This window comes from Streptomyces sp. NPDC005566, from assembly GCF_040605575.1.
Lineage (GTDB): Bacteria > Actinomycetota > Actinomycetes > Streptomycetales > Streptomycetaceae > Streptomyces.
In genome coordinates, this window is sequence record NZ_JBEXDB010000001.1 from 331441 (window position 1) to 388168 (window position 56728).

Below are 56728 nucleotides of genomic sequence, written 5' to 3' on the forward strand. Positions count from 1 at the left end.
GAGTCGCTGCCCTTCGCCGCGGCCGTACTGGAATCCGTGCGCAGGACACAGTCGGTGCCCGTCGCGGTGGCCCCCGCCCCGGCGGCCGGCGGGCGGCGTGATCCGGCGGACATCGCCGAGCGGATCCGGCACCTCGGAGAGCTGCACCAGGCCGGTCTGGTGACGGACGACGAGTACGGCGCGAAGAAGGCGCAGCTGCTCGCGGAGCTGTAGGAACAGGCGGGCGTCCCGGGCAGCCGTACGGAGCACGTCCCCGTGTGCCGGCACGAGGGATCCGGCGGCGGATCGAAACCCTGGTACGACACGGCAGGCCGGGCCATCGGCCTACGCTGACGGGGCCATGTCCACTTCCCCCTCCGGGCTGCCCCGCCCTGCACTCGCTCCTGGGGGAACGCAGTCGACGTCCTGCGGTACGGGCCGTACGCGGACGCCGTGCCGTCGTGGCTGAGCGTGCTGAACATCCTGCCCGGGTGACTCTTCGCGTACCGGCTCGGTGTCTCGTGGGGCGAGGGGCGCATCGGGTAGCGCGGAACCCGCGCCCTGCTCGTGGGCGGGGCCGTGCTGTTCGCCGTGCTGCTGCTGGTCTTTCCCTGTCCGGCGTCGATGGTCGGCGTACCGGGTGAGTGCGCACCGACTCGCACCCCCCGTCACTGCTGGTCCTCGCACCGGCCTCGGCGCGGAGCGGCGTGGCGATCCTGCTGCGCGACCGGATCGGCCGGGTGCTGCGGAGGCCGCTGGCGTGGGTTCCGGTCGTCGTGGTCAGCCTGCCGGCGATGACGATCCTGCGCCGGCACCGGACGGCGATGCCGGCCGCGGCCGTCCCCACGTCGTTCGCCGGTGTGGTGCCCGGGCTCACGACGGACCCGGCCCGCTGGATCCTGGCCCGGCCGGCGTGGTTGCCGTTGCTCGCCCTGGGAGACGGTCAGCCGTGCCGGCACCGCGCGCCGGGCAGCGGCCGGGCTGCTCGCGGCGGGCTTCGCACTTCGGCCGGCCTGAGGCTGCCGGGGGCCGCCGCGGGACCGCGTGCTCCGCGGCGGCCCCCGGCCGTGAGCGCTCCCAGCGGTACTCCCAGGCCGTGCTTGAACGCTCGCCCGAACTGCAGCACAAGAAACCGCCAATGCCACGGGGCAGCTGCACAAGCAGTGACAAGTGGGGCGGGCGTTCGTTTCTCAAGCATGAATACCTCTGATGCTCCAGCGGCAACGGCAACGGCAACGGGCACTGGCTACGCATCTTTCATTTCGGAACATGCGCTTGGAAGAGCGAGAAATGTGCCCGGCCCCAGGGCTGCGGAGCCCCGAGCCGAGTTGCAACCGCATACGGAATCCCCAACAGCAAGCAAAGAGAGAACAGAGACGCCGATGTATGGGGATTTGATCAGGCTCTGGGCTGCTCGCGGTAACACGCTCCCCGGTGTCCCGGATCCGGAGTGGCACCGACTTACCTCCTACTGGCACCACCAGGAGGAAACAGAGCAGACGTTGCGGATACTCCACCTTCAGAAATGCACGCCGATCGGATGATGTGACAGCCGGAAGCGAATCCGGGTTCACAATCAAGAAGCACGAACGGCCGGGAACATGACGCGGCATGACTTTCGTCAGGTATGACCTTCCTGGTCCAATCGGGTCATTTCGGGATCTTACTGAAGCCTATTCAGCCGCAACGGCGTTGATCGATCGTGGAAGCCAGGGAGATGTGGAAGCGGCACGCCGTCTTGGCCGACGCCTTCTGCGGTGCGGACGACCGCGTGCGTGAGGCGCAGTCGGTATTCGATGGGGCCCAGGCGGAGCGTGCAAGAACTCTTGCCGCTTTCGCCGTCACTGTGGGCAGTGACGCCGCTGTTGCCGAGTTGCTGGGGCTGAACGAGCGCGAGGTGCGGCTGGCCCGCCGCACCGTCGGCAAGAGCGATGCCCGCTCGCTCGCCGGGGCACTGCTCAACAATCATTCGGCCGACGCTCCGGACGTCGACTCGGCGACGGAGGCCCCTTCCGGCGACAGCAGCCCCTTGCCCACTCCTGCGGTCAACGTACGAATGGAATCCACGCAGCCCTCCATTCCGTCACCCCGCGTGGAACAGTTCCCCACTCGACAGGCAACACCTGCGGAGCCCACGGGACCGAAGGAGAAGGAGTGGTCACATGCTCGCGACTCCCTTCTTGTCGACGGCTGGAACAAGGGCATGGATGCGGCAGCCCTTGCCGCCCAGCTCGGCATCGGGCTCACACAATTGGTCTCCCGGGCCCAGTTGCTGTACGCGGACGGCCGCCTCGCACAGGTGCGCCGCGATCGGGGCCGCCACCGGCGCCTCACAGACGAATTCACTCGGACGGTCGAAGCCGCCCACGACTTCGACCGCGCCCTGTATTCAAGCTCGAGCGATAATCAGGGGTGGCCACCGCCGGTCGACACCCCTGGACAGGTTGAAACCGCGCAATACGCGCCCTACGGCCAGGACGGCAGCGAATTTCTCCCCTCCCACCTTGATTCGATGCTCGGGAACACCGGATACCCAGGTCAACAGAGGTGGGCTCACGACTATCCGGCCGAGCGCTGACGTCGGGGCATTGGTGCACCTCGACGAACGACGCGAATAGCGTCTCGTGGGCACCGCGCCCGTAGATGTCGACGGCGTCCAAGGGCACCACGCCCGCTTCGCGCGCCCGCCTCCAGAGTGTCGCGGACAGCCGTGCCGGGAACGCCCGCCGGGCAGCGGCTGGGCTGCTCGCGGCGGGATGCGCGGTCTTCGCGCCCCAGCGGACCTGAGGCCGCCGGGGACCTCCTACTCTCGCGCGGTGGCCGTGCTGCTCATGTCCGGGTACCGGTCCCCCGCCACCCGACCCGCGATGGGCTCCAGAAGCTCCAGCTCCTGCGGCGTCAGGGTCAGCCGGGTCGCCGCGGTGTTCTCCAGCAGACGGCTGCGCCTACGGGTTCCGGGAATCGGCACCACGGTCAGTCCGTGCACCTCGGCGCGCTGCTGCACCCACGCGAGGGCGACCTGCGCGGCCGTCGCGCCGTGCGCCGCCGCGATCTTGTGGACGGGCTCCAGCAGGGCCGCGTTCGTCCTGGCGTTCTCGCCGGTGAAGCGTGGCTGGTGCTTGCGGAAGTCGCCCTGTGACAGGTCCTTGCCCGCGTCGGCGAACGCTCCGGTCAGGAAGCCGCGGCCGAGCGGCGAGTACGGCACGAAGGTCACTCCGAGCTCGACGGCCGCCCCCACGGCGCTGCGCTCCACGTCCCGGCTGAAGAGCGACCATTCCGACTGCAGGGCGGCGATCGGGTGCACGGCGTGCGCCTCGCGGAGCTCGGCCCCGGTCACCTCGCTCAGCCCGAGCTGCTTGACCTTGCCCTGACGCACCAGTTCGGCCATCGCGCCGACCGATTCGGCGAGCGGGACGAGCGGGTCGCGGCGGTGCATGTAGTACAGGTCGATGACGTCAGTGCCGAGCCGGCGCAGGCTGTCCTCGACGGCCTGCCGGATGTACGCGGGATCGTTGCGGACCCCGCGGTAGTGCGGGTCGTCGGCCCGCTCGATGGCGAACTTCGTGGCCAGCGTGATCTCGTCGCGGTGCGCGGCGACGAACGGCGCGAGGAACGTCTCGTTGGCGCCGCGCCCGTAGACGTCCGCGGTGTCGAAGAGGGTGACCCCCGCCTCCAGCGCCGCTTCCAGGGTGTCCCGGGCGGCTGCCTCGTCGGTGTCGCCGTAGAACTCGCTGATCCCCATGCAGCCGAGCCCCTGGACGCCGACGCGGGGGCCGCCGCCGAGCTCCACGGTCGCGATCCGGCCGGTGCTGTTGTCGCTCATGTCGTCAGGGCCTTTCCGACGCCGCACGGGCGCCCGCATAAAAGTCGATCTTGAAGTCGAGGACGGCGAGGGTGTCCTGGAGCTCCGCGATCCGCGTCTTCACATCGCGTCGGGTCGCCTCCAGGAGCTCCTGCCGCTCCTCGAACGTGTGTTCGCCCTCGCGCAGCAGTTCCGCGTACCTGACCATGTCGGCGACCGGCATTCCGGTCAGCCGGAGCTTGCCGACGAACGCCAGCCAGTCCAGGTCGCGGTTGGTGAAGCGGCGCTGACCGGTGTTCGAACGGTCGACGTGCGGCATCAGCCCGATCCGCTCGTACCAGCGCAGGGTGTGTGCGGTGAGTCCCGTGAAGGCGACGACCTCGCTGATGGTGTAGCGGTCCCGGCCCTCGGGGCGCGGATGGGCCTCGGGGGCCGAGGCGCAGGTTTCGGTCCGTGAGGAAGTGCTTGCCATCACCGTCATACCCTCCACGCTAGAACCTTGGAGTGCACTCGAAGCAAGCGGATTCGGCGGCGTTCTTCGGTTTAGGCTCATATGCATGCAGAGCCTGGCGATGATCGAGAACTGGCCCGTCCCCACCGCGGCGGCGGCTGTCGTACGAGCGGACGGCACCCTCGCCGGTGCGCACGGCCCGACCGCGCACCGTTTTCCGCTCGCGTCCGTCACCAAACCGCTCACGGCGTACGCGGCGCTGGTGGCGTACGAGGAGGGCGCGGTCGAGCTGGACGAACCGGCCGGTCCCGAGGGCTCCACCGTCCGCCACCTCCTCGCGCACACCAGCGGCCTCGCGTTCGACGAGCACCGCGTCACCGCCCCTCCCGGCAACCGCCGGCTGTACTCCAACGCGGGCTTCGAGGTGCTCGGCGACCACATCGCGAAAGCCACTGAGATCCCCTTCCCCGAGTACGTACGCCAGGCCGTCCTGGAACCGCTGGGCATGACGGACACCACACTGGAGGGCTCGCCCGCCAAGGACGGCGTCTCCACCGTCGACGACCTGGTCCGCTTCGCCGCCGAGGTGCAGGCGCCCCGGCTCCTGGACCCGCGTACCGTGCTCGAGGCCCAGACCGTCGTGCACCCGGGCCTCAAGGGCGTACTCCCCGGCTACGGCCACCAGAACCCCAACGACTGGGGGCTCGGCTTCGAGATCCGCGACTCCAAGTCCCCGCACTGGACGGGCCTTTCGTCCTCCCCCGCGACGTTCGGCCACTTCGGCCAGGCCGGCACGTTCCTGTGGATCGACCCGGCGGCGGGCGCGGCCTGCGTCGCCCTGACCGACCGGGCCTTCGGCCCGTGGGCCGCCGAGGTCTGGACCCCGTTCACCGACGCGGTGCTCCAGGAGCTGCGAGCAGGCATCTAGTGCCGTATCGAACACCGTTCGCCCTGTTGTCCTCCCGTGCCACGGACAACCGGGGGAACGAGTCGCTGCCGTGCGGCTGTTAGAGTCCCCGACCGGCGAAAGGGGGCCGCTCGTGGCCAAGGTCAACATCAGTCTCGATGCCGAACTGGTGGTGGAAGTGATGGTCCTGGCCGGGGTCGGCTCGCCCCAGGACGCGATCGAAGCGGTCGTGCGCGACTACATCGCCCGGGGACACCGCACCGAGTCACGCACCGAGCTCAGGGAGCAGAGCCTGCGCGACGTCGAGGTCAAACCGCAGGACCCTCAAGGCTGACCACTGCGATTCAACGGGAGAGAACCTCGGCATGGCCGTCATCCACCGCACCACCCTCGCACCGACGAAGCTGGAACTGCTCACCTCCTGGCTCCCCTCCCGCCCGTGGTACCTCGGCGGCGCGGGCGAACCGGAGCTGGTCAGGTCCGGCGGCTTCCGGCTGGACGACCCGCAGGGCGAGGTGGGGATCGAGTTCATCGTGGTCACCGACACCTCCGGCCCTCACCCCACCGCCTACCTGGTGCCGCTCACCTATCGCGGTGCCCCGCTCGACGGGGCGGAGCACGCTCTCGTCGGCACCATGGACCACGGGGTACTGGGACGGCGCTGGGCCTACGACGGCTGCCACGACCCGGTGCTGGCCGCCCAGTTCGTCGCCCTGATCGAAGGCCGGGTGCAGGCCCAGGACCAGAACACCAGCGACACCCCCGACCAGGACGTGACCTGCTCCCACGCCGGTGAGGGATCGGCCTCCGCGGCCTTCACCACCGTCACGGCCACGGACGACCGGGAAGGCACCGCCCTGGCTGTCCGGCCCGGCGCGACCATCCGTCTGCACCGGGCCCTGCAGCCCGCCCAGGACGGTTCGCCGCTGCCTCCGCAGGGAGCGGCCGGCCACGTCTCCGGGGCCTGGAGCACGGTGGACGGGGCCCGCGCCCGGGGGCTGTTCGCCGTCCTGCACACGGACTCCGGGACACAGCGGGATGCGCGAAGGGGCCGTGCCTCGTAGAAGGCCGGCATCCCTTCGGCAGCGGGAACGCCGCTGGAGCGCTCCCTGGGTGCGCTACCGCGATGTTCCCGGCCTGTCGGGGGCGGCGAACGCAGCGGTCCGCGTGCTCGAACGGGAGCGGCTGACTCCGGGCGTCGTGTCGGTCGCACTGAGCGTGTGGTCCGCGCGCGTCCACGGAACCGAACGCCGGTGGAGGCAGTGGGAGGCCGAGTTCACCTGCCCGTGCTGCGGCGGGGGCTGGGCCCGGGACAAGCTGCAGGAGGCTCTGTCCCTGTTGCCGCCGAGGGCCTCGGCGGAACTCCGGGCGCAGGTCGGGCGCCTGGACGAGGTGCTGCTCGGGCGGACCCACCACGATCCCGCGGCGGACGTGGAGTCGGCGTGGTGGCATCGCCGGTGCTGACCGCGCGCGAACCGCCACCCGGAACCCTCCACCGGCCGGCAACCACCGTGGCGGACCTTCCCGGACGGGCTTCGCAGCCACCGCGGCGGACCTTCCCGGGCGGGCTGCGCAACCACCGCGGCCGACCTTCCCGGACGGGCTCCGCTAGATTCGGCCGCTATGCGATCACGATCACGCGAGTACGACCAGGATTTCCGCGACCGGGCCACCCGAATACGCAGTTGGGGCCTGGGCCTGCTGTCCTTGGCCGCGCTGCTGTGGGCGTGGTGTGCCGTGCTGCTGCTCACGCCGTACGCGGTCGACGAGGAGCCCGACGACCGGTACCCGCAGGAGTGCGAGTCGCGGCTGTTCACCGACCGCGGCACCGCCAACGAGGGTGTGTTCCGCGGGGATCACTGCGCGGACGAGCGCGACTGGCCGGAGGCCGTGGCCCTGCTCGGGCTGTCCCTGCCGGTGTCGGTCGTCGGTGCGGCGCTCTTCACCACCGGCACGGTGACGCGCCGGATGAGCGCCCACGGCGAGGCGATGCGTGAGCTGGACAAGCTCACGAACGCCCCGAAGGCGTAGGGCCGTTCGCCTCCAGGCATGGCCGGCCCCAGCCCTGTTGTCCACCGGCCGGTGGACAACAGGTTCAACCGGCCGGGCGTGTCGGGCAGGCCCCTCGGCCGACCAGGATTTCCGGTATGAGACAGCTACCTGTACGGATGGCCCGATGGAGCGCCCGGCACGCATGGCGGGCGATCATCGGATGGTTCGCGTTCGTCGTCCTGTGCCTCGGAGCCGGCATCGCGGTGGGCACCGACGAAGCCACCACCAAGGACTTCTGGGTCGGTGAGGCGGGACGCGCCGAGGCGATGGCGACCGAGGGCGGCCTGGAGCGCTCGCCCACCGAGCGGATCATGATCCGGTCCAGGTCCGGACCGCTGGACATGGCCGCGGCCGGTTCGGCGGTCCAGGACGTGACCGAGCGGATGCGGGACCTGCCCGAGGTGGGGAGCGTGGCGGCTCCCGTCCGCTCGAAGGACGGCAAGGTCCTGCTGGTATCGGTGGTCCTGAACGGCCCCGAGCTGGAGGGCAGGAAGAACGTCGTGCCGCTCCTGGAGCAGACGGCGGCCGTGGGCGCGAGCCACCCGGATCTGGTGGTGGAGGAGACCGGATCCCCTGCCATCAGCAAGGGCGTCAACGACCAGCGCGGGGAGGATCTCGCCCTCTCCGAACGCATCAGCCTGCCCGTCACCGTCATCACCCTGCTGGCCGTGTTCGGCTCGGTGGTCATGGCCGGTGTGCCGCTCCTGCTGGCTCTCTCCTCGATCGCCGCGGCCATCGGTCTGTCCATGGTCGCCTCGCACCTTCTCCCCGACGCCGGAGTCGGGATGAACCTCATCCTGCTCATCGGCCTGGCGGTGGGCGTCGACTACACGCTCTTCTACCTGAAGCGTGAACGTGAGGAACGGGCCCGCGCAGGCGGCCGGCTGAGTTCGGAAGCCCTCGTGGAGCTGGCTGCGGCGACCGCGGGCCGGGCCATCGTGATCTCGGGACTCGCCGTGATCGTCTCCACGGCCACCCTGTATCTGGCCACCGACGTCATCTTCTCCTCGCTGGCGACCGGGACCATCCTCGTCGTGGCGGTCGCCGTGGCCAGCTCGCTTACGGTCCTCCCCGCACTGCTGGTCAAGATCGGCCACCGGACCGAACGCCTCGCCTCCCGCAAGGCCGCCCGCCGGGCGAAGCGCGGGAAGCCGGCCCCGACCGCGAAGCCGGAGACCGGGCGGGTGTTCGGCGCCCTCCTGCGGCCGGCTCGGACCCGCCCCGTCCTCACCCTGTGCCTGTCGGTCCTCGTCATGCTCGGCCTGGCCGCACCCGCGCTCGGACTGAAGCTCGTCGACCCGGGCAAGGACACCTTCTCCCGCGACATCCCGGCCATGCAGGTCTACGACCGGCTGACCGGGAGTTTCCCCGAACTCTTCGTCAAGCACGAGGTGGTTGTCCGCTCTGCCCCGGAGCGGGCCGCCCAGGTGGAGCGGTCCCTGGTGGACCTCGGCCGCCGCGCCCAGGCCGACCCCCTGTTCGCCGGGGACACGGAGCCGACGGTACGCACGTCCGCCGACGGCAGGATCAGTGTGCTGGAACTCGCGGTCCCGTTCCCCGCGCCCTCCGCCGAGGCGATCGAGTCGCTCGTCCACCTCCGCCAGGACCACATCCCCGCGACCGTCGGCCAACTGTCCGACGTGGAGACGGGGGTGAGCGGCGACGTGGCCCGGGGCCGCGACTACGTGGCCCACGAGAGCGACAAACTGCCGCTCGTCATCGGGTTCCTGCTGCTGATGACCTTCCTGATGACGGTGTGGGCGTTCCGCTCGGTGGTCATCGGCCTGGTGGGCGTCGTACTCAATCTGCTGTCCGCCGGTGCCTCGCTCGGCATGCTGGTCCTGTTCTTCCAGGGGACGTGGGCGGAGGGTCTGCTGGCCTTCGACTCGCTCGGAGCGATCGCGTCCAGGGTGCCGCTCTTCCTCGTCGTGATCCTCTTCGGCCTGTCGATGGACTACCAGGTGTTCGTGGTCAGCCGGATCCAGGAGGCCAGGCAGAACGGCATGCCGGCCCGCGAGGCGGTGCTGGAGGGCATCAACCGCTCGGCCAAGGTGGTGACGAGTGCGGCGATCGTGATGGTGACCGTGTTCGGTGCGTTCGTGGCCCTGCACCTCACGGAGATGAAGCAGATGGGATTCTGTCTGGCCGTGGCCGTCCTCCTGGACGCCGTGATCATCCGGCTGATGGTCCTGCCGTCGGTCCTGCTGCTCCTCGGTGAGCGCGCCTGGTGGCCGGCCCGCCCCGCGCGCGGGGCACGGGACGGGTTCCCTGCCACCGCGCCGCTGGAAAAAGTAGGCTGACACGATGGATCAACGGCCGCAGCCCGACGACGAGTTGCCCATACCGTCGCTGCACCGGTGGAACGCCGTCCTGTGGGTCCTGCTGGGTGTGGTGCCGCCGGCCATCGCGGTCGCGGACGCACCAGGGGCGACGAGATACCCGACGCTGGCGCTGCTGGCCGTGCTCGCCCTGTGTTACGCAGCGGTGGGGCTGTTCCCGGGCAACCCCGTCCTGCGCCCCCTTCCGTACCTGTACGTGCTCGTGGTGGGCCTCGGCGCGATGTCGTACCTGCTCGACGGTGGCGCGGCGCTCTTCGTCGTGACGTTGCCGCACTTCTGGATCTACGCCACGAGCACGCGGGCCGCGGTCGCCCTCAGTGGCCTCGCCTGCGCGGGAGTGGTGACCGGCAACGTCGTACGGCAGGGCTGGGACGGGGAGTTCTTCACCGGGAACGTCGTCTTCACGCTGATCGGCTACGCGGCGGGCGTGCTGATCGGGCTGGGGCTGCGCCGCATCGCCGAGGACGGTGACGCGCGTGCCCGCCGGCTGGGCGCCGAGCTGGAGGGCGCCCGGCTCCGGCTGGTCGAGGCACACAGGCGCCAGGGTGCGGCGGACGAGCGCGAACGGCTCGCCCGGGACATCCACGACACCCTCGCCCAGGGCTTCGCTTCCATCGTCGTGCTCGCGGAGGCGGCCCGCTCGGGCCTGGACACCGATCCGGCCAGGAGCGCGCAGCAGCTGCTCGCGATCGAGAACACCGCACGCGAGAACCTCGCCGAGGCACGCGTCCTCGTCGGTGCGGCGCCGCGGAGCGGAGTCGCCGCAGGCTCCGTGGCGGACACCCTTCGCCGGACCCTGGACCGGTTCACGGAGGACACCGGGATCGGCCTCGCCTCGGAACTGCCGGACGTCGCCTGCGACCAGCAGACCCGGATCGCCCTCCTGCGCTGCACGCAGGAGTCCCTCGCCAACATCCGCAAGCACGCGGCGGCCTCCACCGTGGAGGTGGTGCTCACCGCGCAGCCGTACGGCGTGGAACTGGAGATCACCGACGACGGCCGCGGCTTCGTGACCGAGGATTCCCACGGCTTCGGACTGAACGGCATGCGCAAGCGCCTGGCCGAACTCGGCGGTGAGCTCACCGTCACCAGCTCGGTCGGCGACGGCACCCGCGTCCTCGCCATGATTCCCACGAACGGACAGGTCTGACATGGCGACAAGTGCAGTGCCCCGGAGCAGGCTCCGCGTCGTCGTGGTGGACGACCACACGGTGATGCGCGCCGGGGTCGTCGCCCTGCTGGCCGACGAGCCCACCATCGACATCGTCGGCGAGGCCGACGATGGCCGGGCGGCCGTCGAACTCGTGGAACGGCTGGAGCCCGATGTGGCGCTGGTCGATCTGCGGATGCCCGTCCTCGACGGGACGAGTGCGACCGCTGAGATCGTCGCGGGCCGGACCCGGACCCGGGTGCTGATCCTGACCACGTACGACACCGACGCGGAGATCGAGCGCGCCGTCGAGGCGGGCGCGGTCGGCTACCTGCTGAAGGACACGACCCGTGAGCAGCTGGTGGACGCCATCCACTCCGCGTCCCGGGGCGAGACCGTTCTGGCCCCGCGGGTCGCGGCGCGCCTGGTCGCCCGTATGCGCAGGCCCGCCCCGGTGGCGCTGACCAGGCGGGAGGTCGATGTGCTGGGCGCGGTGGCCGACGGGCTGTCCAACGTGGAGATCGGCCGGCGGCTCGTCATCGCGGAGGCGACGGTGAAGACGCACCTGCTGCGGGTCTTCGCCAAGCTGGACGTCAGCGACCGCACGCACGCGGTGGTCAAGGCCCTGGATCTCGGGCTGCTGGACGGACGCCGGTAGGCCCTCCGCGCCCTCACACCTGCCCGAGCTCCCACATCAGCACCTCGGCGGCCGTCAGCGCCAGCAGTTCCAGCCCTCGGGACTCCGTGATCCGCGCCGAGTCGCCGGCCGCCAGATCCTCGTCGTCGAGGCGCACCTCGCCCCGTACGACGTGGACGTAGACGCCCGCCGCATCGGGCACGGCGGTGCGCTCGCCCTCGGCCTGCCTGCGGACGTGGAGCATCGCGCGCGCCTCCGGGAGGGCGTACGGGGTCGAGTCGGCGATCCCGGCGACATGCGTGTACGAGGGTTCCCCGCCGGGTGCCAGAGGCGCCAGCCACATCTGAACGAACGTCAGCGGGTGTTCCCCGTCATTGCGTTCGACATGCCGCACCCCTCCGGCCGAGCTGAGGTGCTGGACGTCACCGGCCCGTACGACGGTGGCGTGGCCGGCCGAGTCACGGTGGGTGAGCTCGCCCTCGACCACCCAGGTGACGATCTCGGTGTGGCTGTGCGGATGCTCGTCGAAGCCGGCCCCCGGGGCGAGACGCTCCTCGTTGCAGGCCAGGACCGGCCCGAAGCGCAGGTTGTCGGGGTCGTAGAAGCGCCCGAAGGAGAATGCGTGCAGCGTCTCGATGCCCACGGAGACACCCGGGGCCGGGTCCCCACCGCGGAAGCGGTCGCCGGAGCGGCGTACGTCCATCACGGCTCCACGGTAGTCCTGCGGGGCGACCCGCGGCCCCGCCCCTCCGCACCGCTGCACCGATAAGGCAGTCTTGTGTCCGTGCCCCGACCCGATCCTGAGCAGCCCGCCGCGAACGCCGCCCATCTGCATGCCGCGACCCTGAAGCGGCTCGAGCAGGCCTCCGGCCGGCTCTCCGCCGATGCCATCGCCCGCATGGACGAGACGCTGCCGTGGTACCGGGCGATGCCACCGGAGAACCGCTCCTGGATCGGTCTGGTCGCCCAGGCCGGAATCGCCGCGTTCACGGAGTGGTTCCGGCACCCGGAGGCGCCGCAGGCCATCTCCACCGATGTGTTCGGTACGGCTCCGCGCGAGCTGACCCGGGCGATCACGCTGCGACAGACCGTCGAGATGGTGCGTACGACGATCGAGGTGATGGAGACGGCGATCGAGGACGTGGCGGCTCCCGGCGACGAGTCGGTGCTGCGCGAGGCACTCCTCGTCTACGCCCGGGAGATCGCCTTCGCGACCGCCCAGGTGTACGCGCAGGCCGCCGAGGCGCGCGGCGCGTGGGACGCCCGGCTGGAGTCGCTCGTGGTGAACGCGGTGCTGTCCGGCGAGGCCGACGAGGGTGCCGTGTCGCGGGCCGCGGCGCTCGGCTGGAACTCCCCCGAACACGTCTGCGTCCTCCTCGGCACCGCTCCGGACGGGGACAGCGAGCTCACCGTGGAGGCGATCCGGCGGGCGGCCCGGCACGCCAAGCTCCAGGTCCTGACCGGGGTGCTGGGCAACCGCCTGGTCGTCATCGCGGGCGGCAGCGACAATCCGCTGAACGTCGCGAAGTCCCTGATCGGCCCGTATGCGGCCGGTCCCGTCGTCGCCGGCCCCGTGGTGCCCGACCTGCTCGCCGCCACCCGGTCCGCGCAGGCCGCCGCAGCCGGACTCAAGGCGTGCTCGGCGTGGCAGGACGCGCCGCGGCCGGTACTGTCCGACGATCTTCTCCCGGAGCGTGCGATGGCGGGCGACCCCGCCGCGCGGGATCAGTTGGTGGAGGAGATCTACAGACCGCTCGAAGAGGCCGGTTCGGCGCTACTGGAGACGCTGAGTGTCTATCTGGAGCAGGCGAGCAGCCTTGAGGGCGCCGCCAGGATGCTGTTCGTGCACCCCAATACCGTGCGCTACCGGCTACGACGTGTGACCGACGTCACCGGCTGGTCCCCCTCCGACGTCCGCTCCGCGTTCACGCTGCGGATCGCCCTCATCCTGGGGCGCTTGGCCGCCGGAGATCCCCAGTCCTAGACTTTTGTCGGACTTCAACAATTCCCCTGACGGTTCTTCGTCCCTGTCCCCACGGGCGTGAGGAGCCGTCCACAAGAGAGAGTGTGAGTGTGCTCGTACTCGTCGCTCCCGGCCAAGGCGCTCAGACGCCCGGCTTCCTGACTCCCTGGCTCGAACTCCCCGGTGCCACCGACCGCATCGCGGCCTGGTCCGACGCCATCGGGCTCGACCTTGCCCACTACGGCACGAAGGCCGACGCGGACGAGATCCGCGACACGGCGGTGGCCCAGCCGCTGCTCGTCGCCGCGGGTCTCCTGTCGGCCGCTGCCCTCGACGCCTCGCCCGGCGTCGTCGCCGGCCACAGCGTCGGTGAGATCACCGCCGCGGCGCTCGCCGGCGTCATCGACGACGAGGCCGCGCTCCGTTTCGTACGGACCCGGGGGCTCGGCATGGCCGAGGCCGCCGCGGTCACCGAGACGGGCATGGCCGCGCTGCTCGGCGGCGACCCTGCCGTAACGGTCCCTCACCTGGAGAAGCTGGGGCTCACCCCGGCCAACGTCAACGGTGGCGGACAGATCGTCGCAGCGGGCACCGCGGCACAGATCGCCGCACTGGCCGAGGACATGCCCGAGGGTGTGCGCCGCGTGGTCGCGCTCAAGGTGGCCGGCGCCTTCCACACGCACCACATGGCTCCGGCCGTGGAGAAGCTGCGTGCCGCCGCCGGTGCCCTGACGGTCGCCGACCCGAAGATCACGTACGTGTCGAACGCCGACGGGAAGACGGTCGCCGACGGCGCCGAGGTCATCTCGCGGCTCGTCGGCCAGGTCGCCAACCCGGTCCGCTGGGACCTGTGCATGGAGACCTTCAAGGAGCTCGGGGTCACGACCATCATCGAGGCCGCCCCCGGAGGCACCCTCGTCGGCCTCGCCAAGCGCGCGCTGCCCGGCGTGAAGACCCTCGCGCTCAAGACCCCCGACGACCTCGACGCGGCCCGCGCGCTCATCTCCGAGCACGCAGGCGCCTAAGGAGCCCGAGAGCATGTCGAAGATCAAGCCCAGCAAGGGCGCCCCGTACGCACGGATCATGGGTGTCGGCGGCTACCGCCCGACCCGTGTCGTGCCGAACGAGGTGATCCTCGAGACGATCGACTCGTCCGACGAGTGGATCCGCTCCCGCTCCGGTATCGCCACCCGCCACTGGGCCTCCCCCGAGGAGACCGTGTCGGCCATGTCCGTGGAGGCCGCCGGCAAGGCGATCGCCGACGCCGGGATCACTCCCGAGCAGATCGGCGCCGTGGTCGTCTCCACCGTCTCGCACTTCCAGCAGACCCCGGCGATCGCGACCGACATCGCCCACAAGATCGGCGCGGGCAAGCCCGCCGCCTTCGACATCTCGGCCGGCTGCGCGGGCTTCGGCTACGGCCTCACGCTCGCCAAGGGCATGATCGTCGAGGGTTCCGCGGACTACGTCCTCGTCATCGGTGTCGAGCGCCTCAGCGACCTCACCGACCTGGAGGACCGTGCGACGGCCTTCCTGTTCGGTGACGGCGCGGGTGCGGTCGTCGTCGGCCCCGCCAAGGAGCCGGCCATAGGCCCCACGGTCTGGGGCTCCGAGGGCGACAAGTCCACAACGATCAAACAGACCGTGGCGTGGGACGTCTTCCACGCCGACCGTCCGGAGAAGTTCCCGGCGATCACGCAGGAGGGTCAGGCGGTCTTCCGCTGGGCCGTCTTCGAGATGGCCAAGGTCGCCCAGCAGGCGCTGGAGGCGGCCGGGATCACCCCGGAAGACCTGGACGTCTTCATTCCGCACCAGGCCAACATGCGGATCATCGACTCGATGGTGAAGACTCTCAAGCTGCCGGAGCACGTCACGGTCGCGCGTGACGTGGAAACCACCGGCAATACGTCGGCCGCCTCGATTCCGCTCGCAATGGAGCGGCTCCTGGCGACCGGTCAGGCCAAGAGCGGCGACACGGCGCTCGTCATCGGCTTCGGGGCGGGTCTCGTCTACGCCGCGACGGTCGTTACCCTCCCCTAGGCACACCGGACCTTTCGGTCCGTACACCCGAACCCCGCAGAAACACATCGAAGGAGCGCCAAATGGCCGCCACTCAGGAAGAGATCGTCACCGGTCTCGCCGAGATCGTCAACGAGATCGCCGGTATCCCGGTCGAGGACGTCCAGCTGGACAAGTCCTTCACCGACGACCTGGACGTCGACTCGCTGTCCATGGTCGAGGTCGTCGTCGCCGCCGAGGAGCGCTTCGACGTCAAGATCCCCGACGAGGACGTCAAGAACCTCAAGACGGTCGGCGACGCTGCCGACTACATCCTGAAGCACCAGGGCTGATCCCAGCCCGTCCCGTGTGTCGCCACCCGGCGGTGGCGCCGCTGATTCACGACCCTCTACACGTGGAGAAGATTTTCCAGTGAGCCCGACCAATCGCACCGTGGTCGTCACCGGTATCGGCGCAACCACTCCGCTGGGTGGCGACTCCGCATCGACCTGGGAAGGTCTGATGGCCGGTCGTTCCGGCGTCAAGCCCCTCGAGGGCGAACGTTTCGCCGAACTGCCTGTCCGGATCGCCGCCCTCGCGGCTGTCGACCCGGGCGACGTCCTGCCCCGCCCGCTCGCCCGCAAGCTGGACCGCTCGGCGCAGTTCGCACTGATCGCGGCCCGTGAGGCCTGGGCGGACGCCGGCTTCACCGGCAAGGCCGGTGAGGACGAGAAGATCCAGCCCGAGCGTCTGGGCTCGGTCATCGCCTCCGGTATCGGCGGCGTGATCACCCTGCTCGACCAGTACGACGTGCTGAAGGAGAAGGGCGTACGCCGCGTCTCCCCGCACACCGTTCCCATGCTCATGCCCAACGGCCCCGCGGCCAACGTCGGCCTGGAGGTCAACGCCCAGGCCGGTGTCCACACCCCGGTCTCCGCCTGCGCGTCAGGTGCCGAGGCCATCGGGTACGCCGTCGAGATGATCCGCACCGGCCGTGCCGATGTGGTCGTCGCCGGTGGCACCGAGGCGGCGATCCACCCGCTGCCGATCGCCGCGTTCGCCAACATGATGGCGATGTCCAAGAGCAACGACGAGCCCGAGAAGGCCTCGCGTCCGTACGACACGGGCCGTGACGGCTTCGTCCTCGGCGAGGGTGCCGGCGTCGTGATCCTGGAGTCCGCGGAGCACGCCGCCGCGCGTGGCGCCAGGGTCTACTGCGAGGTGCTGGGCCAGGGCCTGTCCGCGGACGCCCACCACATCGCGCAGCCCGAGCCGACCGGCCGGGGCATCGCCGCCGCCATGCAGAACCTGCTGGACGCCACGGACCTGAAGCCGTCGGAGGTCGTGCACCTGAACGCGCACGCCACGTCCACGCCGCAGGGTGACCTCGCGGAGATCAAGGCGCTGCGTGCGGTGCTGGGCGACGACCTGGACCATGTGGCGATCTCCGCCACGAAGTCGATGACCGGTCACCTGCTCGGTGGCGCGGGCGGCATCGAGACCGTGGCGACGGTGCTGGCCCTGCACCACCGGCTGGCGCCGCCGACCATCAACATCGACAACCTCGACGAGGCGATCGAGGCGGACGTCGTGCGCGATGAGCCGAGGGCACTGCCCGAGGGACCGATCGCCGCGATCAACAACTCGTTCGGCTTCGGCGGCCACAACGTCGTCCTGGCGTTCCGCTCGGTCTGATCCGTTGCCTGCCGCGAGGCCCGCTTCCCACTCCCGGGAGGCGGGCCTCCTGCATGGCAGGGGATGCCACCGGGCTGCCGCTTCGTCCCGGACAACCCGTTCGACCAGCGAGGTAAGGGCATGCACACGACCATCAGTCCGTTCTCCCTCGCGCGTCTCAAGGAGAAGCAGCCCCACGGGCGCACCAAGTTCGGCTGGCAGGGCACTTCTCCGGAGTTCGGCGACATCCGAGTGGTGTACCCGGCGGGCCGGGACATGACGAACGTGCTCGTCTCGGAGGTACGTGGTGGTCTGATCCCCACTTCCACGTTCGAGACGCGCGGCGCGCACACGGAGGTCGCGTCCATGCCGACCCTCAACCGTTCGACGCTCCGGGTGGGCGACGCCCTGGTGCGCATGCATCGGAACCGGTGGGCGGCCACGCACCGGGGGCGCTCCCTGCACATGACGTGTCTGGGTGATTCGTACCGGCTCACGGCGATCGACCGCCGGACCTACGAGCTGTTCAGGCAGCCCGACTCCGACGACCCCGGCGCCACCGTCAGGGTGCGGCAGTCGGGCGTCGGGAGCGGCAGGAAAGTCACCGTGCGGGCGACGGGCCGGGTCCTGCCCGGCGACGTCTCCCTGGCGACTGTCTTCTCCGGGGTCGACCGGTCCGTGCTGACGCGGCGCGGAGCCGTACGGGCCGGTCTGTCGAGGATCTTCGGCTTCTGGGCCGAGTCCCACTCCTGAGCGGACAGGGCACGGCCCCCGCCCGCACCAAGAGGACAAACGTTTCAGCCCGGCCTGACTCGGGGGCAGGCCGGGCCGAGGTGCCGGTCACACCACCTGGTGGAGCCAGCGGACGGGCGCGCCCTCGCCGGCGTGGCGGAAGGACTCCAGCTCGTCGTCCCAGGGCTTGCCCAGGAGCTTGGCAACCTCCGCCTCCAGGTCCGTCTCGCCGCTCACGGACCGGGCGAGCGCGGCCCGCAGCCGGTTCTCGGGGATCAGGATGTCGCCGTTCATACCGGTGACCGCGTGGAAGATGCCGAGGCCGGGCGTGGAGCTGTAGCGCTCGCCCTCCGCCGTGGGGCACGGCTCCGCCGTCACCTCGAAGCGCAGCAGGTCCCAGCCACGGAGTGCCGAGGCGAGCTGGGACGCGGTGCCGGCTCTTCCCTTCCAGGAGAATTCGGACCGCCAGGTACCGGGGGCGGCCGGCTGTCTGATCCAGTCGAGCTGGACCCGCACACCGAGGACGCCCGCCACTGCCCATTCGATGTGCGGGCACAGCGCGCGCGGTGCGGAATGAACGTACAGGACTCCACGTGTCGTCACCGGGACCTCCAGTGTGGGACGAGGTTCGCCTTCCCCAGCGGCCTCGCGCCCGTACCGCCTCTTCCCGGCCGGCTCCCGAGGTTGTCAACAGTAAACAGCATCGGGAGTGAATCTCCTGAAAAGGGACAGTATGTGACGTGAGGTAACTTACCGGAGCTGCCCGATTCGGATGCCGGCCGGCAAGGCGTCACTGGTTCGACGGGGAAAAGCTACCGTGCGCCGGGGCCGGGCGTGTGACGTACCGTCGGTCCTGGGCCCATGATTCCCCCAGCATTCACCCGCGAGGGCGCGCGGGCCCACCACCTGGGGCTGTCGGTTGTGCCAGAGGCACAATCACCCGTGTGACCGGAGGGGAAACTGGGATGCCTGAGTGCTCGTCACGCCGTCGTGTCCGCGGTGTCGCCGCCGCGCTGACGGCCCTTTCGTTCCTCGGTGCCGCGCTGACGGGCTGCACCGGTGGTTCGTCCGCGACCACGAAGGGCGCGGCCAGACCGCAGAGTCCGCCCCCCTCGCCGGTCCGGGTGTGGGATGTGAGCCCGGCGTCCATCGCCGCCGTGGGGGACTCCATCACCCGGGGCTTCGACGCCTGCTCGGTGTTCGCCGACTGCCCGGAGGTGTCGTGGGCGACCGGCACGGACGACGGGTTCGACAGTCTCGCGGTACGGCTGCTCGGCGCGGCGAAGGCGCCCTCGCACAGTTGGAACCATGCCGTGTCGGGAGCCCGGATGGCCCAGCTGCCGGAGCAGATGGTGCTGGCCGCCGAGGAGAAGCCGGACCTGGTGACGGTGATGATCGGCGCCAACGACGCCTGCCGGGACTCGGTGCGGCTCATGACTCCGGTGGCGGACTTCCGGGCCTCGTTCGAGGCGTCGATGCGGCAGTTGCGCGGTGCGGCGCCGAAGGCCCAGGTGTACGTGTCGAGCGTGCCGGACCTCAAGCGGCTCTGGTCGACCGGGCGCGGCAACCCGCTGGGCAAGCAGATCTGGAAGCTGGGGATCTGCCGGTCGATGCTGGGCGACGCGGACGACATGGGCACGGCGGCCGTCGCGCGGCGCGACGCGGTGCAGGAGCGGGTCGTCGCGTACAACGAGGTCCTGAGGGATGTCTGCGGGAAGGACCTGCGCTGCCGGTACGACGGCGGGGCGGTGTTCGACTACCGGTTCACCGGCGAGCAGCTCAGCCCGTGGGACTGGTTCCACCCCGGCCGTGACGGCCAGGCCAGGCTGGCCGAGATCGCTTACCGCAATGTCACCGCGGCGGGACCCCCCGCGTAAAGTCCGTGATCATGACGACGGGTACAGCGGCACACGGCGAAGACTTCTCCACCCTCGCGGACGGCACCGCCGTACGGCGCTGGACCCTGGAACGGGACGGCACCCGGGTGCGTGTGCTGACGTACGGCGCCGTCGTGCAGTCGGTGGAGGTACCCGGCCGGGACGGCACCCGGGCCGGAGTGGCCCTCGGCCTGCCGGACGTCGCGGACTACGAGAAGTACACCGGTCCCTACTTCGGCGCCCTGGTCGGGCGGTACGCGAACCGGATCGGGGGCGCCGCCTTCGTACTCGACGGGCAGACGCACCGGGTGACGCCGAACGAGGGCCGCAACCACGTGCACGGCGGCACGCGCGGCTTCGACAAGCGGGTGTGGGACGCCGAGGAGGTACCGGACGGCGTGCGGCTCTCCCTGGTCGCCGAGGACGGCGAGGAGGGCTTCCCGGGCCGGCTGGCGGTTTCGGTGACGTACACCCTGGACGAGGGCGGGGCACTGCGGATCGCCTACCGGGCGACGACCGACGCGCCGACCGTGGTGAACCTGACGAACCACACGTACTGGAACCTGGCCGGCGCGGACAGCGGGAGCGCGCTCGGGCACGAACTGCGGCTCGCGGCCGGGCGGATCACGCCGTCGGACGCCGAGTCCATTCCGACGGGCGAGTTCGCTCCGGTGGACGGAACCCGGTTCGACTTCCGGAAGCCGAAGCCGGTGGGTCCGGGGTACGACACCAACTACGTGCTCGACGGGACCGGCGAGGAGCCGGTCGCCGAGCTGTACGACGCCGGCTCGGGAAGGCTGCTGACGATCCGTACGACGGAGCCGGGTCTGCAGCTGTACACCGCCGACCACTTCGAGGGGCGGCCGTTCGTGGCGTGCGCCGGGATCGCGCTGGAGACGCAGCACTTCCCCGACTCCCCCAACCGCCCGGAGTTCCCGAGCACGGTGCTGCGGCCGGGCGAGGAGTTCGAGTCGACGACGGTGTACGGCTTCTCGGTGCGCTGACGTCGGGCTCCCGCCACGGCGGCCGATGCCGCCGGGAGCGGCTCAGCGAGCCAGGCCCAGGGTGATGCCGAGGCCGACCAGGACCGAGCCGATCGTGCGGTTGAGGGCCTTCTGGCGGCGCAGCATCGCGGTGCGCAGGTGTGAGTGGGAGAAGAACAGTGCCACCAGACCGAACCATCCGAAGTGGGCGAGCGACATGAACAGCCCGTAGCCCGCCTGCTGCCACAGGGCCGTGTCCGGGCCGACGACCTGGGTGAAGGTGGACACGACGAAGAGCGTGGTCTTGGGGTTCAGCACATTGGTGAGGAAGCCGGTGCGCAGGGCCCCCAGCCCGCTCAGGCTGCGCTTCTCGCCCAGGTCGACGGTGAGGTCGCCGCGGTCGAGGAAGGTGCGTACGCCGATGTAGACGAGGTAGGCCGCGCCCGCGAGTTTGATCGCGGTGAACAGGGCGGTGGACGAGGCGATCAGCAGGCCGACGCCGAGCATGGTGTACGTGACGTGGACCAGGACGCCCGCGGCGACTCCGGTGGCCGCGAGCAGGCCGGTGGGACGGCCGTAGAGGTAGCTGTTGCGGACGACCATCGCGAAGTCCGCGCCCGGGCTGATGACCGCGAGCAGGGTGATGAGGGCGACAGCGAGGATCTCGGTCATAGCCGGGGCCCTTCAGTCCTTGCGAAGGGTGTGCGGCGACGGGGCGGGTGCCGGAGCGGGGGGCGCCGTGAGGTCGCGGGCCAGCAGCGTGGCCCCGGCGACGGCACCGGGCATCAGGAAGACGGCGACGAACGGAACCAGGAAGGACAGTGCGAGCGGGACACCGAAGCCGAGCACCAGCATGCGGCGACCCCGCAGCATGCTGAGCCGGTCCTTCAGGACCATGCCTCGGCGCTGGAGTGCCACGGCGGTGAGCTCCTGGGCGAGGAAGTAGCCGGTGACGCAGAACCCCAGGGCGGGGATCACCGTCTGCCCGATGACCGGAATGAATCCGAGGGCGAAGAGCAGCACCCCGTACAGCGCCACGCGCAGCAGGATGCGGACGGAGTCGCATGCGGAGATCCACAGCTCGCGCCAGAGCGGCAGCCCGGATTCGGGCACGTCGCCGCCCTCGCTGCGGTCGACCTCCTCGGAGAGCGACTCGTAGAACGGCTGGCCGACCAGGAGGGTCACCGCGGTGAAGGTGATGACTGCCAGGAACAGCCCGAGGACGAAGACCAGGACGACCAGGGTGTTGCGCAGCAGCCCCAGCCACGGCGAGGACCAGTCGTCGGCGAAGGGCGTGGCCCAGGCGACGAAGTCGTCGCCGCCGTAGCCGAGTCCGATGAGTGCGCCCGCGTACACGACGAGGGTGACGAGGCCGGGCAGCAGACCGAATCCGAACCACCGGCCGTGCCCGAAGGCCCAGCGCTGTCCCTTTATCAAGTAGCCGAAACCCGCCCCGAGATCACTCATACGCGTCAGCGTACTTGCGCGAACCATTGACACTGCCCCGGGCCCGTCATTACCGTCACGCCAGCATTTCGAACGAGTGACGAAATACCGAACAGTCGAGAGGTAACAGCCGTGCGTATCACCGGAATCAGCACGCATGTCGTCGGCACGCCCTGGCGCAACCTCACCTATGTCCAGGTTCACACCGATGAGGGGCTCACCGGTGTCGGCGAGACGCGGATGCTGGGGCGGACGGATGCGCTGCTCGGCTACCTGCGGGAGGCCTCGGCCAATCACATCACAGGGTCCGATCCGTTCGCGGTGGAGGACCTCGTGCGCCGCATGAAGTACGGCGACTTCGGGCGGGCCGGGGAGATCGTGATGTCCGGCATCGCGGTCATCGAGATGGCGTGCTGGGACATCAAGGGCAAGGCCCTCGGGGTCCCGGTCTGGCAGCTGCTCGGCGGGAAGGTCACCGACCGGGTCAAGGCGTACGCGAACGGCTGGTACACCACCGAGCGCACCCCCGAGGCGTACCACAAGGCGGCTCAGGCAGTCGTGGAGCGCGGCTACCGGGCCCTGAAGATCGACCCCTTCGGTACGGGACACTTCGAGCTCGGCCAGGAGGAGACCCGGTACGCCGTGTCCCTGATCGAGGCCGTACGGGACGCCATCGGGCCCGACACCGAGCTGATGCTGGAGATGCACGGGAGGTTCAGCCCGTCGACGGCGGTGCGGATCGCCCATGAGATGGCGCCCTTCAAGCCCGCCTGGCTGGAGGAGCCGGTGCCCCCGGAGAACCTCAAGGCGCTGAGCAAGGTGGCGGAGAAGGTCGATCTGCCGATCGCGACCGGTGAGCGCATCCACGACCGGACCGAGTTCCGCGAGCTCTTCGAGTCGCAGGCCGTCGACATCATCCAGCCCGACGTGGGCCACATCGGCGGCATCCTGGAGGCCCGCAAGCTCGCCGCGACCGCCGAGACCCACTACACGCTGATCGCCCCGCACAACGTGGGCGGCTCCGTACTGACGGCGGCCAGCCTCCAGCTGGCCGGCTGCACGCCCAACTTCAAGATCCTCGAGCACTTCAACGACTTCGCGGACGCCGACATCAAGAAGGTCGTCAAGGGCGCACCGCACGTCGATCCCGCCACCGGCTGTTTCGAACTCTCCCACGCCCCCGGCCTCGGCGTGGAGCTGGATGTGGACGCCGCTGCCGAATTCCCGCAGCAGCAGGCGCGGTTCGACCTGTGGGCGGACGGCTGGGAGAAGAGGCAGCCGAAGTGACCCCGCGCTCGCGTTCGTTGGTCGTCGAGCGGCCCGGCCTCCACCGGCTCTCCGAGGGGCCCCTCCTGGAGCCGGGCCCCGGCGAGGTCCGGGTGCGGGTCGCCGCGGCCGGAATCTGCATGAGCGACCGCGAGGTGTACGACGGCAACCGGGACCCGGCCTATGTGCGCTATCCGCTGGTGCCCGGTCACGAATGGTCGGGGACCGTCGACGCGGTGGGCGAGGGTGTCGATCCCGCGCTGCTCGGACGGCGTACGGTCGCCGAGGGCTTCCGTGCCTGCGGGCGCTGCGAGCGGTGCCGGTACGGGGAGACGTCGCTGTGCGCGGAGGGGTACGACGAGACGGGGTTCACCCGGCCCGGCGGGTTCGCCGACCATGTGGTGGTCCCGGCGCGGCTGCTGCACCTGCTCTCCGACGACGCCGACCTGCGGGCCGCGGCCCTGCTGGAGCCCGCCGCGGTGATCGCGGCGGCGGTGCGGGCCGGCGATCCCGAGCCCGGTGAGCGGATCGCGGTACTGGGGGCAGGGACGCTGGGGCTGCTCGCGGTCCAGCTGCTGGCGGCGGTGTCGCCCTCGGAGCTGACGGTGATCGACCCGCGGGAGGAACGGGCCTCCCTGGCACTGGACTTCGGGGCGGGCGAGGCCCGCACCCCGAAGGAGGCGGAGGAGGTGCGGGGCCGCTACGACCTGGTCGTGGAGACCGCCGGCGCCCCGTCCACCGCGTCCGACGCGTGCCTGCTCGCTCGGCGCGGCGGGCGGGTGGTGCTCACCGGGATGTTCTCTCCGGGGGCCGTGGGCATCGATCCGGTGCACCTCTCGCTGAGCCAGCTCACCGTGCGCAGCGTCTTCGGGGCGCCGTCGGCCGCCTGGTCGTACGCGGTGCGGGCGTTCACGGCCGGGCTGCTCGACCCGGCGCCGCTGATCACCCATGAGTTCCCGCTGGAGCGGTTCGCCGAGGCGGTGGCGCTGGTCGGCGCCGGGGGTCCGGAGACCGGGAAGGTGCTGCTGCGCCCGTGACGGGTCCGCCCTCAGTCGCTCCGCACCCGCGCGTACCGGCGCACACTCCAAGATCCGAACTTCGTCCGAAATACCGAACATGAAGGACCAGTCGTGAACGACGTCTCAGTCTCTTCCCCTGGTGCCGTCGGCCCCCGCCGTCCCGGCGACGCCGCACTCACCGCGCTCGGACTCGGCGCCGCGCCCCTGTCCCCCGCCGACGCCTCCCCCCACTCCTTCCCCGACGGCGGGAGCTGGCGCACCGAGGTGCCGTCCGTGGAGGGGCCGGAGGCCCTCGGTGTCGTCCTGAAGGAGTCCGCCCGTCTCGGCGTCCCCGTCCACCGCATCAGCCAGGGCAGCGGCATCTGGATGCTGACGGACTCGGAGATCACCGAGATGGTGGAGGGCTGCGCCGAACGCGACATCGAGCTCTGCCTGTTCACCGGTCCGCGAGGCACCTGGGACACCGGCGCCTCGGTCCGCACCGATTCCGGCGGCGCGGGGCTGCGCTCCCGGGGCCACGACGCCCTGGCCGGCTGCGTCGAGGACGCCCTGCGCGCCACCGGGCTGGGCGTCACCTGCCTGCTCGTGGCCGACGAGGGGGTCCTGTGGACCCTGCACCGGATGCGTGAGCAGGGCCTCCTGCCGGCCGGTACCACCTTCAAGGTGTCGGCCCTGATCGGACCGGTGAATCCCGCCTCGTACTCCGTGTTCGAGCAGCTCGGCGCCGACTCGATCAACATCCCGTCCGATCTGTCGCTCGCCCAGTTCACCGAGATCCGCCGGGTCTCCCGGGCCCCGATGGACCTCTACATCGAGGCACCGGACGACCTCGGCGGCTACGTGCGGATGTACGAGGCGGCCGAGCTGGTACGCCGCGGAGCCCCCATCTACCTGAAGTTCGGCCTCTCCAGGACCCCCGGCATCTACCCCTACGGCCATCAGCTGCGCGATGTCGCACTGAACTCCGCCCGCGAGCGCGTCCGGCGCGGACGCCTCGCCCTGGATCTGCTGGCCCGGCACGGCGCCGACGGCGGCATGTCGCCGCTCGGTTCCCGCCTTCCCGGCCGGCTCAACCGGTTCCCTCTCACCCCGAAGGACTGACCATGCGCACCACACGAGCCGCAGCTGCAGCAACCGTCATCGCACTCTCCCTCGCTCTCGCCGCCTGCGGGCAGAGCGGCGAGGGCGGCAGCAAGGAGGAGAAGAAGGGCGGCGAGGGATCCACCGTCGGCATCGCGATGCCGACCAAGTCGTCCGAGCGCTGGATAGCCGACGGCAAGAACATGGCCGCCGAGTTCAAGAAGCTCGGCTACAAGACCGACCTGCAGTACGGCGAGGACGACGTCGACCAGCAGGTCTCGCAGATCGAGAACATGATCACCAAGGGTGTGGACGTCCTGGTGGTCGCGGCCATCGACGGCCGCGCGCTGGGTGATGTGCTGCGCCAGGCGGGCGAACAGGGCGTCAAGGTCATCTCCTACGACCGGCTGATCCTCGGCACCGAGGACATCGCGTACTACGCCTCCTTCGACAACGAGAAGGTCGGTGAGCTGCAGGCCGGGTACATCATCGAGAAGCTCGGGCTGAAGGACGGCAGCGCGAAGGGCCCCTTCAACGTCGAGCTGTTCGCCGGCTCGCCGGACGACAACAACACCCGGTACTTCTTCCAGGGCGCCTGGAAGACCCTCAAGCCGTACATCGACAAGAAGCAGATCGTCGTCCGCTCCAAGCAGACGAAGCTCGACCAGGTCACCACCCTGCGCTGGGACGGCGGCACCGCCCAGAAGCGCATGGACGACCTGCTCACCAGCGCGTACTCCTCGGCCCAGGTGGACGCGGTGCTCTCGCCGTACGACGGCATCTCCATCGGCATCATCTCGGCGCTCAAGTCGGACGGTTACGGCACGAAGGCCAAGCCCTACCCGGTGGTCACCGGACAGGACGCCGAGGTCGCCTCGGTGAAGTCGATCATCGCGGGCCAGCAGACCCAGACCGTCTACAAGGACACCCGGGCACTCGCCAAGCAGGCCGTGCAGATGGCGGACGCCGTGCTGAACGACAAGAAGCCCGAGGTCAACGACACCACCACGTACAACAACGAGAAGAAGGTCGTGCCGTCCTTCCTGCTCGACCCGGTGAGTGTCGACAAGACCAACTACCAGGCCGAGCTGGTGGACTCGGGCTACATCAAGGAGAGCGACCTCAAGTGACCGGGCCACTGGGCGGCAGCGGACCCGTCCTTCAGATGCGGTCCATCGTCAAGACGTTCCCCGGGGTCAGGGCCCTCTCCGATGTCTCGCTGACCGTCGCCGAGGGCGAGGTGCACGCGATCTGCGGGGAGAACGGGGCCGGCAAGTCGACCCTGATGAAGGTCCTCAGCGGCGTGCATCCGCACGGCAGTTACGAGGGGGACATCCTCTTCCGCGGCGAGCCCTGCGCCTTCAAGGACATCCGGGCCAGCGAGGCGCGCGGCATCGTGATCATCCACCAGGAGCTCGCCCTGGTGCCGTACCTCTCCATCGCCGAGAACCTCTTCCTCGGCAACGAGCACGCGCGCCGCGGCGTCATCGACTGGAACGAGACGCTCCGGCACGCGGCGGCGCTGCTGAAGCGGGTCGGTCTGGACGAGCACCCGCAGACGCGGGTCGCCGACCTCGGGGTCGGCAAGCAGCAGCTCGTGGAGATCGCGAAGGCGCTGGCCAAGGAGGTGCGGCTGCTGATCCTGGACGAGCCGACCGCCGCGCTCAACGACTCGGACAGCGAACGCCTCATCCGGCTGATCAAGGAGCTGAAGGGCCAGGGCATCACCTCGATCATCATTTCGCACAAGCTGGGCGAGATCGCGGCCGTGGCCGACTCGGTGACCGTCATCCGGGACGGCCGCACGGTGGAGACGCTGGACGTGACGGCGGAGTCGACCACCGAGGACCGGATCATCCGCGGCATGGTCGGGCGCGATCTCGACCACCGCTTCCCGCCGCGTTCTCCGTACGAGGGCGAGTCCGGGGCACATCCCGCCCTGGAGATACGCGACTGGACGGTGCACCACCCCATCGACCAGCACCGCAGGGTCGTCGACGGTGTGTCCGTGGAGGTCCGGCGCGGTGAGATCGTCGGGATCGCCGGGCTGATGGGCGCGGGCCGGACCGAGCTCGCGATGAGCGTCTTCGGCCGGTCCTACGGCCGCGGCATCAGCGGCCGGGTCCTGAAGGACGGCCGGGAGATCCGCACCCGTACGGTCCCCGAGGCCATCGGGCACGGCATCGCGTACGTCACCGAGGACCGCAAGCAGTACGGCCTCAACCTCATCGACACCATCGGCCGCAACATCAGCCTCAGCGCCCTGGGGAAGGTGGGGCGGCGCGGCATCGTCGACGAGCACGAGGAGACGCGGGTCGCCGAGTCGTACCGCACCTCGATGAACATCAAGGCCCCGACCGTCTTCGAGCAGGTGGGCCGGCTCTCCGGCGGCAACCAGCAGAAGGTCGTCCTCAGCAAGTGGATCTTCGCGGGTCCCGATGTGCTGATCCTGGACGAGCCGACCCGGGGCATCGACGTCGGCGCGAAGTTCGAGATCTACACCGTCATCGACAAGCTCGCCGCCGAAGGGCGGGCGGTCGTCCTCATCTCCTCGGAACTGCCCGAGCTGCTCGGCATGTGCGACCGCATCTACACGATGTCCGCAGGCCGGCTCACCGGGGAGGTCCCGCGCGCGGAGGCCACCCAGGAAGTTCTGATGCGCCACATGACCAGCGACAAGAGGTAACGGAACATGTCCACGGCCACCACCGAAACACCGAAGAGCCCGGGGCCGTCGCGGCCCGGGGCCGGCTCCGCGTCGTCCACGCGCGGACTGCTCCTGGACGCCGCCCGGCGCAACATGCGCCAGTACGGGATGCTCATCGCGCTCGGCCTGATCGTCGCGCTGTTCGGGATATGGACCGACGGCGTCCTGCTCAGGCCGAACAACGTCACCAACCTGGTCCTCCAGAACAGCTACATCCTGGTCCTGGCCATCGGCATGATGATCGTGATCATCGCCGGCCACATCGACCTGTCCGTCGGTTCACTGGCCGCCTTCGTGTCGGCGGCCTGCGCCGTGATGATGGTCGAGCACGACGTGCCGTGGGTCCTCGCCCTGGTCCTCGCGCTCCTCCTGGGCGCGGTCGCGGGCGCGTGGCAGGGCTTCTGGATCGCGTACGTGGGCATCCCGTCGTTCATCGTGACGCTCGCCGGGATGCTGCTCTTCCGCGGCGGCACCCAGATCCTGCTCGGCAGCCGCTCCATCGGGCCGTTCCCCGAAGGCTTCCAGAAGATATCCACCGGCTACCTGCCGGAGCTCGGCCCGGAGACCAACTACCACAACCTGACGCTGGTCCTGGGATTCATCGTGCTGGCCGTGGCGCTGCTCCAGGAGGTCCGCGACCGCAACCGGCAGAAGGAGTACGCGCTCGAGGTCCTGCCCCGCAACATCTTCCTGGCCAAGTGCGTGGCCATCGCGGCGGCCGTCCTGGCGTTCACCATGACGCTGGCCAGCTACCGCGGTGTCCCGGTCGTCCTGCTGCTGCTGGCCGTGCTGCTCATCGGCTTCGGATACCTCATGCGCAACGCTGTCATCGGCCGCCATGTGTACGCGCTCGGCGGCAACCAGGCGGCGGCGAAGCTCTCCGGGGTCAAGGACAAGCGGGTCATCTTCCTGGTCTTCGTCAACATGGGAGTTCTGGCCGCGCTGGCCGGAATCGTCTACGCGGCCCGGCTGAACGCGGGCGTCCCGCAGGCAGGCACCAACTTCGAACTGGAGGCCATCGCCGCCGCGTTCATCGGCGGCGCCTCGATGAGCGGCGGCGTCGGCACGGTCTTCGGCGCGGTCATCGGCGGTCTGGTCCTCGGCGTGCTGAACAACGGCATGTCCCTGGTGGGCATCGGCACCGACTACCAACAGGTCATCAAGGGCTTCGTTCTGCTGGCCGCGGTCGGCTTCGACGTCTGGAACAAGCGCAAGGTCGGCTCGTGACACCCCCTTCCGCCAGGAGGAGTCGTCCATGCCCCGCGCAGGGGTGACGGGCGCTCACGCCACGACGGCCGGACGTACGCCCTCGACGGTGCTGCGCCCCGGTGACACGTACCGTTCGACGACGGTCCAGTTCTCGACGCGCTGACCGCGTCCCCCTGGAGCGGCGCCCCCGGCGGGGCGCCGCTCCTTGCTGTCAGGCCAGCCGGATCATGTTCCAGGACATCGGTTCCAGGGTGGCCCTGAGCGTGCCGCCGGCGAGCGCGGTGCCTTCTGCGGCGTGCGGGGCGACCCGCTCGGGCTCGGCCAGGGTGTTGCGGGCCTCCGGGTCGGCGTCGGAGACGACCAGGTGCTCGGCGACCTGCTCCAGGTCCAGTCCCGCCAGGGCCACTTCGAGCGGCAGGGCGGTGTCCTGGCTGCGGTTGACCGCGAACACGGTGACCGCCCCGGAGCCGGGGTCCCGCACGGCGGTGGCGTGCAGCAGATCCGCCTCGCCGTACTTCGCCGTCGCGTACGTGGGTGAGTCCACCCGTACGTCCAGCACCTGGCCCCGCCCGTACCGTGCGGCCTGGGCGAAGGGGAAGAAGGTCGTCTGGCGCCAGGCGGGACCACCGGGCTCGGTCATGATCGGAGCGATGACGTTGACCAGCTGGGCGAGGCAGGCGACGGTGACCCGGTCGGCGTGGCGCAGCAGCGCGATGAGGAGGCTGCCGAAGACGACGGCGTCCGTGACGCTGTAGTTGTCCTCCAGCAGCCGGGGTGCCTCGGGCCAGTCGAGGGGGTTCTCCGCCGCGTCCTGCTGGAAGCGGGCCATGTACCAGACGTTCCACTCGTCGAAGGAGAGGTTGATCTTCTTCGTCGACTTGAGGCGGGCGCCTACGTGGTCGCAGGTGGCGACGACGCTCTCGATGAAGGACTCCATGTCCACGGCCGAGGCGAGGAAGGAGCCGCGGTCGCCGTCGGTCTCCTCGTAGTAGGCGTGCAGGGAGACGTAGTCGACGAGGTCGTACGTCTCGGCGAGCACCGTCGCCTCCCAGGCGGCGAACGTCGGCATGGAGCGGCTGGAGGAGCCGCAGGCGACGAGTTCGACGGACGGGTCGATCTGGCGCATCGCGCGGGCCGTCTCGGCGGCGAGGCGCCCGTACTCCTCCGCGGTCTTGTGGCCGGTCTGCCAGGGGCCGTCCATCTCGTTGCCCAGGCACCACAGTGTGATCCCGAAGGGGTCCTTGTCGCCGTGCGCGATGCGGCGGTCGGACAGTTCGGTGCCGGCCGGGTGGTTGGCGTACTCCTGGAGCCGGATGGCCTCCTGGACGCCGCGGGTGCCGAGGTTGACGGCGAGCATCGGCTCGGCCTGCGGGCCTATCTTCCGGAGGAAGCCGATGTACTCGGAGAGGCCGAAGCGGTTGGTCTCGGTGGAGCGCCAGGCCAGGTCGAGGCGGCGGGGGCGCTCGTCGACGGGGCCGACGCTGTCCTCCCAGCGGTAGCCGGACACGAAGTTGCCGCCCGGGTACCGGATGGCGGTGACGCCGAGCTCCCGGACGAGGTCCAGGACGTCGGTGCGCAGACCGGCCTCGTCCGCGGACGGGTGGCCCGGCTCGTGGATGCCGTCGTAGACGCAGCGGCCGAGGTGTTCGACGAAGGATCCGAAGAGCCGGGGGTCGACCTCGCCGACGGTGAAGGCGGGGTCGAGGGTGAAGCGCGCGGTGGGGGTCATGACTTCCTCACGGGTCGACCGGTCGTGTTCGATATGTCGAATGCTGCTCGTCAATTCGAACGGACCGTAGGGTCCGAACTCCGTGCAGGTCAATGCTCTTGCGCCTTTCACGGCCGGACACGGCCGGGGGCCGCCCGTGTCAACGGCCGAGGGCCGCACCCCTCTCACGGGATGCGGCCCTCGGTACTACGTGCGGTACCTGGTCAGGCGACGGACAGCTCGACCTTGATGTTGCCCCGGGTGGCGTTCGAGTACGGGCACACCTGGTGCGCCTTCTCGACGAGCGACTGGGCGGTGGCCCGGTCGACGTTCGGGATGGAGGCGGTGATCGCCACCTCCAGGCCGAAACCGCCGGCTTCGGTCTTGCCGATGGAGACCGACGCGGTCACCGTGGAGCCGGTGATGTCCGCCTTCTCCTTGCGGGCGACCACGCCGAGCGCGCCCTGGAAGCAGGCGCTGTAGCCGGCCGCGAAGAGCTGCTCGGGGTTGGTGCCCGCGCCGCTGCCGCCCATCGCCTTCGGCGGGTTGACGACGACGTCGAGGTTGCCGTCGTCGGACGAGACGCTGCCGTCACGGCCGTTCGTGGCGGTGGCGACAGCGGTGTAGGCCACGTCTATGTGCTCAATGGTCATGCCGGGAAATCCTCCTGCTGATGCGCCGCGACTCGCGCCCACGGACCGCGGCGGCCTGCACCGAGCCTAACGGGTGGCGTCGAGCGAGACGATCATCTTGCCGGTGTTCTCGCCGCGCAGGAGGCCGAGGAACGCGTCGAAGCCGTTCTCGATGCCCTCGACCTTCGTCTCGTTGTACTTGAGCTCACCGGAGGCGAGCCAGCCGGCGACCTCCTGGACGAACTGCGGCTGGAGCGCGGCGTGATCACCGACGAGGATGCCCTGCAGGCGCAGCCGCTTGCCGATGACGAGCGCGAGGTTGCGCGGGGCGGGGGTGGGCTCGGTGGCGTTGTACTGGGCGATCATCCCGCAGATGGTGGCGCGGCCGTGCACGTTGAACGAGGAGAGCGCGGCCTCCAGGTGCTCGCCGCCGACGTTGTCGAAGTAGACGTCGATGCCGTCCGGGGCGGCCTCGCGGAGCTGGTCCTTGACGGGGCCGTTCTTGTAGTTGAAGGCCGCGTCGAAGCCGTACTCCTCGACGAGGAGCTTGACCTTCTCGTCGGAGCCGGCCGAACCGATGACCCGCGAGGCGCCCTTGATCTTCGCCATCTGGCCGACCTGGCTGCCGACCGCACCGGCCGCGCCGGAGACGAACACGGCGTCGCCCTCCTTGAAGGAGGCGACCTCGAACAGGCCCGCGTAGGCGGTGAGCCCGGGCATGCCGAGCACCCCGAGGTAGGCGGAGAGCGGGGCGAGCGAAGCGTCGACCTTCACCGCGTGCTTGGCCGGGACCGAGGCGTACTCGCGCCAGCCGAGGCCGTGCAGGACGTGGTCGCCGACCGCGAATCCCTCGGCCTCGGAGGCGATGACCTCGCCGACCGCGCCTCCGTCCATCGGGTGGTCGAGCGTGAAGGGCGGGGTGTACGACTTCACGTCGTTCATCCGGCCCCGCATGTAGGGGTCGACCGAGAAGTGCAGGTTGCGGACGAGGACGCGGCCCTCACCGGGAGCAGTCACCGGCGCCTCGCGCAGCGCGAAGTCCTTGGCCTCGGGCCAGCCGTGCGGGCGGGCGACAAGGTGCCATTCACGGCTGGACGTGGGAAGTGCTGCAGACATGGCTCGGGTTCTCCTCGGCGCTCACGGGACGGGAAGCAGAAAATGCTTCATGACATGAAACAACCATGCGCCCAGATATTTCACCTTGTCAAGTAATTGGGTATCCTGGACGTCATGGCCACCTCACGTACGGATCCTCTGACCCTCGAAGTCATCGAACTCATCGGTGGCGTCGTGGCGCGCTACCACGAGGAGTACGACAGGGCCGCGGCGACACACACGCTGACCGGCGCGCAGGCCAGGGTCCTCGGACTCCTCTCCCTCCAGCCGATGCCCATGCGCAGGATCGCCCAGAAACTCAAGTGCGAACCGTCGAACATCACGGGCATCGTCGACCGTCTTGAGCTCCGCGGCCTGGTGGAGCGCCGTCCCGACCCGTCCGACCGGCGGGTGAAGCTGGCCGCTCCCACGCAGGATGGCATCCGGACGGCGAGGCAGCTGCGGGACGCGCTCGACTTCGCCAGGGAACCGCTCGCCGAGCTGTCGGACGCGGAGAGGTCGGTGCTGCGGGACCTGCTGCGCCGGATGCTCGGGGCGGACGCGGACGCACACACGGACGTGGACGCGACCGGGGACTCCGGGACCGCGGCCTAGGGTCGGGCCCGGACGAGAGGCTTTGGGGGCCTCAGGTGCAGAACCACAGCCACCGGGTGCACGTCTCGGACGGTGACGGGGTGGGCTCGGGGTCGTTCGTGGGTTCCGGCTGCGCCGGGCCGGATGTCGGCTCCCCGGGACTCGACGGATCGGCCGGGGCCTCGGTGTCGTCGGGATCCGAGGGCGACGGTGAGGGCGTGGCGTCCGCCGGAGCGGAGGCCGACGCGGACTTCTCCGGCGAGGGGGAGCCGCTCGGCCCCTCACCGGCCCGGTCGCTGTGGGAGTCACTGGCCGGGACCACGGGGGAACTGTCCACCGGCGCCGGGTCGCCGGGCACCTCGCTCGCCTGCAGTTCCGGAACCGGGTCGACCGCGGCGGTCGTCGACTCGCTCACGTAGTCGGCGGCGCCGTCGTCACCGTCCGGTTCGATGGCCAGCTCGGCCAGGCTCAGCGCGCCGACGGCGAGCACGACGCCGATTCCCGTCAGCAGGATCCCGCGGCCTCGGCGGCGGCGGGCACGACGGCCCCGCCCACGCCCCTGGGCGGCGGCGACCCGGGCACGACGGCGGTGCCCTTGGGGCCCGGAGGTCTCGAGGGTTTCGCCCGGCTGTTCCGGCTCGTGACCGGAGTGGAGCGGGTCGGCGTAGGGGGCCAGCGCGTCGGCGGGTGTTCCGCAACCGGCGCAGGCCAGGGCGCCGTTGAGGTGCCGTCGGCACGGGTGGCAGTAATCCATGGCGCCCGCAGACTAGACGCGCGAGGAACGACGGAGGAAGCCGCTCAGGTGAGGATCCTGTGTGGAAGCCCGGATTCCGAAGCGCGCCGCCCGATACGAGTGAGACGCGGCAGGATGGGCGCCATGACCGCTCCCGCCCCGTTCGGGCCGCTTCAGTTCCAGCTCGTCCTGCTGCGCCGGATGGCCGATCACCAGCCGGATCTGGTGGAGGACGCCCGCCATGAGCTGAGCGCCTCGCTCGCCGAGATGCGGGAGGCGAACCGGCGGTGGCAGGCCATGCTCCGCGCCCCCCGCGGCCGGGGCGCGCTGCGCCGCTACCGGTCGGTGCTCGGCGAGCCCGAGAGCTCGGTACGCCGCAAGGTCGGCGACCTGGAGTGCGACGCGCTGCTCTGGCCCCTGCCCCTCTGGCCCGATCTGCGGTTCGAGGTGATGGCGGGTCCCGGCGGGGCCGTATGGAACGAATGGCTGGTCCGGGCCCCTGGCGCGGCCGGCCCCGAGCTGCGCGCGAGCGGGGACCTGCGCCCCTGGTCGTGCACCGTGGACGAGGTGGCCCGCGCCTTCGCTCCGGTCCGTCCGATGGAGGGCAGCGCACCGACCCGGTGGGCACTGGCCGTCACCGACCCCGTCGACCACCGGCCGTACGTCGCCGAGTTCACCTGGGGCCTGTTCCAGCGGCTGCTCCCCGGCCTCGCCTGACACCTGGCGCCCCGTCAGCACGGGGTCCCTCCTACGGCTCACCCAGCGCGCGCGGCGCCCTCCCCGGCGCGACGATGCCAGGAGAGCCGGCTGCCGCCGGTACCCCCCGTCAGCGCTCTCGGGAGAACCTGCCGTGACCGTCAGTCTTGAGCAGTTGCGCCGTTGCCATGTCGCCGTCGACCTCGGGGCCGCGAGGACCCGCGTGTACATCAAGGGAGTGGGTCTCGTCGTCGACGAGCCCAGTGTCGCCGCCGTGAACACCCGCACCGGATCTCTCATCGCCGTCGGCGCCCTCGCCGAACAGATGACCGGCCGTACGCCCGCGTACATCCGGGTGGTCCGCCCCGTCTCCGGCGGAACCGTCGTCGACATCGAGATGGCCCAGCGCATGCTGCGCCACCTCCTCGGCGAGAAGCTCCGCCGCCAGCTGCGCCGCAAGCCCCGGCTGCGCGCCGCCGCCTGCACCCCGCACGACGCCGATCCGCTGGCCCAGCGTGCGGCCGTCGAGACCCTCGTCGGACTCGGCGCGCGCCGGGTGGAACTGGTCGACACCCTGATCGCGGCGGCCGTCGGCTGCGGGCTGCCGGTGGAACAGCCGACCGCCACCATGATCATGGTGTGCGGGGCGGCGACCACCCAGATCGCGGTGCTCTCGCTCGGCTCGATCGTGACGGCCGTACGCATCCCGATCGGCGGCGAGGCCATCGACCACGCGGTGATCCAGCACCTTCGCCAGTACCACGAGCTGATGCTGCCCAGTCAGTCCGTGCGGCCGCTGCAGCTGGCGCTCAGCGGCAACGGTCTGACGCTGAACGGCCCGGCCACGACGGAGATCCACGGCCGTGACGTGGCCACCGGCCTGGCCCGCTCGGTGGAGGTCGACACCGCCGCCGTACGGAAGGCGATCCACGCCCCGCTCACCGCCGTGCTCGACGGCCTGGGCAAGGTGCTGCGCGACTGCCCGCCCGATCTGGTGGCGGACATCGCGGACTCCGGGATCATGATGGTCGGCGGCAGCGCCCTGCTTCCCGGGCTCGACCAGATGCTGCGCGACGCCACCGGGGTGCCCGTGCACATCGCCGAGAAGCCCGACGTGTGTTCCGTGCTCGGTCTCGGCGCCATGCTGGACGGCAAGGTCCAGCCGCTGGTCCTCAGTCCGCTCGTCGGCTGAGCGCCGACGGGGTTCCGCATGGCCGAGGCAGATCTCGAACTGCGCACCACACTGCAGCACATCGTGGACACCGCCACGGCACTGACCGGGGCACGGTACGGGGCCCTGAGCATCCTCGAAACGGAACACCGCCGTGTCACCGACCTGTTCACCACGGGCCTGACCGACGCCGAGCGCCTGGAGATCGGCCGTCTTCCGGACGGGCACACGGGAATCCTGGGTGTGCTCGTCGATGACCCGCAGCCGCTGCGCCTGGACGATCTGACGGCCGATCCGCGTTCCTCGGGCATGCCGCCCGGACACCCTCCGATGCGCTCCCTCCTCGGGGCTCCCGTCCGGGTGCACGCCGAGGTGCTCGGCAGTCTCGTCGTCACCGAGCGGTGCTCGGGGCGTTTCACGGACACGGATCTGGCGCTGCTGAGGCTGCTCGCCTCCCAGGCCGGTGCGGCGATCGGCGGAGCCCATCTGTACGAGTCGGCGCGGCAGCGGGAACGGTGGATCGAAGGATCCGCAGCGGTCACCCGGGCGCTGCTGACCGGCACTACCACGACGGACGCCCTGACGACGGTCGCCGAAGGGGCCAGGATGCTGGCAGGGGCATCGGCCGGGGTGATCCTCCAGCCGACCGGGGACGGCGGAATGGAGATCGTCGCCGCCTCCACGCTCGATGACCCCGCCGGTCTCGTCGGCACGGTCATCGAACCCGGCTCCCCCGTCCTCGTCCAGCTGCTGGGCGGTGAGGAGGTCTTCATCGAGGACTCGGCCACCGACCCGCGGATGACGACGCACGTGCGCTCCCGCTTCGGACCCAGCATGATGCTGCCGCTGCAGAGCGGCGGCCGGCTGATCGGCACGCTCGCCCTCCCCCGGCGGCGCGGCGACCGCCCGTACACGACGGTGGACCGGCTGCTCGCGTCGCAGTTCGCCTCCCAGGCGGCCCTGGCCCTGGTGATGGCGGACGCCCAGCACTACCGGGAACAGCTGGCGGTCTACGAGGACCGTGACCGGATCGCCCGCGATCTCCACGACCTCGTCGTACAGAGGCTGTTCGCGACGGAGATGATGCTGGAGTCGACCCGCCGCAAGGACGTGTCGGGGGACAGCGAGACCGACGAGCTGCTCGGCAGGGCCGTCGACGAGCTGGACTCCACCATCCAGGAGGTCAGGACGGCGATCTTCGCACTCCAGCAGCCGCCCGCCGATGCTCCCACCAACTTTCGCGGCAAGGTGCTGCGCGAGACCGGCGGTGCGGCTGCGGTGCTGGGCTTCCAGCCGTCGGTGCACTTCGCGGGGGCGGTGGACGCCCTGGTACCGGAACCGGTGGAGGAGCAGCTGCTCAGCGCGCTGCGCGGGGCGCTGGCCGCCGCGCACCGGCGCACGGAGGTGTCGGCCATCGAGGTCGAGGTGGACGCGACCGCGCGGGAGCCCGACGGACGCGCGGCGGTGCGCCTCGTGGTGGCCGACGACGGGCGTGCCGAGGACGGCACGCGGTCGCCGACCGTCACTTGGCAGGCGCCGCTCTGAGAGCGATCCGAGTGTTGGAGTGGGCGACACCGGCGTCCCGTTTGAGCCGGCGCAGCAGCGCGTCCAGGGAGCCCGGGTCGGCGGCCGTGGCCCGTACGAGATAGTCGTGGCTGCCCGTCACGTGCACCACCTCGGTGATGCCTGGCAGCGTGAGGACGGAGCGTTCGAACTCCTCGTTCGTGGTGTCGAGGCGCAGCGTCACATCGATGAAGACGACGAGGCCCGAACGGGTGTCGGCGGCCGGGTCGACGATCACGGTGAAGCCGCGGATCACCCCGTCACGGCGCATGTGGCGTACGCGGTCGCCCGCGGCGTTGGCGCTGAGCCCGACGCGTACGCCCAGATCGCGGTACGAGATCCGGGCGTCCTCCTGGAGAATGCCGAGGATCTCTCTGTCCAGCCGGTCCATACCAGCGATTGTCGCAGCCCCGGCCCGGAAGCGGCGGGCGAGCGGTGCCCCGCGGAGCCCCGGGAGTGCCGCTGCGCCAAGGGGCGTCTGGGGGGAGAGGCCTTCCCCGTTCGGAGCAGTCCCACGCGCCCCGCCCGTCCGCGAGCACTTGACTTGCCGTGTGGATACAGCTGCCAAGCAGGCCCCCGCCCCGGACCGTGGACAGTCCGCTGCCGCCTACCGCAACCTGATCGTGGCCACCATCGGCTTCACCCTGACCTTCTGGGCGTGGAACCTGATCGCCCCGATGTCCGGGGACTACAAGGAACGGCTCGGGCTCGACTCCTTCCAGCAGTCGTTCCTCGTCGCGGTACCGGTGCTCGTCGGCTCGCTGGGCCGGATCCCGGTGGGCGCGCTGACCGACAAGTTCGGCGCCCGGCTGATGTTCCCCGTGGTGTCGGCGCTGACGATCGTTCCCGTACTGCTGCTGATCCCGGCGAAGGACTCCTACGGGGCGATGCTCGCCGTGGGCTTCCTGCTCGGTCTGGGCGGTACGACGTTCGCGATCGGCATCCCGCTGGTCAACTCGTGGTTCCCTCCCGCGAAGCGGGGGCTCGCCCTGGGTGTCTTCGGGATGGGCATGGGCGGCGTCGCACTGTCCGGCTACTTCACGCCGCGCATCGCGAAGCACGGTGACAACCTGCCGTTCCTGATCGTCGCCGGGGCGCTGGTGGTGTACTCGCTGCTCGCCGCCGTCCTGATCACGGACCGCCCGGACCGGCAGGTGCCGACCGACTCGCTCGGACACCGGCTGGGGCAGGCGGGCCGGCTGCGGGTCACGTGGGAGCTGTCCGCCCTGTACGCGATCGGCTTCGGCGGCATCGTCGCGTTCGGCGTCTACCTGCCGACGTACCTGAAGACCTGGTACGAGATGTCGCCGACCGAGGCCGGCACCAAGGCGGCCGGGTTCGCGCTGGTCACAGTGATCTTCCGGCCGGCGGGCGGCTGGCTCTCCGACCGGATCCACCCTGCCCTGGTCACGTCGGCGGCGCTGCTGGTCGCGGCACTCATGGCCATCGTGCAGGCCTTCGACCCCGGTCTGGATCCGGTCGGCACGATCGCGCTGCTCTGCATGGCGGCGGGGCTCGGCACGGCGAGCGGCAGCGTCTTCGCCCTCGTCTCGCAGGTGACACCGCAGGCCAAGGTGGGCAGCGTGACGGGCATCGTCGGTGCGATGGGTGGCCTCGGCGGCTTCGTACCCCCGCTGGTGATGGGGGCGATCTACAGCGCCAAGGACTCGTACTCGATCGGTTTCATGCTGCTGTCCGACCTGGCACTGGCCGGCTGCGTGTACGCGTACGGGCGGATGCGGACCCTGCGGCCGTCGAACTGAGCGCACGGGGAAGGACGGCGGCGTCCCCGCCCGGACACCGCCGCCCCGCTCGCCCGACGTGTTCCGTTGCGGCCATCTCCAGCCCGATTCCCCCGGCGCCGGAGGCGGTTGGCCCTAGGCTCGGAACGTGATCTCTCTTCTGCCTGCGCTGCACGAGACATCCGGCCCCACGGCTTCCCGGGAAGCCGTCCGGTTCGGCGAACACGTCCTGACCTACGCTCGGCTGGCCGACGCGTCCACGTCCCTCGCGGGCCGGATCGCGGGCGCGGGGCGGGTCGCCGTCTGGGCCACGTCCACCCCGGAGACGGTGGTGGCGGTGGTGGCCGCGTTGCTGGCGGGCGTGCCCGCCGTACCGCTCAACCCGAAGACGGGAGAGCGGGAACTGGCGCACATCGTCGCCGACAGCGCGCCCTCGGTGGTGCTCGCCGGGGCGGGCGACGCGCTTCCGCCCGCGCTGGGCGGCCTGGAGCGGCTGGACGTCGATACGGCCGCGGCGGCCACGGACCCGCCTCCGGCCGAACCCTCCCCCGAATCGCCCGCTCTGATCGTCTACACCTCCGGCACGACGGGTCCGCCCAAGGGCGCGGTCCTGCCCCGCAGGGCGATCGCCGCGTCGCTGGACGCGCTGGAGGACGCCTGGCAGTGGACCGCCGACGACGTCCTCGTCCACGCCCTGCCGCTGTTCCATGTGCACGGACTGATCCTGGGTGTCCTCGGGCCGCTGCGCCGGGGCGGTTCGGTGCGCCACCTCGGCCGCTTCACCACCGAGGGCGTGACCAAGGAGCTCGCCTCGGGGGGCACGATGCTGTTCGGCGTCCCCACCATGTACCACCGGCTGGCCGGGGCCCTGGGCGATCCCGCCGGCTCCGGGAGCCTGACGAAGGCCCTCGCGGGCGCCCGCCTGCTGGTGTCGGGCTCGGCGGCGCTGCCGGTCCACGACCACGAGCGGATCGCCGCCGCCACCGGACGCCGGGTGATCGAGCGGTACGGGATGACGGAGACCCTGATGAACACGGGGGTACGGGCCGACGGTGAGCCGCGCCCCGGAACGGTCGGGCCGCCGCTGTCCGGCGTGGACCTCAGGCTCGTCGAGGAGGACGGGACCGTGCTCGACGACACCGTCTCGATCGGCGAGATCCAGGTACGCGGACCGAATCTCTTCACCGGCTATCTGAACCGGCCCGAAGCGACGGCCGGTGCCTTCACCGAGGACGGCTGGTTCCGTACGGGCGACATGGCCACGATCGACGCCGACGGCTATGTGCGCATCGTCGGACGCAAGGCCACCGACCTGATCAAGAGCGGCGGCTACAAGATCGGCGCGGGCGAGATCGAGAACGCCCTGCTGGACCACCCAGGTGTGCGCGAGGCGGCCGTCACCGGTGAGCCCGACGACGATCTCGGCGAGCGGATCGTCGCCTGGGTCGTGCCGGCCGACCCGGAGTCACCGCCCGGCGCAAAGGAGCTGGCCGACCATGTGGCGGACCTGCTCGCCCCGCACAAGCGCCCGCGCGTCGTCCGCTACCTTGACGTCCTGCCCCGCAACGAGCTGGGCAAGATCATGAAGAGGTCGCTCGGTGCCTAGCGCCCACGGCGGCGGCCGCATGTCGGCGCGGGAAGCCATCGCCGCAGTCACCGCGAGCTTCACCGAACACCACCTGCCGATGGACCAGGCCCCCTCGGACGGCCCGCTCGGCTGGACCGGTTACGCGGACTCCAGGGCCCGCGCCACGGACCGGACGGGCGAGGAGGAATCGGTGCTCCACGGGGTGGCCGTCGTCGACGGCCTCTCCTGTGTCCTGGTCTCCTTCGAATTCGGTTTCCTGGGCGGCTCCCTGGGCTCACGCACCGGTGACCGGCTGGAGGCCGCGTACGCGCTGGCCGGTGAACAGCGGCTGCCCCTCGTCTCACTCGTCGCGACCGGCGGCAGCCGGATGCAGGAGGGCATGATCGCCCTGGTCCAGCTCCAGCGCGTGGCCGCCGCCTCGGCACGGCTGCGGGCGGCCGGACTGCCCCAGATCGCGGTCCTGCGCGATCCGACGACCGGGGGCGGCTGGGCGACGGTGGGGGCGGGCGCCGATGTGGTGCTGGCGCTGCCGGGTGCGCAGATCGGTTTCGCCGGGTCCCGGGTACGGCCTCCCGGCGCCGATCCTTACGCGTACAGCGCCGAGGGGCAGCTCGCCGCCGGCCAGATCGACGCGATCGTGCCGGCCGGCGAACTGCCCCGGACCCTGAGCCGCTGGCTGCGGGCCCTGACGGTCCCCGGCCCGGCACAGCCGGCTCCGGTACCGGCCGCGCTCTCGGCCACGGGGCTGCCGGAGACCGGCTGGGACGCGGTGGAGCAGGCCCGCTCGGCGGTGCGGCCGCGGGCCGAGGCGTATCTGGACGCGTACTTCGACCACCGGCTGCCGCTCCACGGCGACCGCTGCGGCGGTACGGATCCGGGGCTGCTCAGCGGCGTGGGCCTCCGCGGCGGCCGGCCCGTGGCGTACGTCGCCCAGTGCGGCACCGCGACCCGTCCGGCCGGCTACCGCACGGCGGCGCGGGTGATCCGGCTCGCGGACCGGCTCGGCCTTCCCGTGCTGACCCTGATCGACACCCCCGGTGCGGCCAACGACGCGGAGGCGGAACGGACCGGCGCGGGCGCGGCCATCGCCGACACGTTCGCGGCGATCGCCTCCGCCCGGGTCCCGGTGACGACCCTCGTGATCGGCGAGGGCGGCTCCGGCGGCGCGCTCGCGCTGGCCGCACCGGACAACACCCATCTCACTGCGGACAGCTACTTCTCGGTGATCGCTCCGGAACTGGCGGCGGCGATCCTGAAGCGCGGCCCGGACCAGGTACGGTCCACCGCCGACCAGCTCCGGCTGCGCCCGCAGGACCTGCTGGACCTGGGCATCGCCCGTTCGGTCGTGGGTCCGGTGGGGCAGGCGGGGAACTGACGGCCGCTCTGAGGTCGCGTGACACCCGGTCCTTCCGGGAAATGCCGTGAGGACGGGGCCGCGCGCATGCGTCAGTAGGTGCGCGGACCCGTCCACCGTGTCACCTCAGCGGCGCCGCGAACAGGACGCCCGTCCGGCGGACCTCGACGGGAGCGGAGGAATCTAGGGCTGCGGGTCCCGGCCGTCGTACCTCGCGAAGGCGCGCCACCGCAGCCCCAGCAGACAGACCACCAGCACACACACGATCCCGCCCCCGGTCACCGCCAGCGCCGGTGAGGTCAGGTCGGCGACGGAGCCGGCCAGCAGGTCGCCGAGTCGCGGCCCGCCCGCCACGACCACGATGAACACGCCCTGCAGCCGTCCGCGCATCTCGTCCGGCACCGCCGCCTGGAGCATGGTGTTGCGGAAGACCATCGAGATGGAGTCCGCGCACCCGGCGAGCGCCAGGAGGATCAGCCCGAGCCAGAGCTCCCGGGTCAGCCCGAACACCGCGATGGCGGCACCCCAGCAGGCGACGGAGACGAGCACCGCCAGCCCGTGCCGACGAATCTGCCCCAGCCACCCGGAGAACACACTCCCCAGGAGAGCCCCCAGCGCCGGGGCGGCCACCAGCAGACCGGTGGTCTTCGCGTCGCCGCCGAACCAGACCACGGCGACCACCGGGAACAGGGCGCGCGGTTGGGCGAGCACCATGGCGCTCAGGTCGGTGAAGAAGGTCATCCGCAGATTGGGCCGGGTACCGAGGAAGCGGAGCCCGTCCGCGACGGACGCCCGCTTGGCACCCTTGTCGCCTTCCGCCCGGTCGGGAAGCATCGAGGGCAGGCGCCACATCGCGTACAGCGAGGCCGTGAACGTGACCGCGTCGACGGTGTACGCGGCGCGGTAGCCCCACCAGCCGACGATGAGGCCGCCGAGCATCGGCCCGACCAGGCCGCCCGTGGTGGACGTCATGGCGTTGAGCGCGTTGGCGGAGGGCAGCTGCTCGGCCGGCAGCAGCCGGGCGATCATGGAGCTGCGGGCCGGCGAGTTGAGCGCGAAGCACACCGACTGGAGGGAGACCACCGCGTAGAGCAGCCCCACGTGTTCCACGCCGGCGAAGGTCACGGCGGCCAGCCCTACGGAGAGCACGAACGACCCGGCCGCACTGAAGAGGCCCAGCTTGCGCCGGTCGACGGTGTCCGCGACAGCCCCGCTGTACAGCCCGAGCAGCACCAGCGGGACCAGTGAGCACAGGCCGATGAGTCCGACGGAGAACGCGGACCCGGTGATGTCGTAGACCTGGAGCGAGACGGCCAGCGCCGTCATGCCCTGCCCGATCCAGGAGACGGTGTTCCCGAACCACAGCCTTCGGTAGTCCGGCGAGCTCCGCAGGGGGGTCAGGTCGGCGAGTATGCGCGTGCGGGGTACAGGTTGTTCGGCCGTTTCGGTCACAAGGGATGGTAGCGACCGTCCCCTTTCGGCGTGTCGCGGGCAGGGCGGGGCCCTGGCCGGCCGGAGCGCGGTGCCGCCGCGAACGCGAACGCGACGAAGTGTCAGGGCGTCCTACGGAAAACACCACACCTTGTCACCCCTGCACACCGTGCGCCCCGGCTAGCGTCGCCGCATGACTCCCAGCCACGTCGTCCACGTGCCCGATGCCGAGCTCGACCCCGAGCCGCTCTCCCCCGCGCAGATACTCTCCGGCACGCCGGAGGTGACCGGCAAGGTCGTCTGGGAGTCGGCGGACGGTCGCCGCTTGCGGGGCGTCTGGCAGATCACGCCGGGGATCGTCACCGACACCGAGGAGGACGAGATGTTCGTCGTACTCAGCGGCTCGGCCACCATCGTGGTGGAGGGCGGGCCGACACTGACGGTCGGCCCGGGAGACCTCGCCGTGCTGCACAAGGGCGACCGCACGACCTGGACGGTCCACGAGACGCTGCGCAAGGCGTACGCGATCGACCTCGGGGAGGGCGGGACCCCGTCGGCCTGAGAGCTGTCCGTGGACAGGGCCCCGCCGTGGTGGCCGTCGACCGGTGGAGGCCCTCCCCCGGCCGGCGGCCACGGTCCCGGTCGGTCAGCCCTCCTCGCGCAGGCCCCACGGCGAGCCGTACTCGGTGAGCAGGTCGAGGAAGGGCCTGGGCGGCAGGGCTTCGGGGCCGAGGACGCCGCTGCCCGACCAGGCTCCGCTCGCGACGAGTTCGAGGGCGACGACAGGGTTGACGGCCGTCTGCCACACCACGGCCTGGGATCCGTACTCGCGCATCGACCACTGGTTGTCGACGACGTGGTAGAGGTAGACCTCGCGCGGCGCACCGTCCTTGGTGCCCTTGACCCAGGTACCCGCGCAGGTCTTTCCGGTCATGCGGTCGCCCAGGGTGGCCGGGTCGGGCAGGCAGGCCGCGACCACGTCACGCGGGGAGACCTCCACGGGCCCGTTCTCCGAGGGGACGGTGACCTTCTCGGTGGAGTCGAGGCCCAGCTCGTGCAGGGTCTTCAGTTTGGCGATGAAGTCGTCGCCGAGACCGTACTTGAACGTGACCCGGCGGGCGTCGATCCAGCGCGGGATGAGCAGGACCTCCTCGTGCTCGACGTTGACGCACTCCACCGGACCGATGCCCTCGGGGAAGTCGAACACCTCCGGTTCGCTGAAGGGGGCGGTGGTGAACCAGCCGCGGTCCTTCTCGTAGACCACGGGGGGATTGAGGCACTCCTCGATGGTCGTCCAGATACTGAAGGACGGGGCGAAGTCGTAGCCCTCGACCGTCAGGTCGGCTCCGTCGCGGACGCCGATCTCCTCGATCTCGTCGAAGAGTTCGTCCGCCGCGTAGCGGGCGAAGACGTCCGAGAGGCCCGGCTCCACGCCCATGCCGACCAGGGCCAGCCGTCCGGAACGCTCCCAGGAGCCGGCCTGTTCGAACTGCGCGTCGCCGAGCTTCACGCCGCACCGCTCGTGGGGATGGGCCGCGTGCGGTGCGGACAGGGACATCGCCATGTCGAGGTAGTGCGTGCCCGCCGCGCGTGCCGCGTTGAACAGCGGCATCACGAACCTCGGATCGGTCGCGTTGAGCAGGGCGTCGCACTGCTCCTCGGCGAGCACCTGCCGTACCGCGTCCTCGTCGGAGGCGTCCAGGCGCCTCGCGCTGAACCGGTCGCCGTGTTCCCGGAGCGCACCGACGGCCGCTTCCGCACGCGCGAGGTCGTAGTCCGCGACGACCATGTGGGTCAGGAAGTCGCGGCGGGCCGCGATCCGGGTGACGGCCGTGCCCACGCCGCCCGCTCCCACGAGAAGTACTCGCATCTCACACACCTTTCGGTTGCCGGGAACAGATGTCTCCGGCGCTGGGCACGATGCAACGGGACGGCCGGGGGTAAGGTCAACGGCGTTGGCATAAGGGCATAAGGGTCCCGGTGTGCGGCGGGCAGGGAGGGTCGGCGTGGCGAAGCAGGTGGTGCCGGAGGCGGAACGACGAAGGCGCAGGCCGACGCGGCAGGGCACGGTCCTGTCCGAGAAGGTCATCGTGCGGACCGCGCTGCGGATGCTGCGCGAACACGGAAGCACCGGACTGACGGCACGCAGGCTGGGCACGGCCCTGGGCGCCGACCCCAGCACCCTCTACCGGTACTTCGCCGGCCTGGACGATCTGACCAGGGCCATCGGCGAGGAGCTGATGGGACAGGCGCTGGACACCTGGACGTCCACCGGGGAGTGGCAGTCCGACCTGCGGTCCCTCGGCCGGGCCATCCACGCCTCCTATCTCGCCCACCCCCAGGCCGCCGTGCTGACCGCCAGCCGCGTGACCGGCCGTCCGCGGGAGATCGCCGTGGACGAGACGATCCTCGGGATCCTGCGCGACGCGGGCTTCCCGGACGCGGACGCGGTCGTCGTCTACCACGCGTTCATCGACCTGAGCCTGGCGTTCGCCGCCCTGGACGCCGGGTCACTGGCGCTGACCGACGAGGCCCGCGCCGCGGACGAGGAGATGTGGGATTCCACCTACGCCGAACTGTCCGCCGACACCCACCCGCACATCGCCGCCACCGCGCGGCTCCTGGCCGGGCGGATGACGCACAGCGCCTACCCCGTGCTCCTCGAGACGCTGCTGGACAGCGCGGCAGGGCAGCTCACCCGGACACGCACCCGGGGGAACCCCGGCGCCGCGGACGAACGGCGCCACTGACGGAGGGGGAGCGCGGCCCACCGGCACACGACCGGGCTTCCGCCTGACACAGAGGCCGCCCAACCGGTGACGCGTCTCACCTGCGAACATACTCAAAGAACCAGCCCTGCCCACCCTGCCCGCAGTCGAGTCGGGCAGGGTGGGCAGGGCTGAAGACCAACCGGGCCCACGTCCATGTGGACCAGGAGGCGGCGCGGCCGTGGCCCCGGCGTCCCTCAACGTTCGGTCGCGATGGCGGCGAACTGCGGTGCCTCGTCGCTGTAGGGAGCTCCGGCGAGATCGCCGAGGATCTCGACGTCGGCGAAGCCGGCGTCGAGCAGGTCACCGGTCAGTTCGTCCGGGGTGAAGTAGCGCACCCAGTTGAAGTAGGCCCTCGTCCGCTCGGCCTCGAAGATCTCGAACTTGTCCAGTGACACACGTTCGCTCTCGTAGCGGTAGGTGTTGTGGAAGCCGAAGTAGGGCCGGTCGGACCAGAATCCATCCATGAGGGACGGCGCGTAGGTCGCCTGCTCGCGCACGTCGGCCCACGCGGACGGCGAGTCGACGTCGAAGACGAAGCAACCACCGCTGGCGGCAGATCATCGAGCACGCGGCCGACAGGAAGATCTGCCCCGGCCGCGGAGCCGGCGGCCACGAGCCACATATCGAGTGGATGATGTCGATGCGGTGAGGCAGAGCCGCTGCCTCAACAGCCGTAGGAGCGACGAAACCCTCCCACGGACACAGAACCACGAGAAGTCCAGGTCAGAGTCGTGCAGAGTTCGTCCTGGATGCCAGAAGCCCCGCGTGCGCCACACCTCCGCGCGGCGGACGCCCCACCCAAAACGCCCCCGGAAAACACGTTTCCCCAGGTCAGAACGATTCTGCCTGGGGATGCTCGGTGGGGCGGGTGGGACTCGAACCCACGGCCGACGGATTATGAGTCCGCTGCTCTAACCGGCTGAGCTACCGCCCCGTTACGGCGTGGCGCGTACATGTGTGCGCACCGTCTGCCGCAGCATAGCCGGTCATACGATCTCCTGCTGCGGATGGTCGGCTTCGCATGACCATGAAGACCGCGCTGCGTGCTGCCCGGTTCCGGCCGGTGCGAAATCGCCCCGAAAGAGTCGTCGGCAGGCTTCGCCGGACATGCGAAAGAGGACCCCGAAGGGTCCTCTTCCTTGCCGCTCCCCCGACTGGACTCGAACCAGTAACCCTCCGGTTAACAGCCGAATGCTCTGCCAATTGAGCTACAGGGGATCGCGCTCCCCCGACTGGACTCGAACCAGTAACCTGCCGGTTAACAGCCGGCTGCTCTGCCAATTGAGCTACAGGGGATTGCTGCGTTGCATCGAATCGTACCTACCTGGCGGCTGCCGAGCGGCGCGCGTTCGCTGCGACACATACATTAGCGCAAGCAGGGGGGTGCTCCGCCAATCGGTATGGCCCGGGGTGATCTCGGGTGCGCGCGGGTAGGCGGCCAGCACACGTCCCACACAGCGAAGGAAGGGTGGCAGCCATGCGGTACCGGCTCACGTTCATCGCCGGAGTGGCCCTCGGTTACGTGCTCGGCACTCGTGCCGGCCGCGAGCGCTACGAGCAGCTGAAGAAGTCCGCGCAGCGGTTCGCCGAGAATCCGGCCGTGCGCAACGCGGCGGAGTCCGCCGCGACCGGCGGGCGGGAGTTCGCGGGCAAGGCCTACCACTCGGTGAGCGAGAAGGTGGGGGACAAGGTGCCGGTCTCCGTCTCCGACCGGGTGCGTTCGCTGCGGGAGCGCAGCGGCCACAACGGTCACAGCGGCAGCGACGACTGGGGCACGACGAACACCTGACCCGGCCTTACCGGGTGCCGGGTGGCGCCCGGTAAGGCAAAGCTCCGCCGGTGCGGCAGAATCTGTGTATGGGCATAGTCGCCGGCTTGGACAGTTCATCCGCCTTCACTCACATCGTCGTTTGCGACGCGGACTCGGGTGCGGTGCTGCGGCAGGGGTATGCCGCGCACCCCATCGAGGCCAAGGCCTCCGAGGTGGATCCACAGGCATGGCTGCTCTCACTCGGTGAGGCGGCTTCCGGCGGTCTGCTCGAGGGCGTGCAGGCCATCGGCGTGTGCGCCCAGCAGCACGGTCTGGTGCCGCTGGACCGCCAGGGCAACCTCGTACGTCCGGCGCTGCTCGGGAACGACAGGCGGGCGCAGGTCGCCGCGGCCGATCTGATCGACGGGCTGGGCGGCCGGCAGGCCTGGGCCGAGGCCGTCGGTTCCGTCCCGCAGGCCGCGCAGCCCGTGGCGAAGCTGCGCTGGCTGGCCCGGACCGAGCCGGAGAACGCGCAGCGCGTCGCCGCCGTGATGCAGCCGCACGACTGGCTGGTGTGGCAGCTGCTCGGCCGGCCCAACCGCCGGACCACCGACCGCGGTGCCGCGTCCGGCACGGGCTACTGGTCGGCGGGTTCCGGCTCCTACCGGCCCGATCTCGTGGAACTGGCGCTCGGCCACCAGGCCGCGCTGCCCGAGGTGCTCGGTCCGTCGGACGCCGCGGGTACGACACCCGAGGGCCTGCTGATCTCCGCGGGCACCGGCGAGACGATGGGCGCCGCGTTCGGGCTCGGGGTCGCGGGCGGTGACGCCGTGGTGTCGCTGGGCGCCTCGGGTTCGGTGATGGCCGTGCACCACGAGGCGCTGGCCGATCCGAGCGGAATGATCACCTCGTTCGCCGACGCGACCGGCATGCACCTGCCGGTGGTCCACACGTCGAACGCGGTACGTGCCCTGCGCGGCACGGCCGAGATGCTGGGCCTGGACGATCTGGACGAGCTGTCCGCGCTGGCCCTGAAGTCGACACCGGGTTCCTCGGGGCTCGTACTGCTCCCGTATCTGGAGGGCGAGCGCACCCCGCAGCTGCCGCACACCGCGGGAACGCTGAGCGGGCTGCGGCGCGAGTCCATGAAGCCGGAGCATCTGGCGCGGGCGGCCTTCGAGGGGATGCTGTGCTCCCTGGCCGACGCGCTGGATGTGCTGCGCGGCCGGGGCGTGGAGGTGCGGCGGGTGTTCCTGCTGGGTGCGGCGGCGGAGCTGCCGGCCGTGCAGGCGCTGGCCCCCGCGGTGTTCGGTACGCAGGTCGTGGTGCCGCAGCCCGCCCAGTACGCGGCGCTGGGTGCGGCACGGCAGGCGGCGTGGGCGCTCGGGGTCTCCCGGGGGTCCCTCGACCCGCGTACTCCCCCGGCCTGGCAGGGTGCGGCGGCTCAGGTGCTGGAGCCGGGCGACGAGCTGGCGGTCGGCCGGGCCGTGCGCCAGCAGTACCGGGCGACGCGGGACCAGGTGCATCCGGGAGCGTTCGGCGGCGCCGTCTGAGGCACGCGGGAGCCGGCCTGATTTGACCTGGGCTTGAGCAAAAGTGTTGGAAGTTGTGGGTCGGCGTACCGCAGGATGGAGCGGCCTTTGCCGTCGCCGACTCCGAGAGACACGCGTGCTCATAAAACTCCTGCGGGCCTACCTGCGCCCGTACAGAACCCCCATCGTGCTGCTGGTGCTGCTCCAGCTCCTGCAGACCTGCGCCACTCTCTATCTGCCCAGCCTCAACGCGGACATCATTGACAACGGTGTCGTCGCGGGAGACACGGGCTACATCCTGGAGTTCGGCGGCGTGATGATCGCCGTCAGCATCGCCCAGGTCCTCTGCAACATCGGCGCCGTCTACTACGGTGCACGGACCGCGTCCGCGCTCGGGCGGGACGTACGGGCCTCCGTCTTCGACCGGGTGCAGTCGTTCTCCGCACGGGAGTTCGGGCGCTTCGGTGCTCCCTCGCTCATCACCCGCACGACCAATGACGTGCAGCAGGTCCAGATGCTCGTCCTGATGGCGTTCACGCTGATGGTCTCGGCGCCCATCATGTGCGTCGGCGGCGTCATCATGGCGCTCGGGCAGGACGTCCCGCTGTCCGCCGTACTGCTGGCCGTGGTCCCGGTCCTGGGCATCTCGGTGAGCCTCATCGTGAGGAAGATGCGACCGCTGTTCCGCATGATGCAGGAGCGGCTGGACACGGTGAACCGGGTGCTGCGCGAGCAGATCACCGGAAACCGTGTGATCCGCGCCTTCGTCCGTGACGGCTACGAGGAGGGGCGCTTCCGCGGCGCCAACACCGAGCTGACGGATGTGGCCGTGTCCACGGGCCGGCTGATGGCCCTGATGTTCCCGGTCGTCATGACGGTGGTGAACCTGTCGTCCATCGCCGTGGTCTGGTTCGGTGCCCACCGCATCGACAGCGGCGGCATGCAGATCGGCGCGCTGACCGCGTTCCTCGCCTATCTGATGCAGATCGTCATGTCGGTGATGATGGCCACGTTCATGTTCATGATGGTGCCGCGCGCCGAGGTCTGCGCCGAGCGCATCCAGGAGGTCCTGGAGACCGACTCGAGTGTCGTGCCGCCGGTGGCCCCGGTCACGGAGCTGCGCAAGCACGGCCATCTGGAGGTGAGGGGCGCGGAGTTCCGCTATCCCGGAGCCGAGGAGCCCGTGCTGCACGCGGTCGACCTCGTGGCGAAGCCCGGCGAGACGACCGCGATCATCGGGTCGACGGGCAGCGGCAAGTCGACGCTGCTCGGGCTCGTTCCGCGGTTGTTCGACGTGACGGACGGCGCCGTGCTGGTCGACGGCACGGACGTGCGGACACTGGATCCGGTTCTGCTGGCGAAGACCGTGAGCCTCGTCCCGCAGAGGCCGTACCTCTTCTCGGGCACGGTCGCGACGAATCTGCGGTACGGAAACCCCGACGCGACCGACGAGGAGCTGTGGCACGCGCTGGAGGTGGCCCAGGCCAAGGAGTTCGTGGAGCAGCTGGAACACAGTCTGGACGCGCCGATCTCGCAGGGTGGCACCAACGTCTCCGGTGGTCAGCGGCAGCGCCTCGCGATCGCCAGGACGCTGGTGCAGCAGCCGGAGATATACCTCTTCGACGACTCCTTCTCGGCGCTGGACTACGCGACGGACGCCGCGCTGCGCCGGGCGCTGTCCCAGGAGACGGCGGGAGCGACCGTGGTGATCGTGGCACAACGGGTGTCCACCATCCGTGACGCGGACCGGATCCTGGTCCTGGACGAGGGCCGGGTCGTCGGGACGGGCAGCCATCGCGAGCTGATGGACGGCAATGAAACCTACCGGGAGATCGTGCTCTCCCAGCTGACGGAAGCGGAGGCCGCCTGATGGCAGGGCCGGGCGGGCGGATGATGGCCGGAGGGCCCACCGAGCGGTCCATGGACTTCAAGGGGTCCGGGAAGCGGCTGCTCAGCAGGTTCAGCAGGGAGAAGGCCTCGCTGTACCTGATGCTGGGCGCCTGCACGCTGAGCGTGGCGCTCTCTGTGGTCGGGCCGAAGATCCTCGGTGGGGCCACGGACCTCATCTTCGCTGGGGTCGTCGGCCGGCAGATGCCGGAGGGTACGACGAAGGAGCAGGCCGTCGACGGCCTGCGGGAGAAGGGCAGCGACGGGCTCGCCGACATGCTGTCGGGAGTGGACTTCACCCCCGGTGAAGGCATCGACTTCAGCGCGGTGGGGAACGTCCTGCTGGCGGCTCTGGTGATCTACATCGGCGCGGGGCTGCTGATGCTCGTGTCGACCAGGCTGTCGATCCGGGTGATCAACAGGGTCGTGTTCCAGCTGCGCGAGGACCTCCAGACGAAGCTGGCGCGGCTGCCGCTGTCCTACTTCGACCGGCAGAAGCGCGGCGAGGTGCTGAGCCGGGCGACGAACGACATCGACAACATCGCGCAGACGATGCAGCAGACGATGGGCCAGCTCATCAACTCCCTGCTGACCATCGTGGGCGTACTGATCATGATGTTCTGGATCTCGCCGCTGCTCGCCCTGGTGGCGCTGGTGACGATCCCGCTGTCGGTGTTCATCGCGGCCCGTGTCGGCAAGCGGTCGCAGCCGCAGTTCGTGGCGCAGTGGAAGGTGACGGGCAAGCTCAACGCCCATATCGAGGAGATGTACACCGGGCACACCCTGGTGAAGGTCTTCGGGCGGCAGAACGAGTCCGCGAAGGACTTCGCCGAGCAGAACGACGCACTGTACGAGGCGGGCTTCAGGGCCCAGTTCAACAGCGGGATCATGCAGCCGCTGATGATGTTCGTCTCGAACCTGAACTACGTGCTGGTCGCCGTCGTCGGCGGGCTGCGGGTGGCGTCGGGTGCGCTGTCGATCGGTGATGTGCAGGCGTTCATCCAGTACTCACGCCAGTTCTCGATGCCGCTGACGCAGGTCGCCTCCATGGCGAACCTGGTGCAGTCGGGTGTCGCCTCGGCCGAGCGGATATTCGAGCTGCTGGATGCCGAGGAGCAGGATCCCGATCCGGAGGAGGCCGAGCGGCCCGAGGAGCTGCGCGGCAACGTCTCGCTGGAGGGGGTTTCCTTCAGGTACGACCCGGAGAAGCCGCTCATCGAGGACCTCTCGCTGAGTGTGGAACCCGGCCACACCGTCGCGATCGTCGGTCCGACCGGCGCCGGCAAGACCACGCTGGTCAACCTGCTGATGCGGTTCTACGACGTGACGGGCGGCCGGATCACGCTCGACGGCGTCGACGTGGCGAGGATGTCGCGCGACGAACTGCGGTCGGGCATAGGGATGGTGCTGCAGGACACCTGGCTGTTCGGCGGCACGATCGCGGAGAACATCGCGTACGGCGCTTCGCGCGAGGTCACCCGGGAGGAGATCGAGGAGGCGGCACGGGCGGCCCACGCCGACCGCTTCGTCCGTACCCTGCCGGACGGCTACGACACGGTGATCGACGACGAGGGCTCCGGGGTCAGCGCGGGCGAGAAGCAGCTCATCACCATTGCGCGGGCGTTCCTGTCGGACCCGGTGATCCTGGTGCTGGACGAGGCCACCAGCTCGGTGGACACGCGTACCGAGGTGCTGATCCAGAAGGCGATGGCCCGTCTCGCGCACGGCCGGACGAGCTTCGTGATCGCGCACCGGCTCTCGACGATCCGGGATGCCGACGTGATCCTGGTGATGGAGGACGGCTCGATCGTCGAACAGGGAACGCACGACGAGCTGCTGGCGGCCAAGGGCGCCTACGCCCGGCTGTACGCGGCTCAGTTCGCGCAGGCGCTGGCCGAGGTCGACTAGCTGAGGCGTACTGACGGGCCGTCCGGCTGCTTGCCGGGCGGCCCGTCGGCATCCGGCTGCCGACCCGGGCCGACCGGTCAGTCCAGGTAGCCGCGGAGCTGGTCGGCGAAGGCGTGGTCCCGCAGCTTGTTCAGGGTCTTGGACTCGATCTGCCGGATGCGTTCGCGGGTCACGCCGAAGATCCGGCCTATCTCCTCGAGCGTGCGGGGCCGCCCGTCGTCCAGCCCGTAGCGGAGCTGGACCACCTTCCGCTCCCGCTCCCCGAGGGTGGAGAGCACCGCCTCCAGGTGTTCGCGCAGCAGGAGGAACGCGGCGGACTCGACGGGGGACGTGGCGTCGCCGTCCTCGATCAGGTCTCCGAAAGCGACGTCGTCCTCCTCGCCGACGGGGGCGTGGAGCGAGACCGGTTCCTGGGCGAGACGCAGGACTTCGCCGACCCGTTCGGGCGTCAGGTCGAGCTGGGTCGCCACCTCTTCGGCGGTCGGCTCGTAGCCGCGCTCCTGGAGCAGCCTGCGCTGGACGCGTACGACGCGGTTGATCAGCTCGACGACATGCACCGGGACCCTTATGGTCCGGGCCTGGTCGGCGAGGGCACGGGACATCGCCTGGCGGATCCACCAGGTCGCGTACGTGGAGAACTTGTAGCCCCGGGCGTAGTCGAACTTCTCGACGGCCCTGATCAGCCCGAGGTTTCCCTCCTGGACGAGATCGAGCATGGTCAGTCCGCGGCCGACGTAGCGCTTGGCGACGGAGACGACGAGGCGGAGGTTGGCTTCGATGAGCCGCCGCTTCGCCATGCGTCCCATCACCACGAGCCGGTCCAGATCGACCGCGAGCCGGGTGTCCGGGTCGGGGGTGCCTGCGAGGCGTTCCTCGGCGAACAGTCCCGCTTCGACGCGGCGCGCCAGTTCCACCTCCTCGGCGGCGGTGAGCAGGGGTATCCGTCCGATCTCCCGCAGGTACTGGCGGAAGAGGTCGGACGACGGACCGCCGGCTTCCGTGCGGCTCCGTGGCTCCGGGGGTTCGGGAACCTCCACCGGTTCCTCCATCACCGGGTCGGGTGCACCCCGGGGCGGACCTGCCTCGGGATGACGCGTGGCCCGGTTCTGCGCGGGAATCGCCGGGACATGCTCGGTCGTGGTCGTCACGGTCCGGGTCTGCACGGGGGGCGACCTCCAGGTGATCGCTGCCGGATCGCGGGGATGGGGGTCCGCGCCTTCGGTGGACCGTCCGCGCTCCGATGACTCAGGCACCGGCACCCAGTGTGGGGTACGACACATCGCTGCCACGAGGGGCGTGCGGTGACTTTCTGAGTCCGGTCCGTGACCGGGTGATTACCGGGCGGGGCCGTCGGCGGTACGGATCAGAGCGCGGCGGCGCCGTTGCTCCGCAGCGACTGGGCGTACTGCTGGAGGACCCACACCTCGTTCTGAGCGGCGGCCAGATGGTCGGGGGCCACGTTGCTTCCCAGGCGGGCGAGGCTGCCCTGGACGTCGTCGATCCTGCGGTCGACCGCACGCAGGCGGACCTGGACGAGCTGCATGCCCGCGTACGTCTCGTCGATGGACTTGCCGTGGAACACCTCGACGGCGAGCTCGGTGACGAGGTTGCGCACGGTGTCGTTGGGTGCCGCGTCCAGGACGTTGACCAGGTAGTCGCGGGTCTCGGCCAGTCCCTGCTCGGCTCCGCCCGCCTCCGCGATGCACTGGCGCACCGCCGCGTAGGGCGGGGCGGTGAACTCGTCGATGCCGTAGGCGTCGAAGGCCGGGGAGACCAGGGCGGGCTTCTGCAGGGCGAGCTTGAGCAGTTCGCGCTCGGTGCGGTGGGCGGGGCTGCGGAGGTTGAGCGCGGGGCCGGAGGGTGCCGAGGGGGCCTGGGCCTGCTGCGGGGGGCCGCCCCGGGAGGGGCCGCCCTGTGCGGGGCCGCGGTCGCCGCCCCGGTCACGCGCCCACCGGGCGATCTGGCCGACGCGTTTGACCACGAACTGGGTGTCGAGGATGCCGAGCAGACCGGCCAGCTGGACGGCGACCTCGTGCTGCGAGGAACTGTTCTTGATCTGGGCGACGACGGGTGCCGCCTCGTCGAGCGCGGCCGCACGGCCGGCCGGGGTCTCCAGGTCGTAGCGTCCGACGATCTGGCGCAGCGCGAACTCGAAGAGCGGGGTGCGGGGTTCGACCAGGTCGCGGACGGCGTCGTCGCCCTTGGCCAGCCGCAGATCGCACGGGTCCATGTTGTCAGGGGCGATCGCGATGTAGGTCTCGGCGGCGAACTTCTGGTCGTCCTCGAAGGCGCGGAGGGCTGCCTTCTGGCCGGCGGCGTCCCCGTCGAAGGTGAAGATGACGCGGGCGCTGCCGTTGTCCATGAGGAGCCGTCGGAGGATCTTGATGTGGTCGTTGCCGAACGACGTGCCGCAGGTGGCGATGGCGGTGGTGATCCCGGCGAGGTGGCAGGCCATGACGTCGGTGTAGCCCTCGACGACGACGGCCCGGCTGACCTTGGCGATGTCCTTCTTGGCCAGGTCGATGCCGTACAGCACCTGGGACTTCTTGTAGATCGAGGTCTCGGGGGTGTTGAGGTACTTCGGGCCGTTGTCGTCGTCGCGGAGCTTGCGGGCGCCGAAGCCCACGATCTCTCCGGAGGTGTCGCTGATCGGCCACATGAGCCGGCCGCGGAAGCGGTCGATGGGGCCGCGGCGGCCGTCCTGGGAGAGGCCGGAACTGATGAGCTCCTTGTCGCTGAAGCCCTTGCCGCGCAGGAAGCGGGTGAGGTGGTCCCAGCCGGCGGGGCTGTATCCGACGCCGAAGTGGGCCGCGGCGTCCTGGTCGAAGCCGCGCCCGGCGAGGAACGTGCGGCCGATCTCCGCCTCGGGGCCGTCCAGCTGCTCACGGTAGAAATCGGCGGCGATCTTGTGCGCCTCGACGAGCCGGATGCGTTCGCCGCGCTGGTGGGAGGGGTTGTAGCCGCCCTCCTCGTACCGCAGGGTGATGCCCGCCTTGGCGGCGAGGCGCTCGACCGTCTCGGAGAAGGTGAGGTGGTCGATCTTCATCACGAAGGCGATCGTGTCGCCGCCCTCCTGGCAGCCGAAGCAGTGGAAGAGACCCTTGCTCGGGCTCACCTGGAAGGAGGGGGACTTCTCGTCGTGGAAGGGGCACAGGCCCTTGAGGTTTCCGCCGCCCGCGTTGCGCAGTTGGAGGTACTCGGAGACGACGGCGTCGATCGGGACCGCGTCCCGTACCGCCTTCACGTCGTCGTCATTGATCCTGCCTGCCACGAGTGAAGTCTACGGGTGGGGTCGGACATCC

General features: G+C 70.5%; 53 protein-coding genes, 3 tRNA genes and 1 pseudogene (1 of these 57 cut by a window edge). 38 read left to right on the forward strand and 19 right to left on the reverse strand.

The genetic code is table 11. The annotated features are described in order from the left end of the window. The 3 genes and pseudogenes from ABZS61_RS01615 to ABZS61_RS01625 all read left to right on the forward strand — a co-directional run. On the forward strand, nt 1–213 hold the 3' end of the coding sequence (locus ABZS61_RS01615) for a DUF4429 domain-containing protein (protein ID WP_356414466.1). It extends 726 nt beyond the left edge of the window; the window shows 213 of its 939 coding nt (coding positions 727–939); its start codon lies beyond the left edge, outside the window; it ends in the stop codon at nt 211–213. Nucleotides 214–396: 183 nt separating this feature from the next. Further along, nucleotides 397–996: pseudogene (locus ABZS61_RS01620) on the forward strand (acyltransferase); the annotation flags it as partial. A gap of 685 nt (nt 997–1681) precedes the next feature. Continuing rightward, entirely contained in the window at nt 1682–2557 is an 876-nt protein-coding gene (locus ABZS61_RS01625; protein ID WP_356414469.1) for a hypothetical protein, read from the forward strand. A 225-nt stretch (nt 2558–2782) separates the two neighbouring features. Here ABZS61_RS01625 and ABZS61_RS01630 read toward each other — a convergent pair whose 3' ends face one another. Together ABZS61_RS01630 and ABZS61_RS01635 are read right to left on the reverse strand one after the other, a co-directional pair. After that, the gene (locus tag ABZS61_RS01630; protein WP_356414472.1) at nt 2783–3802 is read right to left on the reverse strand and encodes an aldo/keto reductase; all 1020 of its coding nucleotides are present in this window, start codon (nt 3800–3802) and stop codon (nt 2783–2785) included. Between the two features lie 4 nt (nt 3803–3806). Beyond that, nucleotides 3807–4262 (reverse strand): MerR family transcriptional regulator, encoded by a 456-nt coding sequence (locus ABZS61_RS01635; protein WP_356414475.1) that lies wholly within the window; start codon nt 4260–4262, stop codon nt 3807–3809. A gap of 76 nt (nt 4263–4338) precedes the next feature. Between ABZS61_RS01635 and ABZS61_RS01640 the strand changes: the two genes are divergently transcribed. The 8 genes from ABZS61_RS01640 to ABZS61_RS01675 all read left to right on the forward strand — a co-directional run bounded on the left by ABZS61_RS01640 (nt 4339) and on the right by ABZS61_RS01675 (nt 11338). Next, nucleotides 4339–5160, forward strand: a complete 822-nt coding sequence (locus ABZS61_RS01640) for a serine hydrolase domain-containing protein (protein WP_356414478.1) — start codon at nt 4339–4341, stop codon at nt 5158–5160. 112 nt (nt 5161–5272) lie between these two features. Continuing rightward, a complete protein-coding gene (locus ABZS61_RS01645) occupies nt 5273–5473 on the forward strand; it encodes a type II toxin-antitoxin system VapB family antitoxin (protein ID WP_356414481.1) in 201 nt (66 codons plus the stop codon). Between the two features lie 31 nt (nt 5474–5504). Beyond that, complete coding sequence (locus ABZS61_RS01650) at nt 5505–6203, forward strand: 1,4-alpha-glucan branching protein (protein WP_356414484.1); 699 nt, start codon at nt 5505–5507, stop codon at nt 6201–6203. Between the two features lie 49 nt (nt 6204–6252). Next, the gene (locus ABZS61_RS01655) at nt 6253–6603 is read left to right on the forward strand and encodes a hypothetical protein (protein WP_356414487.1); all 351 of its coding nucleotides are present in this window, start codon (nt 6253–6255) and stop codon (nt 6601–6603) included. Nucleotides 6604–6762: 159 nt separating this feature from the next. Beyond that, entirely contained in the window at nt 6763–7170 is a 408-nt protein-coding gene (locus ABZS61_RS01660; protein ID WP_356414490.1) for a hypothetical protein, read from the forward strand. A gap of 116 nt (nt 7171–7286) precedes the next feature. Further along, a complete protein-coding gene (locus ABZS61_RS01665) occupies nt 7287–9491 on the forward strand; it encodes an MMPL family transporter (protein WP_356414493.1) in 2205 nt (734 codons plus the stop codon). A 4-nt stretch (nt 9492–9495) separates the two neighbouring features. Next, nucleotides 9496–10680: a sensor histidine kinase gene (locus tag ABZS61_RS01670; protein ID WP_356414496.1), complete on the forward strand. Its 1185-nt coding sequence runs from the start codon at nt 9496–9498 to the stop codon at nt 10678–10680. 1 nt (nt 10681) lies between these two features. After that, nucleotides 10682–11338 (forward strand): response regulator transcription factor, encoded by a 657-nt coding sequence (locus ABZS61_RS01675; protein ID WP_356414498.1) that lies wholly within the window; start codon nt 10682–10684, stop codon nt 11336–11338. A 13-nt stretch (nt 11339–11351) separates the two neighbouring features. Here the strand turns inward: ABZS61_RS01675 and ABZS61_RS01680 are convergent, their stop codons facing one another. Then, nucleotides 11352–12023 (reverse strand): pirin family protein, encoded by a 672-nt coding sequence (locus tag ABZS61_RS01680; protein ID WP_356414501.1) that lies wholly within the window; start codon nt 12021–12023, stop codon nt 11352–11354. Nucleotides 12024–12101: 78 nt separating this feature from the next. On the opposite strand from ABZS61_RS01680, the gene ABZS61_RS01685 reads away from it, so the two are divergent. The 6 genes from ABZS61_RS01685 to ABZS61_RS01710 all read left to right on the forward strand — a co-directional run bounded on the left by ABZS61_RS01685 (nt 12102) and on the right by ABZS61_RS01710 (nt 17705). Beyond that, nucleotides 12102–13301 carry a helix-turn-helix domain-containing protein gene (locus ABZS61_RS01685; protein WP_356414504.1) on the forward strand — a complete coding sequence of 400 codons (1200 nt, stop codon included), beginning with the start codon at nt 12102–12104 and terminating at the stop codon, nt 13299–13301. Between the two features lie 89 nt (nt 13302–13390). Beyond that, nucleotides 13391–14305, forward strand: a complete 915-nt coding sequence (locus ABZS61_RS01690; protein WP_356415130.1) for an ACP S-malonyltransferase — start codon at nt 13391–13393, stop codon at nt 14303–14305. 13 nt (nt 14306–14318) lie between these two features. Next, nucleotides 14319–15320: a ketoacyl-ACP synthase III gene (locus ABZS61_RS01695; RefSeq protein ID WP_356414507.1), complete on the forward strand. Its 1002-nt coding sequence runs from the start codon at nt 14319–14321 to the stop codon at nt 15318–15320. A gap of 62 nt (nt 15321–15382) precedes the next feature. Beyond that, entirely contained in the window at nt 15383–15631 is a 249-nt protein-coding gene (locus tag ABZS61_RS01700; protein ID WP_014045780.1) for an acyl carrier protein, read from the forward strand. Nucleotides 15632–15710: 79 nt separating this feature from the next. Further along, entirely contained in the window at nt 15711–16973 is a 1263-nt protein-coding gene (gene fabF, locus ABZS61_RS01705; protein ID WP_356414510.1) for a beta-ketoacyl-ACP synthase II, read from the forward strand. 120 nt (nt 16974–17093) lie between these two features. Beyond that, a complete protein-coding gene (locus tag ABZS61_RS01710) occupies nt 17094–17705 on the forward strand; it encodes a hypothetical protein (RefSeq protein WP_356414513.1) in 612 nt (203 codons plus the stop codon). 87 nt (nt 17706–17792) lie between these two features. Here the strand turns inward: ABZS61_RS01710 and ABZS61_RS01715 are convergent, their stop codons facing one another. Beyond that, on the reverse strand, nt 17793–18287 hold the full coding sequence (locus tag ABZS61_RS01715) for a DUF3145 domain-containing protein (RefSeq protein ID WP_356414516.1): 495 nt from the start codon (nt 18285–18287) through the stop codon (nt 17793–17795). Between the two features lie 362 nt (nt 18288–18649). Between ABZS61_RS01715 and ABZS61_RS01720 the strand changes: the two genes are divergently transcribed. Next, nucleotides 18650–19561, forward strand: a complete 912-nt coding sequence (locus ABZS61_RS01720; RefSeq protein WP_356414519.1) for an SGNH/GDSL hydrolase family protein — start codon at nt 18650–18652, stop codon at nt 19559–19561. 11 nt (nt 19562–19572) lie between these two features. Next, nucleotides 19573–20565, forward strand: coding sequence for an aldose epimerase family protein (locus ABZS61_RS01725; RefSeq protein WP_356414522.1), 993 nt, complete (start codon nt 19573–19575; stop codon nt 20563–20565). A 42-nt stretch (nt 20566–20607) separates the two neighbouring features. On the opposite strand, the gene ABZS61_RS01730 is transcribed toward ABZS61_RS01725, so the two are convergent. Both ABZS61_RS01730 and ABZS61_RS01735 read right to left on the reverse strand, forming a co-directional pair. Then, the gene (locus ABZS61_RS01730; RefSeq protein WP_356414525.1) at nt 20608–21216 is read right to left on the reverse strand and encodes a LysE family transporter; all 609 of its coding nucleotides are present in this window, start codon (nt 21214–21216) and stop codon (nt 20608–20610) included. A gap of 12 nt (nt 21217–21228) precedes the next feature. Further along, nucleotides 21229–22011 (reverse strand): EI24 domain-containing protein, encoded by a 783-nt coding sequence (locus tag ABZS61_RS01735; RefSeq protein WP_356414528.1) that lies wholly within the window; start codon nt 22009–22011, stop codon nt 21229–21231. Nucleotides 22012–22122: 111 nt separating this feature from the next. On the opposite strand from ABZS61_RS01735, the gene ABZS61_RS01740 reads away from it, so the two are divergent. The 6 genes from ABZS61_RS01740 to mmsB all read left to right on the forward strand — a co-directional run bounded on the left by ABZS61_RS01740 (nt 22123) and on the right by mmsB (nt 29289). Then, entirely contained in the window at nt 22123–23277 is a 1155-nt protein-coding gene (locus ABZS61_RS01740) for a mandelate racemase/muconate lactonizing enzyme family protein (protein WP_351168265.1), read from the forward strand. Beyond that, nucleotides 23274–24293, forward strand: coding sequence for an alcohol dehydrogenase catalytic domain-containing protein (locus ABZS61_RS01745; RefSeq protein ID WP_356414532.1), 1020 nt, complete (start codon nt 23274–23276; stop codon nt 24291–24293). Before ABZS61_RS01740 ends, ABZS61_RS01745 begins: the two co-directional genes overlap by 4 nt. Before the next feature lie 93 nt (nt 24294–24386). Beyond that, a complete protein-coding gene (locus ABZS61_RS01750; protein ID WP_356414535.1) occupies nt 24387–25376 on the forward strand; it encodes a hypothetical protein in 990 nt (329 codons plus the stop codon). 2 nt (nt 25377–25378) lie between these two features. Continuing rightward, on the forward strand, nt 25379–26485 hold the full coding sequence (chvE, locus tag ABZS61_RS01755; RefSeq protein WP_356414538.1) for a multiple monosaccharide ABC transporter substrate-binding protein: 1107 nt from the start codon (nt 25379–25381) through the stop codon (nt 26483–26485). Between the two features lie 35 nt (nt 26486–26520). Next, entirely contained in the window at nt 26521–28041 is a 1521-nt protein-coding gene (gene mmsA / locus ABZS61_RS01760; RefSeq protein ID WP_356415133.1) for a multiple monosaccharide ABC transporter ATP-binding protein, read from the forward strand. A 6-nt stretch (nt 28042–28047) separates the two neighbouring features. Further along, nucleotides 28048–29289: a multiple monosaccharide ABC transporter permease gene (gene mmsB / locus ABZS61_RS01765; protein ID WP_356414541.1), complete on the forward strand. Its 1242-nt coding sequence runs from the start codon at nt 28048–28050 to the stop codon at nt 29287–29289. Nucleotides 29290–29482: 193 nt separating this feature from the next. Here the strand turns inward: mmsB and ABZS61_RS01770 are convergent, their stop codons facing one another. The 3 genes from ABZS61_RS01770 to ABZS61_RS01780 form a co-directional block, all read right to left on the reverse strand. Next, nucleotides 29483–31000, reverse strand: a complete 1518-nt coding sequence (locus tag ABZS61_RS01770) for an alpha-N-arabinofuranosidase (protein WP_356414544.1) — start codon at nt 30998–31000, stop codon at nt 29483–29485. A gap of 203 nt (nt 31001–31203) precedes the next feature. After that, on the reverse strand, nt 31204–31632 hold the full coding sequence (locus ABZS61_RS01775) for an organic hydroperoxide resistance protein (protein WP_356414547.1): 429 nt from the start codon (nt 31630–31632) through the stop codon (nt 31204–31206). Nucleotides 31633–31698: 66 nt separating this feature from the next. Then, nucleotides 31699–32727, reverse strand: a complete 1029-nt coding sequence (locus ABZS61_RS01780; RefSeq protein WP_356414550.1) for an NADP-dependent oxidoreductase — start codon at nt 32725–32727, stop codon at nt 31699–31701. Nucleotides 32728–32841: 114 nt separating this feature from the next. On the opposite strand from ABZS61_RS01780, the gene ABZS61_RS01785 reads away from it, so the two are divergent. Further along, the gene (locus tag ABZS61_RS01785) at nt 32842–33321 is read left to right on the forward strand and encodes a MarR family transcriptional regulator (protein ID WP_356414553.1); all 480 of its coding nucleotides are present in this window, start codon (nt 32842–32844) and stop codon (nt 33319–33321) included. A gap of 31 nt (nt 33322–33352) precedes the next feature. On the opposite strand, the gene ABZS61_RS01790 is transcribed toward ABZS61_RS01785, so the two are convergent. Then, complete coding sequence (locus ABZS61_RS01790) at nt 33353–34054, reverse strand: hypothetical protein (RefSeq protein WP_356414556.1); 702 nt, start codon at nt 34052–34054, stop codon at nt 33353–33355. Nucleotides 34055–34177: 123 nt separating this feature from the next. Here ABZS61_RS01790 and ABZS61_RS01795 point away from each other — a divergent pair, with 123 nt between their 5' ends. The 3 genes from ABZS61_RS01795 to ABZS61_RS01805 all read left to right on the forward strand — a co-directional run bounded on the left by ABZS61_RS01795 (nt 34178) and on the right by ABZS61_RS01805 (nt 37445). Continuing rightward, a complete protein-coding gene (locus ABZS61_RS01795) occupies nt 34178–34750 on the forward strand; it encodes a hypothetical protein (RefSeq protein ID WP_356414559.1) in 573 nt (190 codons plus the stop codon). 133 nt (nt 34751–34883) lie between these two features. Continuing rightward, a complete protein-coding gene (locus tag ABZS61_RS01800) occupies nt 34884–35921 on the forward strand; it encodes a rod shape-determining protein (RefSeq protein ID WP_356414562.1) in 1038 nt (345 codons plus the stop codon). Nucleotides 35922–35939: 18 nt separating this feature from the next. After that, nucleotides 35940–37445: a GAF domain-containing protein gene (locus tag ABZS61_RS01805; protein WP_356414565.1), complete on the forward strand. Its 1506-nt coding sequence runs from the start codon at nt 35940–35942 to the stop codon at nt 37443–37445. Here ABZS61_RS01805 and ABZS61_RS01810 read toward each other — a convergent pair. Then, the gene (locus ABZS61_RS01810; protein WP_356414568.1) at nt 37423–37854 is read right to left on the reverse strand and encodes an Lrp/AsnC family transcriptional regulator; all 432 of its coding nucleotides are present in this window, start codon (nt 37852–37854) and stop codon (nt 37423–37425) included. The two genes, ABZS61_RS01805 and ABZS61_RS01810, sit on opposite strands and share 23 nt — an antisense overlap. Before the next feature lie 160 nt (nt 37855–38014). Between ABZS61_RS01810 and ABZS61_RS01815 the strand changes: the two genes are divergently transcribed. From ABZS61_RS01815 to ABZS61_RS01825, 3 genes are all read left to right on the forward strand, one after another. Continuing rightward, entirely contained in the window at nt 38015–39226 is a 1212-nt protein-coding gene (locus tag ABZS61_RS01815) for an MFS transporter (RefSeq protein ID WP_356414571.1), read from the forward strand. A gap of 127 nt (nt 39227–39353) precedes the next feature. Next, a complete protein-coding gene (locus ABZS61_RS01820; RefSeq protein WP_356414574.1) occupies nt 39354–40811 on the forward strand; it encodes an acyl-CoA synthetase in 1458 nt (485 codons plus the stop codon). A gap of 19 nt (nt 40812–40830) precedes the next feature. Further along, the gene (locus ABZS61_RS01825) at nt 40831–42168 is read left to right on the forward strand and encodes a carboxyl transferase domain-containing protein (RefSeq protein ID WP_356415136.1); all 1338 of its coding nucleotides are present in this window, start codon (nt 40831–40833) and stop codon (nt 42166–42168) included. 162 nt (nt 42169–42330) lie between these two features. Here the strand turns inward: ABZS61_RS01825 and ABZS61_RS01830 are convergent, their stop codons facing one another. Continuing rightward, nucleotides 42331–43599, reverse strand: coding sequence for an MFS transporter (locus ABZS61_RS01830; RefSeq protein WP_356414577.1), 1269 nt, complete (start codon nt 43597–43599; stop codon nt 42331–42333). A 172-nt stretch (nt 43600–43771) separates the two neighbouring features. On the opposite strand from ABZS61_RS01830, the gene ABZS61_RS01835 reads away from it, so the two are divergent. Continuing rightward, entirely contained in the window at nt 43772–44140 is a 369-nt protein-coding gene (locus ABZS61_RS01835) for a cupin domain-containing protein (RefSeq protein ID WP_356414580.1), read from the forward strand. Nucleotides 44141–44224: 84 nt separating this feature from the next. Here ABZS61_RS01835 and ABZS61_RS01840 read toward each other — a convergent pair whose 3' ends face one another. After that, nucleotides 44225–45448, reverse strand: a complete 1224-nt coding sequence (locus ABZS61_RS01840; protein ID WP_356414583.1) for a saccharopine dehydrogenase C-terminal domain-containing protein — start codon at nt 45446–45448, stop codon at nt 44225–44227. A 136-nt stretch (nt 45449–45584) separates the two neighbouring features. On the opposite strand from ABZS61_RS01840, the gene ABZS61_RS01845 reads away from it, so the two are divergent. Further along, on the forward strand, nt 45585–46328 hold the full coding sequence (locus tag ABZS61_RS01845) for a TetR/AcrR family transcriptional regulator C-terminal domain-containing protein (RefSeq protein ID WP_356414586.1): 744 nt from the start codon (nt 45585–45587) through the stop codon (nt 46326–46328). 215 nt (nt 46329–46543) lie between these two features. Here the strand turns inward: ABZS61_RS01845 and ABZS61_RS01850 are convergent, their stop codons facing one another. The 4 genes from ABZS61_RS01850 to ABZS61_RS01865 form a co-directional block, all read right to left on the reverse strand. Further along, on the reverse strand, nt 46544–46846 hold the full coding sequence (locus ABZS61_RS01850; RefSeq protein ID WP_356414589.1) for a hypothetical protein: 303 nt from the start codon (nt 46844–46846) through the stop codon (nt 46544–46546). Between the two features lie 363 nt (nt 46847–47209). Continuing rightward, nucleotides 47210–47283, reverse strand: a tRNA-Ile gene (locus ABZS61_RS01855). Between the two features lie 211 nt (nt 47284–47494). Beyond that, nucleotides 47495–47567 (reverse strand) — tRNA-Asn (locus ABZS61_RS01860). Between the two features lie 5 nt (nt 47568–47572). After that, nucleotides 47573–47645: transfer RNA gene (locus ABZS61_RS01865), tRNA-Asn, on the reverse strand. Nucleotides 47646–47826: 181 nt separating this feature from the next. Between ABZS61_RS01865 and ABZS61_RS01870 the strand changes: the two genes are divergently transcribed. From ABZS61_RS01870 to ABZS61_RS01885, 4 genes are all read left to right on the forward strand, one after another. After that, nucleotides 47827–48138: a YtxH domain-containing protein gene (locus tag ABZS61_RS01870; protein WP_329211308.1), complete on the forward strand. Its 312-nt coding sequence runs from the start codon at nt 47827–47829 to the stop codon at nt 48136–48138. 68 nt (nt 48139–48206) lie between these two features. Continuing rightward, nucleotides 48207–49652, forward strand: a complete 1446-nt coding sequence (locus ABZS61_RS01875; RefSeq protein WP_356414592.1) for an FGGY family carbohydrate kinase — start codon at nt 48207–48209, stop codon at nt 49650–49652. A gap of 115 nt (nt 49653–49767) precedes the next feature. Continuing rightward, entirely contained in the window at nt 49768–51501 is a 1734-nt protein-coding gene (locus ABZS61_RS01880) for an ABC transporter ATP-binding protein (protein WP_356414595.1), read from the forward strand. After that, nucleotides 51501–53426 carry an ABC transporter ATP-binding protein gene (locus ABZS61_RS01885; protein ID WP_356414598.1) on the forward strand — a complete coding sequence of 642 codons (1926 nt, stop codon included), beginning with the start codon at nt 51501–51503 and terminating at the stop codon, nt 53424–53426. Before ABZS61_RS01880 ends, ABZS61_RS01885 begins: the two co-directional genes overlap by 1 nt. 77 nt (nt 53427–53503) lie before the next feature. On the opposite strand, the gene ABZS61_RS01890 is transcribed toward ABZS61_RS01885, so the two are convergent. Both ABZS61_RS01890 and dnaG read right to left on the reverse strand, forming a co-directional pair. After that, complete coding sequence (locus ABZS61_RS01890) at nt 53504–54589, reverse strand: RNA polymerase sigma factor (RefSeq protein WP_356414601.1); 1086 nt, start codon at nt 54587–54589, stop codon at nt 53504–53506. Nucleotides 54590–54789: 200 nt separating this feature from the next. Next, nucleotides 54790–56697, reverse strand: a complete 1908-nt coding sequence (gene dnaG / locus ABZS61_RS01895) for a DNA primase (RefSeq protein WP_356414604.1) — start codon at nt 56695–56697, stop codon at nt 54790–54792. Between the last annotated feature and the right edge of the window lie 31 nt (nt 56698–56728).

Bases quoted from the DNA above. Each gene is read 5' to 3' on its own strand.
- ABZS61_RS01710 (WP_356414513.1), top strand. From the start codon at position 17,094: ATGCACACGACCATCAGTCCGTTCTCCCTCGCGCGTCTCAAGGAGAAG.
- ABZS61_RS01885 (WP_356414598.1), top strand. From the start codon at position 51,501: ATGGCAGGGCCGGGCGGGCGGATGATGGCCGGAGGGCCCACCGAGCGG.
- ABZS61_RS01720 (WP_356414519.1), top strand. From the start codon at position 18,650: ATGCCTGAGTGCTCGTCACGCCGTCGTGTCCGCGGTGTCGCCGCCGCG.
- ABZS61_RS01810 (WP_356414568.1), bottom strand. From the start codon at position 37,854: ATGGACCGGCTGGACAGAGAGATCCTCGGCATTCTCCAGGAGGACGCC.
- ABZS61_RS01825 (WP_356415136.1), top strand. From the start codon at position 40,831: ATGTCGGCGCGGGAAGCCATCGCCGCAGTCACCGCGAGCTTCACCGAA.
- ABZS61_RS01660 (WP_356414490.1), top strand. From the start codon at position 6,763: ATGCGATCACGATCACGCGAGTACGACCAGGATTTCCGCGACCGGGCC.
- ABZS61_RS01870 (WP_329211308.1), top strand. From the start codon at position 47,827: ATGCGGTACCGGCTCACGTTCATCGCCGGAGTGGCCCTCGGTTACGTG.
- ABZS61_RS01790 (WP_356414556.1), bottom strand. From the start codon at position 34,054: ATGGATTACTGCCACCCGTGCCGACGGCACCTCAACGGCGCCCTGGCC.
- ABZS61_RS01650 (WP_356414484.1), top strand. From the start codon at position 5,505: ATGGCCGTCATCCACCGCACCACCCTCGCACCGACGAAGCTGGAACTG.
- ABZS61_RS01635 (WP_356414475.1), bottom strand. From the start codon at position 4,262: ATGACGGTGATGGCAAGCACTTCCTCACGGACCGAAACCTGCGCCTCG.
- mmsB (WP_356414541.1), top strand. From the start codon at position 28,048: ATGTCCACGGCCACCACCGAAACACCGAAGAGCCCGGGGCCGTCGCGG.
- ABZS61_RS01665 (WP_356414493.1), top strand. From the start codon at position 7,287: ATGAGACAGCTACCTGTACGGATGGCCCGATGGAGCGCCCGGCACGCA.
- ABZS61_RS01630 (WP_356414472.1), bottom strand. From the start codon at position 3,802: ATGAGCGACAACAGCACCGGCCGGATCGCGACCGTGGAGCTCGGCGGC.
- ABZS61_RS01700 (WP_014045780.1), top strand. From the start codon at position 15,383: ATGGCCGCCACTCAGGAAGAGATCGTCACCGGTCTCGCCGAGATCGTC.
- ABZS61_RS01805 (WP_356414565.1), top strand. From the start codon at position 35,940: ATGGCCGAGGCAGATCTCGAACTGCGCACCACACTGCAGCACATCGTG.
- ABZS61_RS01795 (WP_356414559.1), top strand. From the start codon at position 34,178: ATGACCGCTCCCGCCCCGTTCGGGCCGCTTCAGTTCCAGCTCGTCCTG.
- ABZS61_RS01675 (WP_356414498.1), top strand. From the start codon at position 10,682: ATGGCGACAAGTGCAGTGCCCCGGAGCAGGCTCCGCGTCGTCGTGGTG.
- ABZS61_RS01840 (WP_356414583.1), bottom strand. From the start codon at position 45,448: ATGCGAGTACTTCTCGTGGGAGCGGGCGGCGTGGGCACGGCCGTCACC.
- ABZS61_RS01640 (WP_356414478.1), top strand. From the start codon at position 4,339: ATGCAGAGCCTGGCGATGATCGAGAACTGGCCCGTCCCCACCGCGGCG.
- ABZS61_RS01775 (WP_356414547.1), bottom strand. From the start codon at position 31,632: ATGACCATTGAGCACATAGACGTGGCCTACACCGCTGTCGCCACCGCC.
- mmsA (WP_356415133.1), top strand. From the start codon at position 26,521: ATGCGGTCCATCGTCAAGACGTTCCCCGGGGTCAGGGCCCTCTCCGAT.
- ABZS61_RS01735 (WP_356414528.1), bottom strand. From the start codon at position 22,011: ATGAGTGATCTCGGGGCGGGTTTCGGCTACTTGATAAAGGGACAGCGC.
- chvE (WP_356414538.1), top strand. From the start codon at position 25,379: ATGCGCACCACACGAGCCGCAGCTGCAGCAACCGTCATCGCACTCTCC.
- ABZS61_RS01695 (WP_356414507.1), top strand. From the start codon at position 14,319: ATGTCGAAGATCAAGCCCAGCAAGGGCGCCCCGTACGCACGGATCATG.
- ABZS61_RS01835 (WP_356414580.1), top strand. From the start codon at position 43,772: ATGACTCCCAGCCACGTCGTCCACGTGCCCGATGCCGAGCTCGACCCC.
- ABZS61_RS01875 (WP_356414592.1), top strand. From the start codon at position 48,207: ATGGGCATAGTCGCCGGCTTGGACAGTTCATCCGCCTTCACTCACATC.
- ABZS61_RS01785 (WP_356414553.1), top strand. From the start codon at position 32,842: ATGGCCACCTCACGTACGGATCCTCTGACCCTCGAAGTCATCGAACTC.
- ABZS61_RS01770 (WP_356414544.1), bottom strand. From the start codon at position 31,000: ATGACCCCCACCGCGCGCTTCACCCTCGACCCCGCCTTCACCGTCGGC.
- ABZS61_RS01725 (WP_356414522.1), top strand. From the start codon at position 19,573: ATGACGACGGGTACAGCGGCACACGGCGAAGACTTCTCCACCCTCGCG.
- ABZS61_RS01780 (WP_356414550.1), bottom strand. From the start codon at position 32,727: ATGTCTGCAGCACTTCCCACGTCCAGCCGTGAATGGCACCTTGTCGCC.
- ABZS61_RS01670 (WP_356414496.1), top strand. From the start codon at position 9,496: ATGGATCAACGGCCGCAGCCCGACGACGAGTTGCCCATACCGTCGCTG.
- ABZS61_RS01730 (WP_356414525.1), bottom strand. From the start codon at position 21,216: ATGACCGAGATCCTCGCTGTCGCCCTCATCACCCTGCTCGCGGTCATC.